50 protein-coding genes and 1 pseudogene are annotated in these 56,558 nt (G+C 67.2%); 36 read left to right on the top strand and 15 right to left on the bottom strand.

From position 1 onward, the window contains the following. The first annotated feature begins 73 nt into the window (after positions 1-73). Positions 74-553, top strand: a complete 480-nt coding sequence (locus LIG30_RS15110) for a glutathione peroxidase (protein ID WP_038713425.1) — start codon at positions 74-76, stop codon at positions 551-553. 115 nt (positions 554-668) lie between these two features. Here LIG30_RS15110 and cls read toward each other — a convergent pair whose 3' ends face one another. From cls to dapC, 6 genes are all read right to left on the bottom strand, one after another. Beyond that, the gene (cls, locus tag LIG30_RS15105) at positions 669-2,108 is read right to left on the bottom strand and encodes a cardiolipin synthase (RefSeq protein WP_038713424.1); all 1,440 of its coding nucleotides are present in this window, start codon (positions 2,106-2,108) and stop codon (positions 669-671) included. Between the two features lie 118 nt (positions 2,109-2,226). Further along, a complete protein-coding gene (gene prmB, locus LIG30_RS15100) occupies positions 2,227-3,138 on the bottom strand; it encodes a 50S ribosomal protein L3 N(5)-glutamine methyltransferase (protein WP_038713423.1) in 912 nt (303 codons plus the stop codon). A gap of 12 nt (positions 3,139-3,150) precedes the next feature. Further along, positions 3,151-4,290, bottom strand: coding sequence for a succinyl-diaminopimelate desuccinylase (dapE, locus tag LIG30_RS15095; protein ID WP_038713422.1), 1,140 nt, complete (start codon positions 4,288-4,290; stop codon positions 3,151-3,153). 79 nt (positions 4,291-4,369) lie between these two features. After that, the gene (locus tag LIG30_RS15090) at positions 4,370-4,738 is read right to left on the bottom strand and encodes an ArsC family reductase (protein WP_038713421.1); all 369 of its coding nucleotides are present in this window, start codon (positions 4,736-4,738) and stop codon (positions 4,370-4,372) included. After that, complete coding sequence (gene dapD / locus LIG30_RS15085) at positions 4,738-5,565, bottom strand: 2,3,4,5-tetrahydropyridine-2,6-dicarboxylate N-succinyltransferase (RefSeq protein WP_038713420.1); 828 nt, start codon at positions 5,563-5,565, stop codon at positions 4,738-4,740. Before dapD ends, LIG30_RS15090 begins: the two co-directional genes overlap by 1 nt. A gap of 40 nt (positions 5,566-5,605) precedes the next feature. Further along, complete coding sequence (gene dapC, locus LIG30_RS15080; RefSeq protein WP_038713419.1) at positions 5,606-6,838, bottom strand: succinyldiaminopimelate transaminase; 1,233 nt, start codon at positions 6,836-6,838, stop codon at positions 5,606-5,608. Between the two features lie 163 nt (positions 6,839-7,001). Between dapC and LIG30_RS15075 the strand changes: the two genes are divergently transcribed. From LIG30_RS15075 to def, 5 genes are all read left to right on the top strand, one after another. Further along, a complete protein-coding gene (locus LIG30_RS15075; protein ID WP_038713418.1) occupies positions 7,002-7,943 on the top strand; it encodes a DMT family transporter in 942 nt (313 codons plus the stop codon). Positions 7,944-8,082: 139 nt separating this feature from the next. Beyond that, a complete protein-coding gene (smc, locus tag LIG30_RS15070; RefSeq protein ID WP_038713417.1) occupies positions 8,083-11,601 on the top strand; it encodes a chromosome segregation protein SMC in 3,519 nt (1,172 codons plus the stop codon). Between the two features lie 76 nt (positions 11,602-11,677). Beyond that, the gene (locus LIG30_RS15065) at positions 11,678-12,943 is read left to right on the top strand and encodes a cell division protein ZipA C-terminal FtsZ-binding domain-containing protein (RefSeq protein WP_038713416.1); all 1,266 of its coding nucleotides are present in this window, start codon (positions 11,678-11,680) and stop codon (positions 12,941-12,943) included. A gap of 183 nt (positions 12,944-13,126) precedes the next feature. Then, positions 13,127-15,202: an NAD-dependent DNA ligase LigA gene (ligA, locus tag LIG30_RS15060; RefSeq protein ID WP_038713415.1), complete on the top strand. Its 2,076-nt coding sequence runs from the start codon at positions 13,127-13,129 to the stop codon at positions 15,200-15,202. Then, positions 15,199-15,732, top strand: a complete 534-nt coding sequence (gene def, locus LIG30_RS15055; RefSeq protein ID WP_038713414.1) for a peptide deformylase — start codon at positions 15,199-15,201, stop codon at positions 15,730-15,732. The genes ligA and def overlap by 4 nt, the downstream gene beginning before the upstream one ends. Positions 15,733-15,868: 136 nt before the next feature. Here the strand turns inward: def and LIG30_RS25380 are convergent, their stop codons facing one another. From LIG30_RS25380 to map, 3 genes are read right to left on the bottom strand one after another with little or no spacing between them, the layout of a single operon-like run. Beyond that, positions 15,869-17,671 carry a pseudouridine synthase gene (locus tag LIG30_RS25380; protein WP_083494052.1) on the bottom strand — a complete coding sequence of 601 codons (1,803 nt, stop codon included), beginning with the start codon at positions 17,669-17,671 and terminating at the stop codon, positions 15,869-15,871. A gap of 6 nt (positions 17,672-17,677) precedes the next feature. Next, a complete protein-coding gene (locus LIG30_RS15045) occupies positions 17,678-20,254 on the bottom strand; it encodes a [protein-PII] uridylyltransferase (protein ID WP_038713413.1) in 2,577 nt (858 codons plus the stop codon). A 44-nt stretch (positions 20,255-20,298) separates the two neighbouring features. Next, entirely contained in the window at positions 20,299-21,114 is an 816-nt protein-coding gene (gene map / locus LIG30_RS15040) for a type I methionyl aminopeptidase (protein WP_038713412.1), read from the bottom strand. A 362-nt stretch (positions 21,115-21,476) separates the two neighbouring features. On the opposite strand from map, the gene rpsB reads away from it, so the two are divergent. The 16 genes from rpsB (at position 21,477) to LIG30_RS14960 (ending at position 37,200) form a co-directional block, all read left to right on the top strand. Continuing rightward, positions 21,477-22,217, top strand: coding sequence for a 30S ribosomal protein S2 (gene rpsB / locus LIG30_RS15035; RefSeq protein ID WP_038713411.1), 741 nt, complete (start codon positions 21,477-21,479; stop codon positions 22,215-22,217). Between the two features lie 166 nt (positions 22,218-22,383). Next, positions 22,384-23,265: a translation elongation factor Ts gene (tsf, locus tag LIG30_RS15030; protein ID WP_038713410.1), complete on the top strand. Its 882-nt coding sequence runs from the start codon at positions 22,384-22,386 to the stop codon at positions 23,263-23,265. A gap of 162 nt (positions 23,266-23,427) precedes the next feature. Then, positions 23,428-24,141 carry a UMP kinase gene (pyrH, locus tag LIG30_RS15025; protein WP_038713409.1) on the top strand — a complete coding sequence of 238 codons (714 nt, stop codon included), beginning with the start codon at positions 23,428-23,430 and terminating at the stop codon, positions 24,139-24,141. Positions 24,142-24,227: 86 nt separating this feature from the next. Continuing rightward, entirely contained in the window at positions 24,228-24,788 is a 561-nt protein-coding gene (frr, locus tag LIG30_RS15020) for a ribosome recycling factor (RefSeq protein WP_038713408.1), read from the top strand. Positions 24,789-24,837: 49 nt separating this feature from the next. After that, positions 24,838-25,620 (top strand): polyprenyl diphosphate synthase, encoded by a 783-nt coding sequence (uppS, locus tag LIG30_RS15015; RefSeq protein WP_038713407.1) that lies wholly within the window; start codon positions 24,838-24,840, stop codon positions 25,618-25,620. Continuing rightward, the gene (locus LIG30_RS15010; RefSeq protein WP_038713406.1) at positions 25,614-26,435 is read left to right on the top strand and encodes a phosphatidate cytidylyltransferase; all 822 of its coding nucleotides are present in this window, start codon (positions 25,614-25,616) and stop codon (positions 26,433-26,435) included. Before uppS ends, LIG30_RS15010 begins: the two co-directional genes overlap by 7 nt. Before the next feature lie 15 nt (positions 26,436-26,450). Continuing rightward, entirely contained in the window at positions 26,451-27,647 is a 1,197-nt protein-coding gene (locus LIG30_RS15005; RefSeq protein WP_038713405.1) for a 1-deoxy-D-xylulose-5-phosphate reductoisomerase, read from the top strand. A gap of 11 nt (positions 27,648-27,658) precedes the next feature. After that, the gene (gene rseP / locus LIG30_RS15000) at positions 27,659-29,062 is read left to right on the top strand and encodes an RIP metalloprotease RseP (RefSeq protein WP_038713404.1); all 1,404 of its coding nucleotides are present in this window, start codon (positions 27,659-27,661) and stop codon (positions 29,060-29,062) included. A gap of 64 nt (positions 29,063-29,126) precedes the next feature. After that, on the top strand, positions 29,127-31,433 hold the full coding sequence (gene bamA, locus LIG30_RS14995; RefSeq protein WP_038713403.1) for an outer membrane protein assembly factor BamA: 2,307 nt from the start codon (positions 29,127-29,129) through the stop codon (positions 31,431-31,433). Between the two features lie 67 nt (positions 31,434-31,500). Beyond that, positions 31,501-31,998 carry an OmpH family outer membrane protein gene (locus LIG30_RS14990; RefSeq protein ID WP_038713402.1) on the top strand — a complete coding sequence of 166 codons (498 nt, stop codon included), beginning with the start codon at positions 31,501-31,503 and terminating at the stop codon, positions 31,996-31,998. 16 nt (positions 31,999-32,014) lie between these two features. Beyond that, complete coding sequence (gene lpxD / locus LIG30_RS14985) at positions 32,015-33,109, top strand: UDP-3-O-(3-hydroxymyristoyl)glucosamine N-acyltransferase (protein ID WP_038713401.1); 1,095 nt, start codon at positions 32,015-32,017, stop codon at positions 33,107-33,109. 122 nt (positions 33,110-33,231) lie between these two features. Next, positions 33,232-33,699, top strand: coding sequence for a 3-hydroxyacyl-ACP dehydratase FabZ (gene fabZ, locus LIG30_RS14980; protein WP_038713400.1), 468 nt, complete (start codon positions 33,232-33,234; stop codon positions 33,697-33,699). A gap of 52 nt (positions 33,700-33,751) precedes the next feature. Next, positions 33,752-34,540: an acyl-ACP--UDP-N-acetylglucosamine O-acyltransferase gene (gene lpxA / locus LIG30_RS14975; RefSeq protein ID WP_038713399.1), complete on the top strand. Its 789-nt coding sequence runs from the start codon at positions 33,752-33,754 to the stop codon at positions 34,538-34,540. A gap of 3 nt (positions 34,541-34,543) precedes the next feature. Next, entirely contained in the window at positions 34,544-35,716 is a 1,173-nt protein-coding gene (gene lpxB, locus LIG30_RS14970; protein ID WP_038713398.1) for a lipid-A-disaccharide synthase, read from the top strand. Further along, positions 35,713-36,366: a ribonuclease HII gene (gene rnhB / locus LIG30_RS14965; RefSeq protein WP_038713397.1), complete on the top strand. Its 654-nt coding sequence runs from the start codon at positions 35,713-35,715 to the stop codon at positions 36,364-36,366. Before lpxB ends, rnhB begins: the two co-directional genes overlap by 4 nt. Before the next feature lie 51 nt (positions 36,367-36,417). Then, positions 36,418-37,200: a TrmH family RNA methyltransferase gene (locus LIG30_RS14960; protein WP_038713396.1), complete on the top strand. Its 783-nt coding sequence runs from the start codon at positions 36,418-36,420 to the stop codon at positions 37,198-37,200. Positions 37,201-37,293: 93 nt separating this feature from the next. Here the strand turns inward: LIG30_RS14960 and ppsR are convergent, their stop codons facing one another. Further along, on the bottom strand, positions 37,294-38,109 hold the full coding sequence (gene ppsR, locus LIG30_RS14955; protein WP_038713395.1) for a posphoenolpyruvate synthetase regulatory kinase/phosphorylase PpsR: 816 nt from the start codon (positions 38,107-38,109) through the stop codon (positions 37,294-37,296). Between the two features lie 384 nt (positions 38,110-38,493). Between ppsR and ppsA the strand changes: the two genes are divergently transcribed. From ppsA to LIG30_RS14940, 3 genes are all read left to right on the top strand, one after another. Further along, entirely contained in the window at positions 38,494-40,893 is a 2,400-nt protein-coding gene (gene ppsA, locus LIG30_RS14950; protein ID WP_038713394.1) for a phosphoenolpyruvate synthase, read from the top strand. A gap of 122 nt (positions 40,894-41,015) precedes the next feature. Then, complete coding sequence (locus LIG30_RS14945) at positions 41,016-41,450, top strand: NfeD family protein (RefSeq protein ID WP_038713393.1); 435 nt, start codon at positions 41,016-41,018, stop codon at positions 41,448-41,450. A 42-nt stretch (positions 41,451-41,492) separates the two neighbouring features. Further along, the gene (locus LIG30_RS14940; protein WP_038713392.1) at positions 41,493-42,431 is read left to right on the top strand and encodes an SPFH domain-containing protein; all 939 of its coding nucleotides are present in this window, start codon (positions 41,493-41,495) and stop codon (positions 42,429-42,431) included. A gap of 84 nt (positions 42,432-42,515) precedes the next feature. Here LIG30_RS14940 and smpB read toward each other — a convergent pair whose 3' ends face one another. Beyond that, positions 42,516-42,962 (bottom strand): SsrA-binding protein SmpB, encoded by a 447-nt coding sequence (smpB, locus tag LIG30_RS14935; RefSeq protein ID WP_038713391.1) that lies wholly within the window; start codon positions 42,960-42,962, stop codon positions 42,516-42,518. 97 nt (positions 42,963-43,059) lie between these two features. Here smpB and LIG30_RS14930 point away from each other — a divergent pair, with 97 nt between their 5' ends. Together LIG30_RS14930 and LIG30_RS14925 are read left to right on the top strand one after the other, a co-directional pair. Then, positions 43,060-43,497, top strand: coding sequence for a type II toxin-antitoxin system RatA family toxin (locus LIG30_RS14930; RefSeq protein WP_038713390.1), 438 nt, complete (start codon positions 43,060-43,062; stop codon positions 43,495-43,497). A 4-nt stretch (positions 43,498-43,501) separates the two neighbouring features. Then, on the top strand, positions 43,502-43,825 hold the full coding sequence (locus tag LIG30_RS14925) for an RnfH family protein (protein WP_038713389.1): 324 nt from the start codon (positions 43,502-43,504) through the stop codon (positions 43,823-43,825). A gap of 72 nt (positions 43,826-43,897) precedes the next feature. Here LIG30_RS14925 and LIG30_RS14920 read toward each other — a convergent pair whose 3' ends face one another. After that, positions 43,898-44,866, bottom strand: a complete 969-nt coding sequence (locus LIG30_RS14920) for a DMT family transporter (protein ID WP_038713466.1) — start codon at positions 44,864-44,866, stop codon at positions 43,898-43,900. 284 nt (positions 44,867-45,150) lie between these two features. On the opposite strand from LIG30_RS14920, the gene guaB reads away from it, so the two are divergent. From guaB to guaA, 3 genes are all read left to right on the top strand, one after another. Beyond that, on the top strand, positions 45,151-46,611 hold the full coding sequence (gene guaB, locus LIG30_RS14915) for an IMP dehydrogenase (RefSeq protein WP_038713388.1): 1,461 nt from the start codon (positions 45,151-45,153) through the stop codon (positions 46,609-46,611). A gap of 6 nt (positions 46,612-46,617) precedes the next feature. Further along, complete coding sequence (locus LIG30_RS14910) at positions 46,618-47,205, top strand: hypothetical protein (RefSeq protein ID WP_038713387.1); 588 nt, start codon at positions 46,618-46,620, stop codon at positions 47,203-47,205. Positions 47,206-47,318: 113 nt separating this feature from the next. Beyond that, positions 47,319-48,938, top strand: coding sequence for a glutamine-hydrolyzing GMP synthase (gene guaA / locus LIG30_RS14905; RefSeq protein ID WP_038713386.1), 1,620 nt, complete (start codon positions 47,319-47,321; stop codon positions 48,936-48,938). Positions 48,939-49,290: 352 nt separating this feature from the next. Here the strand turns inward: guaA and LIG30_RS26375 are convergent. After that, positions 49,291-49,452 (bottom strand): annotated as a pseudogene (locus LIG30_RS26375) (IS3 family transposase); the annotation flags it as partial. 187 nt (positions 49,453-49,639) lie between these two features. Between LIG30_RS26375 and LIG30_RS14900 the strand changes: the two are divergent. Then, positions 49,640-50,527 (top strand): helix-turn-helix domain-containing protein, encoded by an 888-nt coding sequence (locus LIG30_RS14900; RefSeq protein WP_038713385.1) that lies wholly within the window; start codon positions 49,640-49,642, stop codon positions 50,525-50,527. Between the two features lie 22 nt (positions 50,528-50,549). Here LIG30_RS14900 and LIG30_RS14895 read toward each other — a convergent pair whose 3' ends face one another. Further along, positions 50,550-51,458 (bottom strand): helix-turn-helix domain-containing protein, encoded by a 909-nt coding sequence (locus LIG30_RS14895; RefSeq protein ID WP_038713384.1) that lies wholly within the window; start codon positions 51,456-51,458, stop codon positions 50,550-50,552. A 645-nt stretch (positions 51,459-52,103) separates the two neighbouring features. Between LIG30_RS14895 and LIG30_RS26810 the strand changes: the two genes are divergently transcribed. Further along, positions 52,104-52,256 carry a hypothetical protein gene (locus tag LIG30_RS26810; RefSeq protein WP_160326701.1) on the top strand — a complete coding sequence of 51 codons (153 nt, stop codon included), beginning with the start codon at positions 52,104-52,106 and terminating at the stop codon, positions 52,254-52,256. Between the two features lie 76 nt (positions 52,257-52,332). On the opposite strand, the gene LIG30_RS14890 is transcribed toward LIG30_RS26810, so the two are convergent. Next, positions 52,333-53,019 (bottom strand): hydrolase, encoded by a 687-nt coding sequence (locus LIG30_RS14890; RefSeq protein ID WP_038713383.1) that lies wholly within the window; start codon positions 53,017-53,019, stop codon positions 52,333-52,335. 457 nt (positions 53,020-53,476) lie between these two features. On the opposite strand from LIG30_RS14890, the gene LIG30_RS14885 reads away from it, so the two are divergent. The 4 genes from LIG30_RS14885 to LIG30_RS14875 form a co-directional block, all read left to right on the top strand. Beyond that, positions 53,477-53,785 (top strand): DUF1427 family protein, encoded by a 309-nt coding sequence (locus LIG30_RS14885; protein WP_038713382.1) that lies wholly within the window; start codon positions 53,477-53,479, stop codon positions 53,783-53,785. Next, positions 53,778-55,676, top strand: coding sequence for an amidohydrolase (locus tag LIG30_RS14880; RefSeq protein ID WP_038713381.1), 1,899 nt, complete (start codon positions 53,778-53,780; stop codon positions 55,674-55,676). The genes LIG30_RS14885 and LIG30_RS14880 overlap by 8 nt, the downstream gene beginning before the upstream one ends. A gap of 1 nt (position 55,677) precedes the next feature. After that, positions 55,678-55,824, top strand: a complete 147-nt coding sequence (locus LIG30_RS25355; protein WP_200929689.1) for a hypothetical protein — start codon at positions 55,678-55,680, stop codon at positions 55,822-55,824. Positions 55,825-55,864: 40 nt separating this feature from the next. After that, a partial coding sequence (locus tag LIG30_RS14875; protein WP_038713465.1) for a glyoxalase occupies positions 55,865-56,558 on the top strand: 694 nt, incomplete at its 3' end.

The following is a 56,558-nucleotide window of genomic DNA, read 5'->3' as shown; positions in this document are numbered from 1 at the left end:
CGATGCCCCGTTCGCGTCCGATTTCGCCTAGACTCCACGTCCATCACGATCGACACAAAGAAGGGGGCCGCTGATGTCCAAACTGTATTCGTTCACCGCCGAATCGCTGGCCGGCGCGCCGGTGTCGCTCGACACCTATCGCGGCAACGTGCTGCTGATCGTCAACACCGCGAGCGAGTGCGGGTTCACGCCGCAGTACGCGGGCCTCCAGCAACTCTACAGCCGCTTTGCGGCGCGTGGCTTCGACGTGCTCGGTTTCCCGTGCAACCAGTTCGGCAAGCAGGAGCCCGGCGACGCCGCGCAGATCGGCGCGTTTTGCGAGCGCAATTTCGGCGTGACGTTCCCGATGTTCGCGAAGATCGACGTCAAGGGAGCGAACGCGCATCCGCTGTACCGCTATCTGACCGACGAGGCGCCCGGCATTTTCGGGCTCAAGGCGATCAAGTGGAATTTCACGAAGTTCCTCGTCGACCGCCAGGGCAATATCGTCAAGCGCTACGCGCCGTCGGCGAAGCCCGAGGAGATCGTGGCGGATATCGAAAAGCTGCTGTGACTCGTACCCGGTGCCGGCGCGCGCACCGGCGCCTGCGTGTGACCGGCGAGTGCGGCGGCCCGCGCAAGCCCGTTGCGCGCGTGAACAGGCGCGAGTGAATCCGCCTGAACAGCCGCTAGAGAATCGGCGCGAACAGCCGCGCGATGTGCATCGCGACCCGCCGCCATGCGGGCGACTGCCGGTATTCGCGCGCGTCGACCGCATAGGCCTGCGCGAAGTCGCGCACGAGCATCGCTTCGACTTCGTCCGCGAACGCGCGGTCGACCGTCAGCACCATGATTTCGAAGTTGAGCCGGAACGAGCGGTTGTCGAGATTCGCGCTGCCGATCGCGGCCGCGCTGCGGTCGATCAGTACGACCTTCTCGTGCAGGAAGCCGGGCCGGTAGCGGAACACCTTGACGCCGGCATCGGCGAGATCGCGCGCGTAGAGCTTCGACGCCTCGAACACCACATAGTGATCGCGCCGGCTCGGGATCAGGATGCGGACGTCGACGCCGCGCATCACCGCGAGCTTGAGCGCCGCGACGACGGCCTCGTCGGGCACGAGGTAAGGCGTCGTGATCCAGATCCGCTCGCGTGCGGCATTGATCGTCTCGACGAAGAACAGCGAGCCGGTTTCCTGCTTGTCGGCCGGCCCCATCGGCACCGCGAGGCAGTGCATGTCCGCATCGGGTACCGGCGCGGGCGGCGGTGCGAGGTGCGGCAGGGTCCGTGTCGCCCAGTGCCAGTCCTCGGCGAACACGTACTGGATGCTCGCCACGGCGGGGCCGCGCACCTCGATGTGCGTGTCGCGCCACGGCGACAGGCGCGCGTTCGCACCGAGATATTCGACGCCGACGTTATGACCGCCGACGAACGCGCAGGTGCCGTCGACGACGACGATCTTGCGGTGGTTGCGGAAATTGAGCTGGAAGCGGTTGACGAACTGGCGTTTGGTCGCGAACGGATGCACCTCGACGCCGCCGGCGCGCAGGTCGTTGACGTAGCTGTGCGGCAGGTCGAAGCTTCCGATGCTGTCGTACAGCAGATAGCAGCGCACGCCGGTGGCGGCGCGCGCGATCAGCGCGTCGCGCAGCATCGCGCCGAGCGCGTCGTCGCGGATGATGAAGAACTGCACGATCACGTAATGGCGCGCGGCGTCGATCGCCGACAGGATCGCCGCAAACGTCGCCTCGCCGTTGACGAGCGTGCGCACCGCGTTGCCGGGCAGGAACGGCATGCCGCCGAGCCGGGTGAGCGCGCGCGCGGCGGCGACGCCGAGCGCGTCCGACGGCGCCCCCCCGGTCGAGCCGCCTGCGCTCCACGGCGCCGGCAGGGTGTGCGAGCGCAGCGCCTCGGACTCGTGGCGCCGCGCGTCGACATAGCCGGAGAACTTGCTGCGTCCGAGAAAGAGATAGGGGATCAGCGTCAGGTACGGCATCGCGGCGAGCGACACCGCCCACGCGATCGCGCCCTGCGACGTGCGGGTGTTCAGGATCGCGTGGCAGGCCGCAACCACCCCGAGCACATGCAGGACGAGGATGAGCGTGCCAACGTGTAGCCAGTCGAGATACATGGGCGCGTAACGGACTCCTGAAGTCGCGCGGCGCGACGGCCGCTTACGCGCATCTTACCGAACCGCAACGCGAAGCGGGGCGCGTCGCGTTGCGGCCGGTCGGGGGCTGGCCCGCCGTTCAGGGCTTCGCGGGCAGGTCGGCGGCCTGGATCAGGAACACGCTGTCGTCGCCCGCGCTGGTCGACAGCCAGGTCAGCTCGAGGCCGCCGAACGCGGCTTCGACGTTCGCGCGCTCGTTGCCGATCTCGACGACCAGCACGCCGTCGTCGTGCAGCCAGTTGCGCGCTTCGCCGATGATGCGGCGGACGATGTCCATGCCATCCTCGCCGCCGGCGAGCGCCATCTGCGGCTCGTGCCGGTACTCCGGCGGCAGCGCGGCCATCGACGCCGCGTTCACGTACGGCGGATTGGTCAGGATCACGTCATATCGCGCGGCGGGGTCGGTCGAGCGGAAGCCGGGCAGCGGCGCATAGAGGTCGCCCTGATGGAGCGCGATGCGGTCTTCGAGGCCATAGTCGCGCACGTTGATCTTCGCGACTTCGAGTGCCTTGTCGGACAGGTCGACCGCGTCGATCTCCGCGTTCGGGAACGCGCTCGCCGCGAGGATCGCGAGACACCCGGAGCCGGTGCACAGCTCCAGCACCGCACCGACCTGGTCGGGATCGGCGACGTACGGCTGCAGCCCGTCGTCGAGCAGTTCGCCGATGAACGAGCGCGGCACGATCACGCGCTCGTCGACGTAGAAGCGGTGGCCGTGCATCCATGCCTCGTGCGTGATGTACGCGGCGGGCACGCGGTCGGTCGCGCGCCGCTCGATCACATTGAGCACGGCGTCGACTTCGTCGGGCAGCAGGCGCGCGTCGAAGAACGGCTCGAGCGTGTCGAGCGGCAGGTCGAGCGTGTGCAGCACGAGATAGGCCGCCTCGTCGTACGCGTTGTCCGAACCGTGGCCGAATGCGAGCTTCGCCTTCGAAAAGCGCGTGACCGCGTAGCGCAGCAGGTCGCGAACGGTGGTGAATGGTGTCGTCATGAATGGGCTCCGTCAGGCGATCAGTTGTTCGAGCACACGGCGGTACACGTTCTTCAGTGGGTCGATGAAGCGCACTTCGATGTGCTCGTCGATTTTGTGGATGCTGCCGTTCGGCGGACCGAATTCGATCACCTGCGGGCAGATGCGCGCGATGAAGCGTCCGTCGGACGTGCCGCCGGTCGTCGACAGTTCGGTCGTGAGGCCGGTCTCCGCGCGGATCGCGGCCTCGAGCGCGTTCGACAGGTCGCCGCGCGGCGTCAGGAACGGCAGGCCGCTCACCGACCAGTTCAGGTCGTAATCGAGCCCGTGCCTGTCGAGGATCGCATGCACGCGCGCCTTGAGGCCGTCGACCGTGCTGGCCGTCGAGAAGCGGAAGTTGAACAGCAGTTCGGCATGACCGGGGATCACGTTGGTCGCGCCGGTGCCCGCGTGCAGGTTCGACACCTGCCAGGTGGTCGGCGGGAAGTACTCGTTGCCTTCGTCCCACTGCTCGGCGGCGAGCTCGGCGAGCGCCGGCGCGAGCAGGTGGATCGGGTTCTTCGCGAGATGCGGGTAGGCGATGTGGCCTTGCACGCCCTTGACGATCAGCTCGCCGGACATCGAGCCGCGGCGGCCGTTCTTGACCACGTCGCCGAGCTCGGCGGTCGACGTCGGCTCGCCGACGATGCAGTAGTCGAGCCGTTCGCCGCGCGCGTCGAGTGCCTCGACGACTTTCACCGTTCCGTCGGTCGCCGGGCCTTCCTCGTCGCTCGTGATCAGGAACGCGATCGAGCCGCGGTGGCCGGGGTGCGCGGCGACGAATTCCTCGGTCGCGACGATGAAGCCGGCGAGCGACGCCTTCATGTCTGCCGCGCCGCGGCCGTACAGCTTGCCGTCACGATGGGCCGGCACGAACGGCGGCGACGTCCACTGCTCGATCGGACCGGTCGGCACGACGTCGGTATGGCCGGCGAACGCGAGCAGCTTGCCGTCGCGACCGTCCGCGCCGCGCTTGACGGCCCACAGGTTGGTCACGCCGTGCGACGCGATCGTCTCGATGTCGAAGCCGAGCGCGGCGAGGCGGTCGGTCATGATCTGCTGGCAGTGCTGGTCGTCGGGCGTCACGGACGCGCGGGCGATCAGCTGTTCGGTAAGGGCTAGGGTGGCGGACATGGTTCGGACCACTTTCGATAAAAAAGCCGGCGCGGTGGCCGGCAGCGATGACTTCGGACGCCGTGCGGCGTGAGCGGGCCTAGGCTGCGAACAGCGCCGCGTACTGGTCGGCCGCGAAGCCGAGCGATTTCACGCGGCCGTTGACGACCAGCACCGGACGCTTGATGACCGACGGCTTGTGGATCATCAGCGCGATCGCGCCGGCCGGCGTTTCGGCGGCCGCCTTCATGTCGTCGGACAGCGCGCGCCACGTGGTGCCGCGGCGGTTCAGGAGCGCGTCGAGCGACACGTCCTTCAGCCAGTCCTCGACCAGCGGCGCGCTGACGCCGGCTTTCTTGAAGTCGTGAAATTCGAACGCGACACCGTGGTCGGCAAGCCACACGCGGGCCTTCTTCACGGTGTCGCAGTTCGGAATGCCGTACACGACCACGGTGTGCGGCTTCGCCATCAGTCGCCTCGCAGCAGCTCGTTCAGGCCGACCTTCGCGCGGGTCTTCGCGTCGACCTTCTTGACGATCACCGCGCAGTAGAGGCTGTGCGTGCCGTCCTTCGACGGCAGGTTGCCGGCCACGACGACCGAGCCGGCCGGGATGCGGCCGTAGCTGACCTCGCCGGTTTCGCGGTCGTAGATCTTCGTGCTCTGGCCGAGATAGACGCCCATCGAGATCACCGAGTTCTCCTCGACGATCACGCCTTCGACGACTTCCGAGCGCGCGCCGATGAAGCAGTTGTCCTCGATGATGACCGGGTTCGCCTGCAGCGGCTCGAGCACGCCGCCGATGCCGACGCCGCCCGACAGGTGCACGTTCTTGCCGATCTGCGCGCACGAGCCGACCGTCGCCCAGGTGTCGACCATCGTGCCTTCGTCGACGTAGGCGCCGATGTTGGTGTACGACGGCATCAGCACGACGTTCTTCGCGATGAACGAGCCGCGGCGCGCGATCGCCGGCGGCACGACGCGGAAGCCGCCCGCGGCGAAGTCTTCGGCGGTGTAGTTCGCGAACTTCGACGGCACCTTGTCGTAGAACTGCGAGTAGCCGCCCGCCGGCATCGGCACGTTGTCTTCCAGGCGGAACGACAACAGCACGGCCTTCTTCAGCCACTGGTGCACGATCCAGTCGCTGCCTTGCTTCTCGGCGACGCGCAGCTGGCCCTTGTCCAGTTGCTCGATCGCGTGCGCGACCGCTTCGCGGACTTCCGCGGGCGCCGCCTTCGGCGACAGCTCGGCGCGGTTTTCCCAGGCGTTATCGATGATTTGCTGAAGTTGTTGCGACATGTTCGTTTTCGCAGGAAATTGAGTTGATCGGGGTAGGCGGTTACCGCGCGAGACCGCGGCAGAAATCGATGATGCGCTGCGCGCCCTCGACGCACTCGGCAGTGCCGGCGACGAGCGCGATCCGGATGTAATCGCGGCCGGGATTCGTGCCGTGCGCTTCGCGCGCGAGGTACGAGCCGGGCAGGACCGTCACATTATAGTCGGCGTACAGGCGCCGGGCGAACTCGGTGTCCGACAGGCCGGTGCGGGCGACGTTGGCCCACAGGTAGAACGCGGCGTCGGGCAGTTTCACGTCGATCACGTCGGCGAGCATCGGCGTCACCGTGTCGAACTTCTGCACGTACAGCGCACGGTTCTCGCGCACGTGCGCCTCGTCGCCCCATGCGGCGATACTGGCCTGCTGCCAGACGGGCGACAGCGCCGCGCCGTGGTAGGTGCGGTAGAGCAGGAATTTCTTCAGCAGCGCCGCGTCGCCGGCGACGAAGCCGGAACGCATGCCCGGCACGTTCGAACGCTTCGACAGGCTCGACAGCATCACGAGCCGCTCGAAGCCGCGGCCGAGGCGATGCGCCGCCTCGAGCCCGCCGAGCGGCGGGTTCGTCTCGTCGAAGTAGATTTCCGAGTAGCACTCGTCGGATGCGATCACGAAGCCGTGCCGGTCAGACAGCGCGAACAGCTCGCGCCAGTCGTCGAGCGTCAGCACCGCGCCCGTCGGATTGCCCGGCGAGCACACGTAGAGAAGCTGCGTGCGCGCCCAGACGTCGTCGGGCACCGCCGCGTAGTCGCACGCGAAGTTGCGCGCCGGGTCGCTGTTCACGAAGTACGGCTCGGCGCCCGCCAGCAGCGCCGCGCCTTCGTAGATTTGATAGAACGGATTCGGACAGAGTACGATCGCTTTCTCGCCGCTTTCGGTCGGCGTCGCGTCGATCACCGTCTGCGCGAGCGCGAACAGCGCCTCGCGCGAGCCGGACGCGGGCAGCACCTGCGTGGCCGAATCGATCGCCGGCAGGCCGTAGCGGCGTTCGAGCCAGCGCGCGATCGCCTGGCGCAGCGCGTCCGAGCCGGCGGTCGCCGGGTAGGCGGCGAGGCCGTCGAGCGCGGCGACCGCCGCGTTGCGGATCAGGGCGGGCGTCGGGTGCTTGGGCTCGCCGATGCCGAAGCTGATCGGCTTCGTGTCGGCGGGCGGCGTCACGTCCTTGAACAGGGCGCGCAGCTTTTCGAATGGATAGGGCTGGAGCGAATCGAGTCGAGGGTTCACGGGCGAAGCGGCCATCGCGGCCGGTTTGGGCGATAGGAGCGGCGAAGGGCGCCGCGCGGCAGCGCGGGCGGCACCGGCGATGCGGAGCGTCCGCGGCCGTCGATTATAGCGTGAGGACATCGTGTCACGGGCGGCGGGGCCGCCCGCGTGGCGACGACAACAGAGGGTATCGAAGCAAATGAACAATGGGGTGCGCGGCAGCCTGCCGACGTTGGCGATCCTGGTCGGCGCGTCGGTGTGGGGCCTGATCTGGTATCCGTTGCGGATCCTCGCGTCGCTGGGCGTGACGGGCACCGCGGCGAGCGCGCTGACGAGCCTCGTCGCGTTCCTGTTCGTGATCGTCGTGCGGCATCGCTCGATCGCGACGTTGCGCTGGCACTGGGTGCTGCCGGGAATCGCGGTGACGGCGGGGGTGACGAATCTCGGCTTCGTCTGGGGCACGATCCACGGCGAAGTGCTGCGCGTGATGCTGCTTTTTTATCTGACCCCGGCATGGACCGCGATCTACGCGCACTTCCTGCTGCGCGAGCGGCTGACCTGGGCGGGCGCGGGACTCGCGGCGCTGTCGATCAGCGGCGCGATGCTGATGCTGTGGTCGCCGAGGCTCGGCGTGCCGCTGCCGGCCGGCCCGGCCGAGTGGGCGGGGCTCGCCGCCGGGCTGAGCTTCGCGATGAGCAACGTGCTGGTCGTCAAGGCGAGCCGCGAGCTGCCTCAGATGAAGGCGGAGATGCGCACCGCGACGCTGTTCGCCGGCGCGGCGCTGTTCGGCGCGGTCGCGTCGCTGTTCGAGGGACAGCCGGCCGCGCCGGCGGGCGGCGGACTCACCGCCGCGGCGCTGCTGGTCGCCGGCATCGGCGTGACGATGGCGTCGAACAATCTGCTCGTCCAGTACGGGCTGGCCCGCGTGCCGGCGAACCGCGCGTCGATCATCATGCTGTTCGAGATCGTCATCACGGCGCTGTCGGCGTGGCTGTTCGCCAACGAGCTGCCGGGCGCGCGCGAATGGGCGGGCGGCGTGTGCATCGTGCTCGCGACGCTGCTGTCGAGCCGCGTGCACCGGTCGGGCGCCGCGCAGGACAAAGCGGACGGCGGGCAGGACGGCGCACGCGCGATGGTATGATGGCAGCCATTCGCGGGGCCGGACGCTGCACAGCATGGCCCCGTTTTCCGACTTCCGGGGCGTGTCGCGCGCACGGGCCGGCAGGCCTTGCGCGGCGCGCCGCCGTCCGTTTTACACATTCTTCACATCCGATACCTCCGTGCGTCTGAGCTCGATCAAACTCGCTGGCTTCAAATCCTTTGTCGATCCCACGCATTTTCAGGTTCCGGGCCAGCTGGTCGGCGTGGTGGGCCCGAACGGGTGCGGCAAGTCCAACATCATCGACGCCGTGCGCTGGGTGCTCGGCGAGTCGCGCGCGTCCGAGCTGCGCGGCGAGTCGATGCAGGACGTGATCTTCAACGGCTCGACCGCCCGCAAGCCGGGCAGCCGCGCGAGCGTCGAACTGATCTTCGACAACTCCGACGGGCGCGCGGCCGGCCAGTGGGGCCAGTACGGCGAGATCGCCGTGAAGCGCGTGCTCACGCGCGACGGCACGTCGAGCTACTACATCAACAACCTGCCGGCGCGGCGCCGCGACATCCAGGACATCTTCCTCGGCACCGGCCTCGGGCCGCGCGCGTACGCGATCATCGGCCAGGGCATGATCGCGCGGATCATCGAGGCGAAGCCCGAGGAGCTGCGCGTGTTCCTCGAGGAAGCTGCGGGCGTGTCGAAGTACAAGGAGCGCCGCCGCGAGACCGAGAACCGCCTGCACGACACGCGCGAGAACCTGACCCGCGTCGAGGACATCGTCCGCGAGCTGTCAGCGAACCTCGAAAAGCTCGAGGCGCAGGCGGTGGTCGCGACCCGATACAAGGAACTCGTCGCCGACGGCGAGGAGAAGCAGCGCCTGCTGTGGCTGCTGCGCAAGAACGAGGCCGGCAACGAGCAGGACCGGCAGAAGCGCGCGATCGACCAGGCGCAGATCGACCTGGACGCGCAGACCGCGCGGCTGCGCGAAGTCGAGGCGCAGCTCGAGACGCTGCGTGTCGCGCACTACGCGGCGAGCGATGCGATGCAGGGCGCGCAGGGCGCGCTCTACGAGTCGAACGCGGAAGTGAGCCGGCTCGAGGCCGAGATCAAGTTCATCGTCGAATCGCGCAACCGCGTGCAGGCGCAGATCGCCGCGCTCGCCGCGCAGCGCGAGCAGTGGCAGGCGCAGGCCGACAAGGCGCAGGGCGATCTCGAGGACGCCGAGGAGGCGCGCGCGATCGCCGACGAGAAGGCGGCGATCGCCGAGGACGATGCGGCTGCGAAGCACGACGCGCTGCCGGCGCTCGAGGCGACCTGGCGCGACGCGCAGGCGCAGCTCAACGACGAGCGCGGGCGGATCGCGCAGACCGAGCAGTCGCTCAAGCTCGAAGCCGCGCACCAGCGCAACGCCGACCAGCAGCTGCAGCAGCTGCAGCAGCGTCACGAGCGCCTGAAGGCGGAAGCGGGCGGCCTCGACGTGCCGGACGAGGCGCAGCTCGAGGAGTTGCGCATGCAGCTCGCCGAGCAGGAGGAGATTCTCGGCGACGCGCAGGCGCGCCTCGCCGACGCGCAGCAGACGGTGCCGCGCCTCGATGCGGAGCGCCGTGCGGCGCACGAGCGCGTGCAGGCCGAAAGCGCGCAGATCCACCAGCTCGAGGCGCGTCTCGCCGCGCTCAGGCAGTTGCAGGAAAACGTGCAGACCGAAGGCAAGGTGCAGCCGTGGCTCGACAAGCACGAGCTCGGCACGCTGCCGCGTCTGTGGAAGAAGCTGCACGTCGAGCCGGGCTGGGAGACGGCGCTCGAGGCGGTGCTGCGCGAGCGGCTCGCCGCGCTCGAAGTGTCGAATCTCGACTGGGTGAAGGCGTTCGCGAGCGATGCGCCGCCGGCGAAGCTCGCGTTCTACGCGCCGCCACCGGCCGGTGAGCCGCTGGCGGCGGCGGGCGGCCTGCGGCCGCTGCTGTCGCTGGTGCGCATCGACGACGCCGGCTTGCGGGCGGTGCTGAACGACTGGCTCGGCGCCGTGTACGTCGCCGACGATCTCGCGCAGGCGCTCGCGACGCGCACGCAGCTGCCGGCGGGCGGCGCGTTCGTCGTCAAGGCAGGCCACGTGGTCACGCGCGTCGGCGTGCAGCTGTATGCGGCCGATTCGGAGCAGTCGGGCATGCTGGCCCGCCAGCAGGAAATCGAGAACCTGACGCGCCAGGTACGCGCGCAGGCGCTGCTCGCCGACGAGGCGAAGACGGCGGTGGTGCGGGCGGAAGCCGCGCACACGCAGGCGTCGCAGGCGCTGGGCGACGTGCGCGCGCAGGCCGAGCGCGCGACGCAGCGCGTGCACGCGCTGCAGATGGACGTGCTGAAGCTCGCGCAGGCGCACGAGCGTTACACGCAGCGCAGCACGCAGATCCGCGACGAGCTCGAGGAAATCGGCGCGCAGATCGAGGAGCAGCGTGCGCTGCGCGTGGAGTCGGAAGCGAATTTCGAGCGCTACGACGGCGAACTGGCGGAGCTGCAGGCGCGCTACGAGGACAACCAGCTCGCGTTCGAGGCGCTCGACGAGTCGCTGACCCACGCGCGCCAGGTCGCGCGCGATCTCGAGCGCGGCGCGAATGACGCGCGCTTTGCCGCGCGCAACGCGGCGACGCGGATCGACGAGCTGACGCGCAGCATCCAGGTCGCGCACGAGCAGAGCGAGCGGGTTGCCGTATCGCTCGAGGATGCGCGCGCTGAACTCGAAACGATCAACGGGCAGACCGCGCAGAACGGCCTGCAGGACGCGCTGGAGATTCGCGCCGTCAAGGAAGAGGCGCTGGCCGCCGCGCGCATCGAGCTGGACGACCTGACCGCGAAGCTGCGCGCGTCGGACGACGCGCGGCTGGCCGTCGAGCGCTCGCTGCAGCCGCTGCGCGACCGCATCACCGAGTTGCAGCTGAAGGAGCAGGCGGCGCGCCTGTCGGTCGAGCAGTTCGCCGAGCAGCTCGCGACGGCCGAGGTCGACGAGGCCGCGCTGCGCGAGAAGCTCACGCCGGATCTGAAGCCGTCGTATCTGCAGGGCGAGGTCACGCGGATCAACAACGCGATCAACGCGCTCGGCCCCGTCAACATGGCGGCGCTCGAGGAGCTGGCCACCGCGAGTGAGCGCAAGGTGTTCCTCGACGCGCAGTCGGCCGACCTGATCGACGCGATCACGACGCTCGAGGACGCGATCCACAAGATCGACCAGGAAACCCGCACGCTGCTGCAGGGAACCTTCGACGAGGTCAATCGTCACTTCAGCGACCTGTTCCCGCGCCTGTTCGGCGGCGGCCAGGCGCGGCTGATCATGACGGGCGACGAAATCCTCGATGCCGGCGTGCAGGTGATGGCGCAGCCGCCCGGCAAGAAGAACGCGACGATTCACCTGCTGTCGGGCGGCGAGAAGGCGCTGACCGCGACCGCGCTGGTGTTCGCGATGTTCCAGCTGAACCCGGCGCCGTTCTGTCTGCTCGACGAGGTCGACGCGCCGCTCGACGACGCGAACACCGAGCGGTTCGCGAATCTCGTGCGCGCGATGTCCGACAAGACGCAGTTCCTCTTCATCTCGCACAACAAGATCGCGATGGAGATGGCGCAGCAGCTGATCGGCGTGACGATGCAGGAACAGGGCGTGTCGCGGATCGTCGCGGTGGACATGGAAACCGCCGCGGGTTTTGCCCAGAATAACGTTTGACGAATGGCCCGCGGGCGCGCGGCGCACCGGCGCCCGCCCGCGAGTCCGATGAAAAAGAACAGTTGATGGAGCGTGCATGGACGAGTTGACACTCGGTTTGATCGGCGCGGGCGCAGTCGTGGTGGGCGGCGTCGCGGTCTACAACGCGTGGCAGGGCGCGAAGGTGCGGCGCAAGATGCCGCGGCCGATGCCGGAGGAGGCTGCGGAGGCGATGAATCGCCCCGAGCGCGACGACGAGTTGCCGTTCATCGAGCCGGTGCGCCAGCCGGTGCGTCGCGAGCCGGCGGCCGATGCGGCCGCGCCGGGCGACGAGGCCGCGCGTGTCGAGCCGACGTTCGGCGGCGCGGTGCCGGCCGAGGTGCCGGTGGATGCGCACGCGCCTGAGGCCGCATCGGCCGAGACGGACGTACCGGAGGCACAGGCCGTCGCCGAGAGCGGCGAGGCCGAGCCGGGCGAGCCGGCCGAAGCCACGGAGGCCGCCGAGCCGGTTCTGCCGGCCGCCACGACGATTTCCGCGGCGCCGCCCGCGATCGTCGACCGTCGCATCGACTGCATCGTGCCGATCCGCCTCGGCGCGCCGCTCGCGGGCGACAAGATCCTGCCGGCCGCGCAGCGTTTGCGCCGCGCGGGCAGCAAGCCGGTCCACATCGAGGGCAAGCCGGAGGGCGACGGCAACTGGGAGCTGTTGCAGAACGGCGTGCGCTATGAGGAACTGCGCGCGGCCGCACAGCTCGCTAACCGCGGTGGCCCGCTCAACGAGCTGGAGTTCTCGGAGTTCGTGACGGGCGTCCAGCAGTTCGCCGATGCGATCGACGGCGCGCCCGAATTCCCGGACATGATGGAGACGGTGTCGATGGCGCGCGAGCTGGACGGCTTCGCGGCGCAATGCGACGCGCAGCTGTCGATCAACGTGATGTCGGACGGCGCGCCGTGGTCGGCCAACTATGTGCAGGCGGTCGCGTCGCAGGACGGCCTGCTGCTGTCGCGCGACGGCACGCGCTTCGTTAAGCTCGACGCGAAGCAGAACCCGGTTTTCATGCTGCAGTTCGGCGACACCAACTTCCTGCGCGACGACCTGACCTACAAGGGCGGCAACATGATCACGCTGGTGCTTGACGTGCCGGTCGCGGAAGAGGACATCCTGCCGTTCCGGCTGATGTGCGATTACGCGAAGTCGCTGTCCGAGCGGATCGGCGCGCGGGTCGTCGACGACCAGCGCCGGCCGCTGCCGGAATCGACGCTGCTCGCGATCGAGCAGCAGTTGATGAAGCTGTACGCGAAGCTGGAAGAGGCGGGCATTCCGGCGGGTTCGCCGGTCACGCGGCGGTTGTTCAGCCAGTAAGTGATGGTGTGGACGCCGGGCGCAGTCGCCCGGCTGGCGTGCGCGCTGCCGAGAGAGGCGGGGGCTGCCCGACGGAGGCGATGGCGCCACGGCACCATGCCGATCGTTCAGCGCATGTGCCGAAGCGGCGGCGAACTGAGATAATCCGACACTCGACTGTCTCAGAAAGAAACTGCCGCCAGCATGGCCCGAACCCCCGTTGAACCGCCAGCCAGCCAACCCGCCGCGCGTGCCGCGTGGTTGCGTGACGAGCTCGAGCGCGCGAACTACGCGTATTACGTGCTCGACCAGCCGGAACTGCCCGACGCCGAATACGACCGGCTGTTCGTCGAGCTGCAGGAACTCGAAGCGGCGCATCCCGAACTCGTGACGCCCGAGTCGCCGACCCGGCGCGTCGGCGGCGAAGTCGCGAGCGGCTTCACGCCGGTCGTCCACACGATGCCGATGCTGTCGCTGAACAACGGCTTCAGCGACGATGACATCGCCGCGTTCGACCGGCGCGTCGCCGACGCGCTCGACAAGCCGGCCGATCTGGCCGGCACCGTGACCGATCCGGTCGAATACGCATGCGAACTGAAGTTCGACGGCCTCGCGATTTCGCTGCGCTACGTGAACGGCGTGTTCGTGCAGGCGTCGACGCGCGGCGATGGCACGACCGGAGAGGACGTGACGGAAAACGTCCGCACGATCCGCTCGATTCCGTTGCGGCTGAAGGGCGATCGCGTGCCCGCCGTGATCGACGTGCGCGGCGAGGTGCTGATGTTCAAGCGCGATTTCGCGCGCCTGAACGAGCGCCAGCGCGCGGCCGAGCAGCGTGAATTCGCGAATCCGCGCAATGCGGCGGCGGGCAGCCTGCGCCAGCTCGATTCGAAGATCACCGCGCAGCGTCCGCTGTCGTTCTTTTCGTACGGCATCGGCGTGCTGGAAGGCGCCGACATGCCCGACACCCACAGCGCGCTGCTCGACTGGTACGAGACGCTCGGGCTGCCGGTGAACCGCGAACGCGCGGTCGTCCGCGGCGCCGACGGGCTGCTCGGATTTTTCCGCAAGGTCGGCGACAAGCGCGAATCGCTGCCGTACGACATCGACGGCGTGGTCTACAAGGTGAATCGCCGCGACGAGCAGGACCGGCTCGGCTTCGTGTCGCGCGCGCCGCGCTTCGCGCTCGCGCACAAATTCCCCGCGCAGGAAGCGCTGACCCGGCTCGTCGCGATCGACGTGCAGGTCGGGCGCACCGGCGCGATCACGCCGGTCGCGCGGCTCGAGCCGGTGTTCGTCGGCGGCGCGACCGTCACCAACGCGACGCTGCACAACGAGGACGAGGTCCGCCGCAAGGACATCCGCATCGGCGACACGGTGATCGTGCGGCGGGCGGGCGACGTGATTCCCGAGGTCGTCGCGGCGCTGCTCGACCGGCGTCCGGCCGACGCGGCCGAGTTCGTGATGCCGACCGAGTGCCCGGTGTGCGGCTCGCGCATCGAGCGGCTGCCGGACGAGGCGATCGCGCGCTGCACGGGCGGCCTGTTCTGCCCGGCGCAGCGCAAGCAGGCGCTGTGGCATTTCGCGCAGCGGCGCGCGCTCGACATCGACGGCCTCGGCGAGAAGATCATCGACCAGCTGGTCGAGCAGAATCTGGTGCGCACGCCCGCCGACCTGTTCCATCTCGGCTTTTCGACGCTGGCGGAGCTCGACCGGTTCGCGGAGAAGTCCGCGCAGAACCTGCTCGATTCGATCGAGAAGGCCAAGCACACGACGCTTGCACGCTTCATCTACGCGCTCGGCATTCGTCACGTCGGCGAATCGACGGCGAAGGATCTCGCGAAACATTTCGGTTCGCTCGATCCGATCATGAGCGCATCGATCGAAGCGCTGCTCGAAGTCAACGACGTCGGGCCGGTGGTCGCCGAGTCGATCCACCAGTTCTTCGCCGAGGAACACAACCGGACGGTGATCGAGCAGCTGCGCGCGCCGGGCAAGGTCACGTGGCCGGAAGGGCCGCCCGCGCCGAAGGCGCCGCAGGGCGCGCTGGCGGGCAAGACGGTCGTGCTGACGGGCACGCTGCCGAACCTGACGCGCGACACGGCGAAGGAAATGCTCGAGGCGGCCGGCGCGAAGGTCGCGGGCTCGGTATCGAAGAAGACGGATTACGTCGTCGCGGGCGCGGAAGCGGGCAGCAAGCTCGCAAAGGCCGAGGAACTCGGCATTCCCGTGCTCGACGAGGACGGCCTGCACAAACTTTTGGAGGGACACACGCCATGATTCGCGACATCCTGAAAATGGGCGATCCCCGCCTGTTCGAGATCGCCAGGCCAGTGGAGAAGTTCGACACGCCCGAACTGCACAAGATCGTCGCGGACATGTTCGAGACGATGCATCACGCGAACGGCGCGGGGCTCGCCGCGCCGCAGATCGGCATCGGCCTGCAGATCATCATCTTCGGCTTCGGCAGCAACAACCGCTACCCGGAAGCGCCGCCCGTGCCGGAGACCGTGCTGATCAACCCGAAGGTCGAGTATCTGCCGCCGGACATGGAGGAAGGGTGGGAGGGGTGCCTGTCGGTGCCGGGCATGCGCGGCGTCGTCAGCCGCTACGCGAAGGTCCGCTACAGCGGCTTCGACCAGCATGGCGGGAAGATCGACCGCGTCGCGGAGGGGTTCCACGCGCGGGTCGTCCAGCACGAATACGATCACCTGATCGGCAAGCTGTATCCGATGCGGATCACCGACTTCACGAAGTTCGGCTATACCGACGTGCTGTTCCCGGGCCTCGACGCGGCGGAAGACGACTGACGCAACGCGCCATGGTGCGCGCGCGGCATGCGCCGCCGCCGCACCCTGAATGCGAAAACGCCCCAAAAGCCGGATCGGGATCCGGCTTTTGGGGCGTCGTCCATTGCGCGGGCGTTTTTGCAGGCCCGCGCCGGGCTTAGAAGTTCTCGTCGGCCGACAGATAGCGCCACTGGCCCTGCGGCAGCGCGCCGAGCATCACGCGGCCCATGCGCACGCGCTTGAGGCCGATCACCTCGAGACCGACCAGTTCGCACATGCGGCGGATCTGGCGCTTCTTGCCCTCGCGCAGCACGAAGCGCAATTGCTCGCCGTTCTGCCAGCTGACCATTGCGGGCTTGAGCGGCACGCCGTCGAGCTCGAGACCGTGCCGCAGCTTCGCGAGCGATTCCGCCGGGAAGTGCTGGTCGATGTCGGTCAGGCGCTCGCCGAACCGCACGCGCACCAGGTATTCCTTGTCGATGTCGGACTGCTCGCCGATCAGCTGTTTCGCGATCCGGCCGTTTTGCGTCAGCACGAGCAGGCCGGTCGAGTCGATGTCGAGCCGCCCGGCGGGCGCGAGCGCGCGCAGATGCTGCGGCGAGAAGCGCAGCGGCGAGTGGTCGCCGCTCCAGTGGTTGTCGCGCGTGATCAGTACGGCGGCGGGCTCGTAGCCGTCCTCCGCCTGGCCCGACACGTAGCCGACAGGCTTGTGCAGCAGGATCGTCACCTGCGCGGCCTGCGCGGCGGCCGCGCGCTCGTCGATCTCGATGCGCTGGTCGGCGCGCACCTTGGTGCCGAGCGTGTCGATGCGCTCGCCGTCGACCAGCACCCAGCCTTTCTCGATCCACTCGTCGGCTTCACGGCGCGAGCACAGGCCCAGTTCGGACATCCGCTTCGACAGTCGCATCAGGCCGGTTTCGTCGCGGTCCTCGGAGGCGGCGAAGCGCTTGACGGGCTGAGCGACCTTCAGTGCGCCGCCGGTCGGGCGGCGGGCGGCCGATGGGCCGGTGTCCCGCCGCGCGGCGAAATCGCCGCGTTTGGCCGGCGCGTCGCCACGCTTGGTGGCCACGTCGCTGCGCTTGAAGTCGCCGCGCTTGAAGGAAGCATCGTCACGCTTGAAGGAGGCGTCGCTGCGCTTTGGCGCAGGCGAGCCGTCGTCGCGGCGCGGCTTGCGTGCATCGCCACGCGGGCCGAAACGATCGTTGTCTGCCGACGGCCTGGCCGGGCGGCCGGCATCCGGGCGTTCGCGGCCGCGCGCGGGCGACTCGCCGAACGCGGAGCGGGGGCGCGCGGCGCGCTCGCCAGCGGCCTCCGGGCGTTTTGCGAAGCCGCCCGTGCGGCCTTCGGCGTTCTGCCGGGCGGCGCCGGGCGCGAATGCGCGGGCCGGCCGCGTCGAGCGTTCGGACGCGTCGCGCGTGCCGAAACGATCGGCGCCTGCCTCCGGGCGTTTCGCGAAACCGCCTTTACGGCCTTCGGGGTTCTGCCGGGCGGTGCCGGGTGCGGATGCGCGGGGCGGCCGCGTCGAGCGTTCCGATGCATCGCGCGTGCCGAAACGATCGCCGCCTGCTTCCGGACGTTTCGCGAAGCCGCCTTTGCGGCCTTCGGGGTTCGGCCGGGCGGTGCCGGGCGCGGATGCGCGGGCCGGCCGCGTCGAGCGTTCGGACGCGTCGCGCGTGCCGAAACGATCGCCGCCTGCCGACGGTCTGGCCGGGCGGCCGGTATCCGGACGCTCGCGGCCGCCGCGTGCGGGCGGCTGGCCGAACGCAGCGCGTTCGCGCGGCGCCCCAGCGGGTTTCTTGGACGTCCGCGGCGCGGCGGATTTCGCGGCGGGCTTGCCGGTCGGGCTCTCGGCGCCGGGCGCGGCGCGCACGGGCTTGCGCCCGGTATGGCTGCCGGAACGGACGGGGTCGCGGCCCGGCGAAGCCGGCCGCGGATGTTTGGCGGTTAATTTGGGACGCATAGATGCTTACACTGCGATCGCGCGCAGCAATTCGGTTTCGACCTGGATCTGCAGGCGGTTGTCGGACAAGCCGGCGCCGTCGAGCAGGAAGACGTCCTCGACGCGTTCGCCGAGGGTGTTGATCCGCGCCGCGTGGACGCCGACCCGGTGCTCGGCCAGCACGCGCGCGATCGAATAAAGAAGGCCCGGCCGGTCGTTGGCGGACACGGACAGGATGTAATACTGGCCGCGCTCGTCGGCCCGGAGGTCGACGCGCGGCGTGATCGGGAACGTCCGCGACAGCCGGGACAGCCGGCCCTTGGACGGTTCCGGCAGCGGCGCCGCCTCGGCGAGGCGGGCGGCGAGCTGCTGTTCGACGAGGTTCGCGATGTCGCGGTACTGCACGTCGTGCTCGGTCTGCGTGACGATGAAGTTGTCGAGCGCGTAGCCGTGGCGCGTCGTGTTGATGCGCGCGTCGAGCACCGACAGGCCGTTGCGGTCGAAGTACGCGCAGATGCCGGCGAACAGGTCGGGGCGGTCCTTCACGTAGACGAGCACCTGCAGCGCGTCGCCGACCGGCGACGGCCGCGCGCGGACGATCGCGGTGTCGGCGTTCACGTGCCGGGACAGCACACGGGTCTGCCACGCGATGTCGGCCGCGTCGTGGCGCAGGAAGAAGCCGACGTCGAGCTGGCTCCACAGCGCGCGGTGCGCGTCGGCGGGCACGGTCTCGAGCCGCAGGAGCGCGAGCGCCTCTTCCTGGCGGGACTTCAGCTCGGAATGCGTGTCGGGCTGCGCGCCGCCGAGCACCGCAAGCGTCGCACGGTAAAGGTCTTCGAGCAGCTTGCCCTTCCACGTGTTCCACACCTTCGGGCTGGTGCCGCGGATGTCGGCCACGGTCAGCAGATACAGCGCGGTCAGCCAGCGCTCGTTGCCGACCAGGTCGGCGAAGCGCTTGATGACTTCCGGATCGCTCGTGTCCTGCTTCTGCGCGACCTGACTCATCGTCAGGTGCTGCTGGACCAGCCAGACGACGAGCGCCGCGTCGTCGCCCGCGATGCCGTGCTCGCGGCAGAAGCGCCGCGCATCGGCCATGCCGAGCGTCGAGTGGTCGCCGCCGCGGCCTTTCGCAATGTCATGGAACAGCGCCGCGACATACAGCACCCACGGCCGCTCGAAGTTGCCGATCAGCTGGCTGCAGAACGGATACTCGTGCGCGTGCTCGGCGACCGCGAAGCGGCGGATGTTGCGCAGCACCATCAGGATGTGCTGGTCGACCGTGTAGACGTGGTACAGGTCGTGCTGCATCTGGCCGACGATGCGGCGGAAGTTCAGCAGGTAGCGGCCGAGCACGCTCGTCTGGTTCATCAGCCGGAACGCATGCGTGATGCCTTCGGGCTGCTGCAGGATCTTCATGAAGGTGTGGCGGTTGCGCGGATCGCGCCGCCACGCGTTGTTCATGATCTCGCGCGAGTTGTAGAGCGCGCGCAGCGTGCGGGCCGACAGGCCCTTGACGCCGCGAGTCGTCTCGTACAGCAGGAACGCTTCGAGGATCGCGTCGGGATGGCGCTCGAACACGTCGTCCGCGGCGATCTCGAGCATGCCCTGCTTCTCGACGAAGCGGCCTGCCGACAGCACGCGCGTGATGCCGCTCGTCGCCGGGAAGAGTTGCGCCTCGATGTTCTGGATCAGGATCGTCGCGAGCTGCGTGACCGCCTTCGCGGCCCAGTAGTAGCGGCGCATCAGCTGCTCGCTCGCGCGCTTGGTCGGCGTCGGCGCGTAGCCGAAGCTCTCGGCCGCCTGGGTCTGCAGGTCGAACACCAGGATATCCTGGCGGCGCCCGGCGAGCACGTGCAGCCGCGCGCGCAGTGTCTTCAGGAAGCCCTCGTTGCGGCGCAGCTCGCGCGCTTCGCGATCGGTGATGAGGCCGCGCGTGTCCAGCTCGCGCCAGCTGCTGCCGAAGCCGGCCGCGCGCGCGATCCAGAGGATCGTCTGCAGGTCGCGCAGCCCGCCCGGGCTTTCCTTCACGTTCGGCTCGAGGCTGTACGGCGAATCCTGGAACTTTGCGTGACGCTGGCGCATTTCCAGCACTTTCGCCTGGAAGAACGCGCGAGCGTCGAGCGCTTCGCGATAGTGCAGCGTGAAGCGCTCGAACAGCGCGGTGCTGCCGATGACGCGGCGCGCCTCGAGCAGCGATGTCTGCACCGTCACGTCGTTCGACGCTTCCTCGATGCATTGCGCGACGGTGCGCACGCTGCTGCCGATCTCGAGGCCGAGATCCCACGCCATGCCGATGAAGCGCTCGATGCGCGCGTCCAGTTCGGCGTCGTGGCCATCGGGCAGCAGCACCAGGATGTCGACGTCGGAATACGGCGACAGCTCGCCGCGCCCGTAGCCGCCGACCGCGACGAGCGCGAGCGAGGCGGGCAGCCCGCATGCGTCCCAGACCGACCTGAGCGCGTCGTCGGTGGCTTTCGACAGCGCGTGCATCAGCGGCGCGACATTGCTCGCGCTGCGAAAGCGCGCGAGCAGATCGGCCTTGACGGCCTTGAATTCGGCGCGCCGCGAGAGCGCTTCGGTCGGGGTGGCTGCGGGAGCGCTCATGGGCGGCTGGGTCGGGTAGGGGCGGGGCGGGCCGGCGCGCGCGCTCAGGCCGCTGCGGACGGGTTGGCGAACACGGGGCGCGGCGGTGTGCCGGCGGACACGGTCAGCACTTCGTAGCCGGTCTCGGTGACGAGCACGGTGTGCTCCCACTGCGCGGACAGGCTGCGGTCGCGCGTCTTGACCGTCCACTGGTCGGGCATCGTGCGGATGTCGCGCTTGCCGGCGTTGATCATCGGCTCGATCGTGAAGATCATGCCCGGCTTCAGCTCGACGCCGGTGCCCGGGCGGCCGTAGTGGACGACCTGCGGATCTTCGTGGAACACCGTGCCGATGCCGTGGCCGCAGTATTCGCGCACGACGCTGTAGCCCTGCGCTTCCGCGTGCTTCTGGATCGCGTAGCCGATGTCGCCGAGGCGCGCGCCCGGCTTGACCTGGTCGATGCCGAGCCACATGCATTCGTAGGTGGCCTGCACGAGGCGCTTCGCGAGGATCGAGCCCTCGCCGACGATGAACATCCGGCTCGTGTCGCCGAAGTAGCCTTCCTTGATGACGGTGATGTCGATATTGAGCGCGTCGCCGCTCTTGAGCACCTTGTCGCCCGGAATGCCGTGACAGATCACGTCGTTTACGGAAATGCAGCACGACGCCGGGTACGGCGGGTAGCCGGGCGGCTGGTAGTTCAGCGTCGCGGGAACCGTGCCCTGCACGCTGACCATGTACTCGTGGCAGAGGCGGTCGAGCTCGCCCGTCGTGACGCCCGCGACGACGAACGGCGTGATGTAGTCGAGCACTTCGCTCGCGAGGCGGCAGGCGACGCGCATCTGCGCGATGTCGTGTTCGTTTTTGAGCGTAATAGCCATCGATGTGTGCCTGGAATGCGGTGAATTGGAGAATTATCGCACCTTATGCGGGGCCTCGCAGCCCCGGGGCGCGGCGCGGGCGCGGGTTTTTGCGGATTGCCGCCACGCGCGGCAAAGCGGCGGGCGACTTGAGAACGGCAAAGTCGGCATGCTATACTTATTGGCTAAGTCGACACTGTAACGCCGGTGATGCTCCAGATTGGGGTGGTGCACCCGGCGGTGGTAGTGAGAGGCTTGCGGCACGGGCATTTGCGCGTGCCGAATCGCAAGCCGGCGCAACCAGGGTGCCGGCCGCGCGAGCGAAAGCGTTCGCGCGGCGGTACGGCGGCCGGCTTAAGACCTAACCCTCGTGGAGAATTGATATGGCAGTAACGATGCGCCAAATGCTGGAAGCGGGTGTCCACTTCGGTCACCAGACGCGCTTCTGGAACCCGAAGATGGCACCGTTCATTTTCGGTCACCGCAACAAGATTCACATCATCAACCTCGAAAAGACGCTGCCGATGTTCACCGACGCACAGAAGTACGTGCGTCAGCTGGCAGCGAACCGCGGCACGATCATGTTCGTCGGCACGAAGCGCCAGTCGCGCGACACGATCGCCCAGGAAGCTCAGCGCGCGGGCATGCCGTTCGTCAACGCACGCTGGCTCGGCGGCATGATGACCAACTTCAAGACGCTGAAGGTGTCGATCAAGCGCCTGAAGGACATGGAAGCGGCGGTCGAGGCGGGCGAGCTCGAGAAGATGAGCAAGAAGGAAGCGCTGCTGTTCGAGCGTGAAATCGCCAAGCTGCAGAAGTCGATCGGCGGCGTGAAGGACATGGGCGGCATTCCGGACGCGATCTTCGTCGTCGACGTCGGCTACCACAAGATTGCCGTCACCGAAGCGAACAAGCTGGGCGTGCCGGTCATCGCCGTGGTCGATACGAACCACTCGCCGGAAGGTGTGGACTACGTGATCCCGGGTAACGACGACTCGAGCAAGGCAGTCGCGCTGTACGCCGAAGGCATTGCGGACGCGATCCTCGAAGGCCGTGCGAACGCGGTCAACGAAGTGGTCCAGGCAGCGCGCGGCGACGACGAATACGTCGAGGAAAACGCGTAACTGGCCCCGAGCCGGCGCAAAAAGGGGGCTCTCAACAGGCCCCCTTTTTTTAAGCGTGTGCGCCGGACCGTAATCGCGCCGCGTGGGCGGCGGGTCCGGAAACGAATCTCGGCCGTTCGCGTCGAACTGCGGGCGGCGTTGTGAATACAGACTCAAGGAGCGAATGATGGCGGCAATTACCGCAAGCATGGTGGCAGAACTGCGCGCAAAGACCGATGCACCGATGATGGAGTGCAAGAAGGCGCTGACGGAAGCCGACGGCGACATGGCCAAGGCTGAAGAGCTGCTGCGCGTCAAGCTCGGCAACAAGGCGAGCAAGGCGGCATCGCGCGTGACGGCAGAAGGCGTCGTCGCATCGTTCGTCGGCGGCAATGCCGGCGCGCTCGTCGAACTGAACTGCGAAACCGACTTCGTCGCGAAGAACGACGACTTCAACGCGTTCTCGCAGCAAGTCGCCGAGCTGGTGGCGACGCAGAACCCGGCCGACGTCGCTGCGCTGTCCGCGCTGCCGCTCGACGGCAAGACGGTCGACGAAGTGCGCCTCGCGCTGGTCGGCAAGATCGGCGAAAACGTCTCGATCCGCCGCTTCGTGCGCTTCGAGACGTCGAACAAGATCGCTTCGTACCTGCACGGCAGCCGCATTGGCGTGATCGTCGAGTACACGGGCGCGGAAGAGCAGGTCGGCAAGGATGTCGCGATGCACGTCGCGGCAATGAAGCCGGTCTCGCTGTCGTCGAACGAGGTGCCGGCCGAGCTGATCGAGAAGGAGCGTCGCGTCGCCGAGCAGAAGGCCGCGGAATCGGGCAAGCCGGCCGAGATCGTCGCGAAGATGGTCGACGGCAGCGTCCAGAAGTTCCTGAAGGAAGTGTCGCTGCTGAACCAGCCGTTCGTGAAGAACGACAAGCAGACGATCGAGCAGATGCTGAAGGCTGCGGATGCTGCGGTGCAGCAATTCGCGCTGTTCGTCGTCGGCGAAGGCATCGAGAAGCGCCAGGACGACTTCGCCGCCGAAGTGGCCGCGCAAGTCGCAGCAGCAAAGCAGCAGTAAGCATCAGCAGTCAAGCAGCATCCGCGGCGGACGTCCGTTCCGCCGCGGCCGGCGGTGCCGCCGGCCGGTCCGGGAGTCCGGCCGGGCCGGCGGCGCTTGCCCGAATCAGTATTTCGCCCCTACAGTTCGTGGTTGTCATCCTCTCGTCGCTCGGAAGCCCCTATGTCCAATGCCTATAAACGCATCCTCCTCAAACTCTCCGGCGAAGCGCTGATGGGCGATGATGCCTTCGGCATCAATCGGCAGACGATCGAGCGGATGGTGGCCGATATCGCCGAAGTCGTGCGTCTCGGCACGCAGCTCGCGGTGGTGATCGGCGGCGGCAACATTTTCCGCGGCGTCGCGGGTGGTGCGGCCGGCATGGACCGCGCAACGGCCGACTACATGGGCATGCTGGCGACAATGATGAACGCGCTGGCGCTGCAGGATGCGATGCGTCATGCCGGCATCGAGGCGCGCGTGCAGTCGGCGCTGCGCATGGACCAGGTCGTCGAGCCGTATATCCGCCCGCGCGCGATCCGCCAGCTGGAGGAAGGCAAGGTGGTGATCTTCGCCGCAGGCACCGGCAACCCGTTCTTCACGACCGATACGGCCGCCGCGCTGCGCGGCGCGGAAGTGGGCGCCGAGGTGGTGCTGAAGGCGACGAAGGTCGACGGCGTGTATTCGGCCGATCCGAAGAAGGATCCGTCCGCCACGCGCTACGCGACGATCAGCTTCGACGAAGCGATCAGCCGCAACCTGCAGGTGATGGACGCGACGGCATTCGCGCTGTGCCGCGACCAGAAGCTGCCGATTCGCGTGTTCTCGATCAACAAGCCGGGGGCGCTCAAGCGCATCGTGCTGGGCGAGGACGAAGGTACGCTCGTCCACGTGTAAACTCTCGCGGATGCGGGTGTCGCGCGGCGTGCTGCGCACGCGCGCAACCCGCGTCGTATTGAAAGTTTGAAGGTTCGGAGGTTGAAATGAGTGTCGCTGAAACCAAGAAGGGCGTCGAGCAGAAGATGCAGCGCTCGATCGAAGCGTTCAAGAACGATCTGGCGAAGATCCGCACGGGCCGTGCGCATACCGGTTTGCTCGATCACGTGCAGGTCGACTACTACGGTTCGATGGTGCCGATCTCGCAGGTGGCCAACCTGACGCTCGTCGACGCACGCACGATCGGCGTTCAGCCGTGGGAAAAGAACATGGTCGCGAAGGTCGAGAAGGCGATCCGCGAAGCCGACCTGGGCCTGAACCCGGCGACGTCGGGCGACCTGATCCGCGTGCCGATGCCGGCGCTGACCGAAGAGCGCCGCCGTGAGCTGACGAAGGTCGTCAAGGGCGAAGGCGAGACGGCCAAGGTCGCGATCCGCAACCTGCGCCGCGATGCGAACGAGCAGCTCAAGAAGCTCGTGAAGGACAAGGAAATCTCGGAAGACGACGAGCGCCGTGCCGGCGACGACGTGCAGAAGCTGACCGACAAGCACGTAGCGGAAATCGACAAGCTCGTGCAGAGCAAGGAAGCCGAGATCATGACGGTCTGACGACCGTCCTCGCGCGCCGCCTTCTTCACGCCTCATCGTCTCAACGGCCATGACCTATACCAGCTCTACTGTTCGCGTGCCTGACGTCGCCGCCGTGCCGCGTCACATCGCGATCATCATGGACGGCAATGGCCGTTGGGCGACCGAGCGCCGCTTGCCGCGCGTGGCGGGGCATACCCGCGGCGTCGACGCGGTGCGCTCGGTGGTGGAGACCTGCGCGCGCGCGGGTGTCGAATACCTGACGCTGTTCGCGTTCAGCTCGGAAAACTGGCGCCGGCCGACCGACGAAGTATCGTTCCTGATGCGGCTCTTCATCACCGCGCTCGAGCGCGAGATCGGCAAGCTGCACGCGAACGGGATCCGTCTGCGCGTGGTCGGCGATCTCGACCGCTTCGAGCCGCGCATCCAGGCGCTGATCCGTCGCGCCGAAACCAAGACGGCGCGCAACACGCGCCTCACGCTCACCATCGCCGCGAACTACGGCGGCCGTTGGGACATTCTCCAGGCGACCCGCAAGCTCGTCGAGCAGGCGGTTCGCGAGGGCCGCGAGGTGGAGATCAGCGAGGCGACTTTCTCGCCCCATCTCGCGATGGCCTATGCGCCGGAGCCCGATCTATTCATCCGCACGGGCGGCGAACAGCGCATCAGCAATTTCCTGCTGTGGCAGCTCGCCTATACCGAGTTCTACTTCACCCCCAAATACTGGCCGGACTTCGACGGCGCGGCCCTTGCCGACGCGCTCGCGTCCTACACCGACCGCGAGCGCCGCTTTGGCCGCACGAGCGCGCAGCTCGAGTCGCAGTCGCAAAGCGCCGACTCCTTTTCATGCTGAAAACCCGTGTCATCACGGCAGTCGCGCTGCTGGCGGTGTTGCTGCCGGTCACGCTGTTCGCGCCGCTGAGCGCGTTCGGCGCGTTGATCGCCGTCGTGCTGGTGTTCGCCGCCTGGGAGTGGGCGCGCCTGCTGAAGCTCAGCGGCGGCGGCCCGGTCGTCTATGCGGCCGCCGCGGCGCTCGCGCTGTTCGCGAGCACGCGGCTCGGCGTCGGCGTGAGCGCGTCGCGCCCCCTTTTCGAGGCGGCCGGCGTGTTCTGGCTGCTGGCCGGTCCGTTTTCGCTGTGGCGCAAGCCGCATCTCGCCGAAGGCGTGTGGCGGCCGTTCCTGCTCGCGTCGGGACTCGTGATTTTCGCCGCGTGCTGGCATGCGCTCGTCGCCGCGCGCGCGCAGGGTGTGCCGTTCGTGCTGTCGCTCCTCGTCGTCGTCTGGCTGGCCGATATCGGCGCATACTTTGCGGGCAAGGCGTTCGGGAAGCGTAAGCTTGCAGTGTCGATCAGCCCCGGCAAGACCTGGGAAGGCGCGGCGGGCGGCTGGCTGGCCGTGATGGCCGTCGCGAGCGCCGCGATGGCGGCCCGGCTGTTCGAACCCACCCTTTTTTCTGCCTTCGCCGTGCGGTACGGCATGCCCGGCGCATGGGCTGCGCTGACGTTGCTCGTCGCGTTCAGCGTGATCGGCGACCTGTTCGAATCGCTGCTCAAGCGCCAGGCCGGCGTCAAGGATTCGAGCGGACTGCTGCCGGGCCACGGCGGCGTGCTCGACCGTGTCGATGCGCTGTTGCCCGTGTTGCCTCTTGCGATGCTGATGCTCGGTTAAACCTACACTTCTCTTATGCAAAAACGTCTGACATTGCTCGGCTCGACGGGCTCGATCGGAGACAGCACGCTCGACGTGGTCGCGCGGCATCCGGAGCGTTTCTCGGTGTACGCGCTGACCGCGCACCGTAACGGCGACAAGCTCGTCGCGCAGTGCCTGCAATTCGCGCCCGAGGTGGCGGTGGTCGGCGATGCGCAGACGGCCGCGCACGTCGAGGCGCAACTGCGCGCCGCCGGCAGCAAGACGCAGGTCGCCTACGGGCAGCAGGCGCTCGTCGACGTGTCGAAGAGCGACGGGTGCGACACCGTGGTTGCGGCGATCGTCGGCGCGGCGGGCCTCGCGCCGAGCCTCGCGGCCGCGCGCGCGGGCAAGCGCATCCTGCTCGCGAACAAGGAATCGCTCGTGATGTCCGGCGCGATCTTCATGGACGCGGTGCGCGACCACGATGCGATCCTGCTGCCGGTGGACAGCGAGCACAACGCGATCTTCCAGTGCATGCCGCGCGACATCGCCGAGCACGGCGGCATCTCGAAGATCATCCTGACCGCGTCGGGCGGCCCGTTCCGCACGCGCGAGCCGTCGACCCTCGTCGACGTGACGCCGGACCAGGCGTGCAAGCATCCGAACTGGGTGATGGGCCGCAAGATCTCGGTCGATTCGGCGACGATGATGAACAAGGGGCTCGAGGTGATCGAGGCGCACTGGATCTTCGGCCTGCCCGGCGAGCGGATCGAGGTGCTGATCCACCCGCAGAGCGTGATCCATTCGCTCGTGTCGTACAAGGACGGCTCGGTGCTCGCGCAGCTCGGCAACCCCGACATGCGCACGCCGATCGCGCACGCACTCGCGTTCCCGGACCGCGTCGACGCGGGCGTCGATCAGCTCGATCTCGCGCAGATCGCGCAACTGAGCTTCGAGAAGCCCGACTATGCGCGCTTCCCGTGTCTCGCGCTCGCGCTGAAGGCGCTGGCCGAGGGCGGCATCGCGAGCGCCGCATTGAACGCGGCGAACGAAGTGGCGGTCGAAGCGTTTCTCGAGCGCCGGATCGGCTTCATGGCGATCGCGGCGACGGTGGACGCGGTGCTCGGCGCACTGCCGAACCGCACGCCGGACGGCCTCGACGATGTCCTCGCGGCGGATGCCGAGGCGCGACGCCTCGCCGCCGCGTTTATTGCGAAAGCGCCTGCGCCACGCGTGGAGCGCACTGCCTGAATGAGGTGCTCATGAACGTGCTGGTTGAACTGATCGCGTTTGCAGTGGCGATTGGCGTGCTGGTCGTCGTGCATGAGTACGGTCATTACCGCGTTGCGCGGTGGTGCGGCGTGAAGGTGCTGCGGTTCTCGATCGGTTTCGGGCAGCCGCTGGCGCGCTGGGTCAGCAAGCGGACGGGCACCGAATGGACGCTCGCCGCGCTGCCGCTCGGCGGCTACGTGAAGATGCTCGACGAGCGCGATCCGGGGAGCGGCGTGAAGCCGGAAGAGGTCGCGCACGCGTTCAACCGGCAGCACGTCGCCAAGCGGATCGCGATCGTGTCGGCCGGGCCGATCGCCAATTTCCTGCTGGCGATCGTGCTGTTCGCCGGGGTGTTCGCGTCCGGCGTGACCGAGCCCGTGGCGATCATCGCGCCGCCGGCGGCCGGCACGGTCGCCGCCCAGGCGGGCTTCGCCGGCAACGAGACCATCGTGTCGATTCGCGACATGCGCGTAGGCGACATGCGCGTAGGCGATGCGCAAGGCGGCGACACGCAGCCGGTGCGGTCGTGGGTGGATCTGCGCTGGAAGCTCCTCGGCGCCGCGTTCGACCACAAGGAAGTGGTGCTGGGTGCGCGCAGCGGCAGCGGCGCGCACTCCGAGTTTCGCGTCGACCTGCGGCATGTTTCCGAGCGCGATTTCGACGACGAATTCATGACGCGCCTCGGCTTCGAGCCGGGTGGCGGCCAGCTGACGGTGGCGTCGGTGCAGCCGGGCAGCGCCGCGCAGCAGGCAGGCCTGCGCGACGGCGACAAGCTGCTGGCGCTCGACGGCCAGCGCATCGGCGGCGCGTCGGGCTTCATCGACACGGTCAAGCATCATGCGGGCAAGGCGCTCACGCTGAAGATCGAGCGGGGCGGCGTCGCGCAGGCGTTGACGGTCGTGCCGCAGGCGCAGCCCGACGACGAGACCGGCCGGCCGGTCGGTCGCATCGGCGCCGCGCTCGGGATGCAGACGCCGAGCGTCGACGTGCGTTACGGGCCGATCGAGAGCGTGAAGCTGGGCGTGCGGCGCACCTGGGACATTTCGGCCTATTCGGTTCGGATGTTCGGGCGGATGATCACCGGTGACGCATCGCTGAAGAACTTGTCCGGGCCGGTCACGATTGCCGACTATGCTGGCAAGAGCGCGCGGCTCGGCCCGTCGGCGTTTCTGTCGTTCCTCGCCCTTGTCAGTATTAGCCTTGGCGTGTTGAACTTGTTGCCGATTCCCGTTTTGGACGGGGGGCATCTGTTATATTATCTGGTTGAAGCCGCGACCGGTAAAGCCGTATCGGAGCGTTGGCAACTGATTCTGCAAAGAGCCGGGCTGATCTGCATCGTCATATTGTCGGCGATCGCACTATTCAATGACCTGGCTCGTTTAATCCATTTTTGACGCGTCAGGCGGCGGCCATGCGGCAGCCGCCTGATCCGATGCAGCTAAATATTGGGGATCCACGTTGTTCAAACCTCAGCGCTTTGTACCTAAGACAGTTGCAGCCGCGGCGCTTGCCGCGCACGGCCTCGTGGCGCATGCAGCGGCACCGTTCGTGGTGCAAGACATCAAGATCGAGGGCTTGCAACGCGTGGAACCCGGTTCCGTGTTCGCGTACCTGCCGATCAAGCAGGGCGACACCTTCACCGACGACAAGGCATCCGAAGCGATCCGCGCGCTGTACGCGACGGGCTTCTTCAACGACGTCCGCATCGCGACGCAGGGCAGCGTCGTGATCGTGCAGGTGCAGGAGCGCCCGGCGATCGCGACGGTCGAGTTCACCGGCACGAAGGAATTCGACAAGGACAACCTGACGAAGGCGCTGCGCGCAGTCGGTCTCGCGGAAGGCCGCTATTACGACAAGGCGCTCGTCGACAAGGCCGAGCAGGAGCTCAAGCGCCAGTACCTGACGCGCGGCTTCTACGCCGCCGAGGTGACGACGACGGTGACGCCGGTCGACGCGAACCGCGTGTCGATCCAGTTCGCGGTGGCCGAAGGCCCGAGCGCGAAGATCCGTCAGATCAACTTCATCGGCAACAAGGCGTTCAAGACGAGCACGCTGCGCGACGAGATGCAGCTGTCGACGCCGAACTGGTTCTCGTGGTATACGAAGAACGACCTGTATGCGAAGGAAAAGCTGACCGGCGACCTCGAAGCAGTGCGCTCGTACTACCTGAACCGCGGCTACCTCGAGTTCAACATCGAGTCGACCCAGGTGTCGATCTCGCCGGACAAGAAGGACATGTACCTGACGGTCACGCTGCATGAGGGCGAGCCGTACACCGTGTCCGGCATCAAGCTCTCCGGCAACCTGCTCGAGCGCGAGGCGGAGCTGAAAAAGCTCATCAAGGTCAAGCCCGGCGACCGTTTCTCGGCCGAGAAGCTGCAGCAGACGACGAAGGCGATCGTCGACAAGCTCGGCGAATACGGTTACGCGTTCGCGACCGTCAACGCGCAGCCTGAGATCGACCAGTCGACGCACAAGGTGAACCTCACGCTGGTCGTCGATCCGAGCCGCCGCGTGTACGTGCGGCACATCAACATCGCCGGCAATACCCGCACCCGCGACGAGGTTGTGCGCCGCGAAATGCGCCAGCTCGAAAGCTCGTGGTTCGATTCGGGCCGCCTTGCGCTGTCGAAGGACCGCGTGAACCGTCTCGGCTACTTCACCGACGTCGACGTGACGACGGTGCCGGTCGAAGGCACGAACGACCAGGTCGACGTGAACGTCAAGGTCGCGGAAAAGCCCACCGGCGCGATCACGCTGGGCGCAGGCTTCTCGTCGACCGACAAGGTGGTGCTGTCTGCGGGCGTGTCGCAGGACAACGTGTTCGGCTCGGGCACGAGCCTCTCGGTCAACATCAATACGTCGAAGAGCTATCGCACGCTGACCGTCACGCAGGTCGATCCGTATTTCACGGTCGACGGCATCAAGCGGATCACGGACGTCTACTACCGCACGTACCAGCCGCTCTACTACTCGACGAACTCGAGCTTCCGCATCATCAGCGCGGGCGGCAACCTGAAGTTCGGCATCCCGTTCTCCGAGACCGACACCGTGTACTTCGGCGCGGGCTTCGAGCAGAACCGCCTCGACACCGATTCGAACACGCCGCAGAGCTACCAGGATTACGTGACGCAGTTCGGCCGCGTGTCGAACACCGTGCCGCTGACGGTCGCGTGGTCGCGCGACTCGCGTGACAGCGCGCTGATCCCGAGCCGCGGCTACTTCACGCAGGCGAACGTCGAATACGGTGCGCCGGTCGCGAAGATCCAGTACTACAAGGTCGACATGCAGGCCCAGTACTACTACTCGTTCGCGCGCGGCTTCATCCTCGGCATGAACCTGCAGGGCGGCTACGGCAACGGCATCGGCAACCCGTACCCGATCTTCAAGAACTACTACGCGGGCGGTATCGGCTCCGTGCGCGGCTATGAGCCGAGCTCGCTGGGCCCGCGCGATGCGAAGACGAACGACCCGATCGGCGGCTCGAAGATGGTCGTCGGCAACATCGAACTGACGTTCCCGCTGCCGGGCACCGGCTACGACCGCACGCTGCGCGTGTTCACGTTCTTCGACGGCGGCAACGTCTGGGGCAATGCGCCGGGCGGCAACAGCACGGGCGCGAACGGCCTGCGCTACGGCTACGGCGTGGGTCTCGCGTGGATTTCGCCGATCGGTCCGCTCAAGCTGAGCCTGGGCCTCCCGCTGCAGAAGCACGAAGGCGACCAGTACCAGAAGTTCCAGTTCCAGATCGGGACGGCGTTCTGACCGAACGGCTCATGACAACAGTATCGAGAGGGTAATTTTGCTAACCGGTAAGTTTTCGAAACGAGTAATGTGCGCGTTGTCCGTTGCGTTTGCGCTGGGCGCATCGGCGGCACACGCGCAGGACGTCGCCCGCATCGCGGCGGTCAATTCGGATCGGATCCTGCGCGAGTCCGCTCCCGCGAAGGTGGCGCAGACGAAGCTCGAAGCCGAGTTCGCGAAGCGCGACAAGGATCTGCAGGACATGGCGCAGCGCCTGAAGGGGATATCCGAGTCGCTCGACAAGAACGGCGCGTCGCTGTCGCCGTCGGATCGCGCGCTGAAGCAGCGCGACCTGTCCCAGCTCGACACGGATTTCCAGCGCAAGCAGCGCGAGTTCCGCGAGGACCTGAACCAGCGCCGCAACGAGGAGCTGGCGGCGGTGCTGGACAAGGCGAACAAGGTCATCAAACAGATTGCCGAGCAGCAGAATTACGACCTGATCGTGCAGGAAGCGGTCTACGTCAGCCCGCGCATCGACATCACCGACAAGGTGCTCAAGGCGCTCGCGTCCGGCTCGACGAACTGAACGGAGCGAACGACGAATGGCATTGACGCTTGAGGAACTCGTAAAGCGGTTCGGCGGCGAGATCGTCGGCGACCGCCTCTGCCAGGTTGGCGGCCTCGCGCCGCTCGATCAGGCCGGTTCGCAACAACTCGCGTTCCTCGCGAATCCGAAGTACCTGGCACAGGTCGAGTCGACCCGGGCGGGCGCGGTGCTGATCGCACCGAGGGATCTGGAGAAGCTGGGCGCGGCCGCAAGCGGCCGGCCGGCCGGCCGCAATTTCATCGTGACGCCGAATCCGTACGCGTATTTCGCGCGCGTCGCGCAGATGTTCATCGACCTCGCCGCGCCGCAGCGCCCGGCGGGCGTGCATCCGAGCGCAACGATCGATCCGGCCGCGCAGGTCGCGGCGAGTGCCGTGATCGGGCCGCGCGTGACGATCGAGGCGGGCGCGGTGATCGAGGACGGCGTGCAGCTCGACGCGAACGTGTTCATCGGGCACGGCACCCGGATCGGCGCCGGCTCGCACCTGTATCCGAACGTGACGATCTACCACGGCTGCCGGATCGGCCCGCGGGCGATCGTCCATGCCGGCGCGGTGATCGGCTCCGACGGCTTCGGCTTCGCGCCGGACTTCGTCGGCGACGGCGACGCGCGCACCGGCAGCTGGGTCAAGATTCCGCAGGTCGGCGGCGTGTCGATCGGGCCGGACGTCGAAATCGGCGCGAACACGACGATCGACCGCGGCGCGATGGCGGATACCGTCATCGACGAATGCGTGAAGATCGACAACCTCGTCCAGATCGGCCACAACTGCCGGATCGGTGCGTACACGGTGATCGCCGGCTGCGCGGGCATCGCGGGCAGCACGACGATCGGCCGTCACTGCATGATCGGCGGCGCCGTCGGCATCGCCGGGCACGTGAAGCTCGGCGACTACGTGATCGTCACCGCGAAGTCGGGCGTGTCGAAGTCGCTGCCGAAGGCCGGCATCTACACGAGCGCGTTTCCGGCCGTGGACCACGGCGACTGGAACAAGAGCGCCGCGATCGTGCGCAATCTCGACAAGCTGCGCGACCGGATCAAGGCACTCGAAGCCGAGCTCGCCGCCCGTGACGACGGCGCCGGCGCGTAACGCAGCATCATGAACCGGGCGGCCCCGTCGCGCGCCGCCCGGTTCGACCGACAGGGCCGAGCAACGGCCCGTATCAGCACTTGCAGTCACCACCGCGCAGTCTCTGCGTGAGACGAACCATCATGAGCACTGAAAAAATCAACCTCGACATCCACAAGATCCTCACGCTGCTGCCGCATCGCTATCCGATTCTGCTCGTCGACCGCGTGCTCGAGCTCGAGCCGCACAAGAGCATCAAGGCGCTGAAGAACGTGACGGTCAACGAGCCGTTCTTCACGGGGCATTTCCCGAAGCGGCCGGTGATGCCGGGCGTGCTGATCCTCGAGGCGCTCGCGCAGGCCGCCGCGCTGCTGACGTTCGCGGAAGAGCAGCCGAAGGATCCCGAGAACACGCTGTATTACTTCGTCGGCATCGACGGCGCGCGCTTCAAGCGCGTGGTCGAGCCGGGCGATCAACTGATCCTGAACGTGACGTTCGAGCGCTACATCCGCGGCATCTGGAAGTTCAAGGCGGTGGCAGAGGTCGACGGCAAGGTCGCGGCGGAAGCCGAGCTGATGTGCACGGTCAAGACGGCCGACGCGGCAGCCTGAGCGGCGCGCGCACACGAGCAACGCGACTTTTCACATTGAGAGGCAACGGCGCATGAGCAGGATTCATCCCACGGCGATTGTCGAGCCGGGCGCGCAGATCGACGAAACCGTCGAAATCGGCCCGTATGCGATCGTCGGCCCGAACGTCACGATCGGCGCGCGTACCACGATCGGTTCGCACAGCGTGATCGAGGGCCATACGACGCTCGGCGAGGACAACCGCATCGGCCATTACTCGTCGATCGGCGGGCGTCCGCAGGACATGAAGTACAAGGGCGAGCCGACCCGGCTCGTGATCGGCCATCGCAACACGATCCGCGAATTCACGACGATCCACACCGGCACGGTGCAGGACGCCGGCGTCACGACGCTCGGCGACGACAACTGGATCATGGCGTACGTCCACATCGGCCATGACTGCCGCGTCGGCAGCAACGTGATCATGTCGAGCAACGCACAGCTGGCCGGCCACGTCGAGGTCGGCGACTGGGCGCTTGTCGGCGGCATGTCCGGCGTGCACCAGTTCGTGCGCATTGGCGCGCACGCGATGCTCGGTGGCGCGTCGGCGCTCGTGCAGGACGTGCCGCCGTTCGTGATCGCGGCGGGCAACAAGGCCGAGCCGCACGGGATCAATGTCGAAGGGCTGCGCCGCCGCGGCTTCTCGCCCGATGCGATCTCGGCACTGCGCAGCGCGTACCGGCTGCTGTACAAGAACGGCCTGTCGCTCGAAGAAGCGAAGGTGCAGCTGCGCGAGCTGGCGCAGGCCGGCGGCGACGGCGATGCGCCGGTCCAGGCGCTCCTCGCGTTCGTCGACGCGTCGCAACGCGGCATCATCCGTTAAGCGATGCCGCCGCTCCCATCCACTCAGCTGCGGCTCGCCATGGTGGCCGGCGAGCCGTCGGGCGACCTGCTCGGCGCGTCGCTGCTCGGCGGGCTGCGCGAGCGCCTGCCGGCGTCGGCCCATTACTATGGAATCGGCGGTCAGCGGATGATCGCGCAGGGTTTCGACTCGTACTGGCAGATGGACAAGCTGACGGTGCGCGGCTACGTCGAAGCGCTGGGGCAGATTCCCGAGATCCTGCGGATTCGCGGCGAGCTGAAGCGCCAGTTGCTCGCCGAGCGCCCGGACGCGTTCATCGGCATCGACGCGCCGGACTTCAACTTCGGCGTCGAGCAGTCGTTGCGCGGGGCGGGGATTCCGTCGATCCATTTCGTCTGTCCGTCGATCTGGGCGTGGCGTGGCGGCCGGATCAAGAAGATCGTCAAGTCGGTCGACCACATGCTGTGCCTGTTCCCGTTCGAGCCGGCGATTCTCGACAAGGCTGGCGTGGCGTCGACGTTCGTCGGCCATCCGCTCGCCGACGAGATCCCGATCGAGCCGGATACGCACGGCGCGCGCATCGCGCTGGGCCTGCCGGCCGACGGGCCGGTGATCGCCGTGCTGCCCGGCAGCCGTCGCTCGGAAGTCGCGCTGATCGGTCCGACCTTCTTCGCGGCGATGGCGCTGATGCAGCAGCGGGAGCCGGGCGTGCGTTTCGTGATGCCGGCGGCAACGCCCGCGCTGCGCGAGCAGCTGCAGCCGCTCGTCGATGCGCATCCGCAACTGGCGCTGACGCTCACCGACGGCCGTTCGCAGCTCGCGATGACGGCCGCGGACGCGATCCTCGTCAAGAGCGGCACCGTGACGCTCGAGGCGGCGCTGCTGAAAAAACCGATGGTGATCTCGTACAAGGTGCCCTGGCTGACCGGGCAGATCATGCGCCGGCAGGGTTATCTGCCGTACGTCGGCCTGCCGAACATCCTGGCCGGGCGCTTCGTCGTGCCCGAACTGCTGCAGCATTTCGCGACGCCCGAGGCGCTCGCCGATGCGACGCTCACGCAGTTGCGCGACGACGCGAACCGCCGCACGCTCACCGAAATCTTTACCGAAATGCATCATTCCCTGCGGCAGAACACGGCCGCGAAAGCCGCCGAAGCGGTGGTCCGCGTGATCGAGCAACGCAAGGGGCGCGCATGACGGCGGCACGTGCATCGCGTCGCCGCGCGCCGGTCGACGCGCAGGGCGGCTTCGACTTCAGCCGGCCCGACGAGATCGTCTGCGGTGTCGACGAGGCCGGTCGCGGCCCGCTCGCGGGGCCGGTCGTGGCCGCGGCGGTGATCCTCGATCCCGCGCGGCCGATCGAAGGGCTCGACGATTCGAAGGCGCTGTCCGCGAAGAAGCGCGACGCGCTGTACGCGCTGATCGTCGAGCGTGCGCACGCATACTGCATCGCGTCGGCGAGCGTCGACGAGATCGATACGCTGAACATCCTGCACGCGACGATGCTCGCGATGAAGCGGGCGGTCGAAGGGCTCGTGGTCGTGCCGACGCTCGCGCAGATCGACGGCAACCGCTGTCCGACGCTGTCCGTGCGCAGCGAGGCGATCATCGGCGGCGATGCGCTGGTGCCGGGCATCTCGGCCGCGTCGATTCTCGCGAAGGTCACGCGCGACCGGATGCTCGTCGAGCTTCACGCGCAATTCCCGGTCTACGGTTTCAACGTCCATTCGGGCTACGGCACCGCGAAACATCTGGCCGCGCTGCGCGAGCACGGGCCGTGCGAGCACCATCGCCGCTCGTTCGCGCCGGTCCGCGCGGCGCTCGAGCTGGCGAACAGCTCGCGCTGACTGCGGGCTTGCGAGCGCGCGCCCGCTCGAACCCGAACCTTGAACAATCCGATGAAAGCCATCACCTCCCGCGACAATCCGCTCTACAAACGCCTGAAGGCGCTCGCGGGTTCGACGCCGCATCAACGCCGCAGCGGCCACGCGCTGCTCGAAGGGTTCCATCTGGCGAGCGCGTACCTCGACACCGGCGCGACGCCGGAGCTGTGCATCGCGACGGAGGGCGCGCTGCGCCACGACGAGGCGCAGCGGATCGTCGCACGGATCGACGCGCACCGGCTGGTGACGCTGCCCGATGCGCTGTTCGGGCAGCTGTCGAGCGTCGTCAACGGCGTCGGTTTCCTGCTGCTCGTCGATCGGCCCGCGCAGCCGCTGCCCGAGCAAATCTCGGACACCGCGCTCGTGCTCGACGGCGTGCAGGATGCGGGCAATGTCGGGTCGATCCTGCGCAGCGCGGCGGCGGCCGGCGTGAAGCACGTGTTCTGCGCGCCCGGCACCGCATACGCATGGTCGTCGAAGGTGCTGCGTTCGGGGATGGGCGCGCATTTCCTGCTGTCGATCCACGAGGACGTCGCGCCGGACGTGCTGGCCGCGCGCATCGGCGTGCCGATTGCGCTGACCGACTCGCATGGCGCGCAGGCGATCTACGATTGCGACCTGTCGGGGCCGGTGGTGTGGGTGTTCGGCAACGAAGGCGCCGGCGTGTCCGCGTTCTGGCGCGACGCCGCGACGCATCGCGTGACGATCCCGCAGCCGGGCGGCATGGAGTCGCTGAACGTCGCCGCGGCGGCGGCGGTATGCCTGTTCGAGCAGTGCCGGCAGCAGCGGGGCGCGTGACGCCTGTCGCCGCGCCGCGGTCGCCGCGAAATGCAGAAAAGCCGCGTTGAACGCGGCTTTTTTTTCAGGCGGAGGCGGCCGGTCGTGCCGCGCTCAGTATGACTGCCGGTCGATGCGGACTTCCTGCAGGATCGTGGTCGCGATTTCCTCGATCGACTTGTGCGTCGACGACAGCCACTTGATGCCTTCGCGGCGCATCATCGTCTCGGCTTCGTTGATTTCGTAACGGCAGTTTTCCGGTGCCGCGTACTTGCTGCCCGGGCGGCGCTCGTTGCGGATCTCCGACAGCCGCTGCGGGTCGATCGACAGGCCGAACAGCTTGTCGCGATGCGGGCCGAGCGCCGACGGCAGCTTGCCACGCTCGAAATCCTCGGGAATCAGCGGGTAGTTCGCCGCCTTCACGCCGTACTGCATCGCGAGGTACAGGCTCGTCGGCGTCTTGCCGCTGCGCGACACGCCGACGAGGATCACCTCGGCCTCGGACAGGTTGCGGTTCGACTGGCCGTCGTCGTGCGCGAGCGAGTAGTTGATCGCCTCGATGCGCTTCTTGTACTCGTCGGTGTCGGCGTTCTGGTGGCCGCGGCCCATCGCGTGGCTGGACTTGAGCTGCAGTTCCTGCTCGAGCGGCTCGACGAAGCGCTGGAACATGTCGAGCACGAGCGCGTTCGAGCGCTTGACGATGTCGTTCGACTCGCCGTCGACGAGCGTCGTGAAGACGATCGAGCGCCGGCCGTCGTGCACCGCGGCCTCGTTGATCTTCTGGACGGTCGAGTAGGCCTTGTCGAGCGAGTCGACGAACGGCAGGCGCACGAGGCGGAATTTCTGGTCGAACTGGGAGAGGATCGAGTGCGCGAAGGTTTCGGCAGTGATCCCGGTGCCGTCGGAAACGATGAATACGGTGGGCAGCATCAATCTGGGCGTCGAACGTGAAGGGCGGTTGTGCGGCCAGGCTGGACGCCGCATTCGAAACGCAATGTCGACGTCGCGCCACATCCGGCGGCCGGCACGGTAGAATAGCGGCAACCTGTTGGATAAGCAATTGCAGGGGGCGCATGCGCCGCATGCGGTTTTTCCCCGCATCTCCCCGCAATCAGTCAAAAATTCCCGGCAAGTTCGGCGATTCATGCATTTTTTCGCCTTTCTGCCGGGTTTTTTGCAAGTCGGGCCGGGTCACGGCCCGCGACGCGATTGTTTATCTAACAGGTTGCGCAAGACGCGAGGCGCCTTTTTGCAAGCGCCCGCGTTCGAGCCCACTTGCGCGATCGAGCATTTTTTTCACACTTAGGGGCTTCTATGACTAACGCAGCAAACGTCGCGAAGGATCAGGCGTATGTAATGCCGTTCGAGCAGTTGCGGATGACTGATGTGGAGATCGTCGGCGGCAAGAATGCGTCGCTCGGCGAGATGATCAGCCAGCTTGCCGAGGCAGGTGTGCGCGTACCCACCGGTTTCGCCACGACCGCGCTTGCTTTCCGCGACTTCCTCACGCACAACAACCTCACCGACCGCATCGCGAAGCGTCTCGAGTCGCTCGACATCGACGACGTGAAGGCGCTCGCCGAAGCCGGTGCCGAGATCCGCAAGTGGATCGTCGACGCGCCGATGCAGCCGCGTCTCGAGGAGGAAATCCGCGCGCAGTTCGAAATCCTGCAGAACAGCTCGCCGGAAGAGCTGTCGTTCGCCGTGCGTTCGTCGGCCACTGCCGAGGATCTGCCCGACGCATCGTTCGCCGGCCAGCAGGAGTCGTACCTGAACGTCGTCGGCATCGCCGACGTGCTCGACCGCATGAAGCACGTGTTCGCGTCGCTGTACAACGACCGCGCGATCTCGTACCGCGTGCACAAGGGCTTCACGCACGCCGAAGTGGCGCTGTCGGCCGGCGTGCAGCGCATGGTCCGCTCGGACGTCGGCGCGGCCGGCGTGATGTTCACGATCGACACCGAATCGGGCTTCAAGGACGCCGTGTTCATCACGTCGAGCTACGGCCTGGGCGAAACGGTCGTGCAGGGCGCGGTGAACCCGGACGAGTTCTATGTGTTCAAGACGACGCTCGCGCAGGACAAGTACCCGATCATCCGCCGCTCGATCGGCTCGAAGCTGATCAAGATGGAGTTCACGCAGCCGGGCGAGCCGGGCCGCGTGAAGACGGTCGACGTGCCGAACGAGCAGCGCAACCGCTACTCGATCACCGACGAGGACGTGATCGAACTCGCGAAGTACGCGGTCATCATCGAGAAGCACTACCAGCGTCCGATGGACATCGAGTGGGGCAAGGATGGCCGCGACGGCAAGATCTTCATCCTGCAGGCGCGTCCGGAAACGGTGAAGAGCCAGTCGCACGGCAAGGCCGAGCAGCGCTTCAAGCTGAAGGGCCAGTCGCAGGTGCTGGCGACGGGCCGCGCGATCGGCCAGAAGATCGGCGCGGGCCCGGTCCGCGTGATCCAGGATCCGTCCGAAATGGAACGCGTGCAGCCGGGCGACGTGCTCGTCGCCGACATGACCGACCCGAACTGGGAGCCGGTGATGAAGCGCGCGGCGGCGATCGTCACGAACCGTGGCGGCCGTACCTGCCACGCGGCGATCATCGCGCGTGAGCTGGGCGTGCCGGCCGTCGTCGGCTGCGGCGATGCGACCGACGTGCTGAAGGACGGCGCGCTCGTCACCGTATCGTGCGCGGAAGGCGACGAAGGCAAGATCTACGACGGCCTGCTCGAGACGGAAGTCACCGAAGTGCAGCGCGGCGAACTGCCGGAAATCCCGGTGAAGATCATGATGAACGTCGGCAATCCGCAGCTGGCATTCGACTTCTCGCAGCTGCCGAACGCCGGTGTCGGCCTCGCGCGTCTCGAGTTCATCATCAACAACAACATCGGCGTCCACCCGAAGGCGATCCTCGAGTATCCGAACATCGACCAGGATCTGAAGAAGGCGGTCGAGAGCGTTGCGCGCGGCCATGCGTCGCCGCGTGCGTTCTACGTCGACAAGCTGACGGAAGGCATCGCGACGATCGCCGCGGCGTTCTATCCGAAGCCCGTGATCGTGCGTATGTCCGACTTCAAGTCGAACGAGTACAAGAAGCTGATCGGCGGTTCGCGCTACGAGCCGGACGAGGAAAACCCGATGCTGGGTTTCCGCGGCGCATCGCGCTACATCGCCGAGGACTTCGCTGAGGCGTTCGAGATGGAGTGCCGCGCGCTCAAGCGCGTGCGTGACGAGATGGGCCTGGCCAACGTCGAGATCATGGTGCCGTTCGTGCGCACCGTGAAGCAGGCGGAGCGCGTCGTCGACCTGCTCGCGAAATACGGCCTGAAGCGCGGCGAGAACGGCCTGCGTCTGATCATGATGTGCGAAGTGCCGACGAACGCGATCCTCGCCGAAGAGTTCCTGCAGCACTTCGACGGCTTCTCGATCGGCTCGAACGACCTGACGCAGCTCACGCTCGGCCTCGATCGCGATTCGGGCATGGAACTGCTCGCAGTCGACTTCGACGAGCGCGATCCGGCGGTCAAGTTCCTGCTGAAGCGCGCGATCGATACCTGCCGCAAGCTGGGCAAGTACGTCGGCATCTGCGGCCAGGGCCCGTCCGATCACCCGGACTTCGCGCAATGGCTGACCGACGAAGGCATCGTGTCGATCTCGCTGAACCCGGACACGGTCATCGAGACGTGGCAGGCGATCGCCGCCCACAAGTAATCGTCGGCCACGATTCCCCGCCCGGACAGCAGCGGCAAGCTGTCCGGATGCGGGCGAACCGCAAGGTTCATGCTATAAACACCCCGGTAAGCACCGGGGTGTTTTCGTTTGGAGGGGACCACATGATGTCGGGGCATCTGTTCTGGTGGGTCGGGGGCGGCGTGCTGGTCGTGGCTGAGCTGCTGACAGGGACGTTCTACCTGCTGATGATCGCGCTCGGCTTCCTGGCGGGCGGCCTGCTGCACGCAGCGGGCGCCGCGCCGCACTGGCAGTTCGCGGCTGCCGCCGTCATCGCCGTCGTCGCGATGGTCGCGCTGCGCCGCTCGGGGCTCGGGCGCAAGCAGAAGCGCGACGCGTCGGCCAATCCCGACATCAATCTCGACATCGGCGCGACCGTCACGGTCGACGCATGGCATGGCCGCCATGCGCGCGTCCAGTACCGCGGCGCCGAGTGGGACGTCGAGCTCGCGGCCGGGGAGCGCGACGACGCGCAGGTTTATCAGGTGCATGCCGTGCGGGGGAGCTGTCTCGTCGTCGTCGCGAAACCCGGGGGCTGATCGTTCGGGAATCAACCACACATAACAAGGAGGGAACGCTTCATGGACTCGATGATCGTCTGGGTCGTGCCGCTCGTCATTGCGGCGGTGATCGTGTCGCAGACAGTGAAGATCGTGCCGCAGCAGCATGCGTGGGTGCTCGAGCGCTTCGGCCGCTATCACGCGACGCTGTCGCCGGGGCTGAACATCGTGATGCCGTTCGTCGACCGCATCGCCTACCGCCACGTGCTCAAGGAGATTCCGCTCGACGTGCCGAGCCAGGTCTGCATCACGCGCGACAACACGCAGCTGCAGGTCGACGGCGTGCTGTATTTCCAGGTCACCGATCCGATGAAGGCGTCGTACGGGGCGAGCAACTTTGTGCTCGCGATCACGCAGCTCGCGCAGACGACGCTGCGCTCGGTGGTCGGCAAGCTCGAGCTCGACAAGACCTTCGAGGAGCGCGATTTCATCAACCACAGCATCGTGTCCGCGCTCGACGAGGCCGCGGCGAACTGGGGCGTGAAGGTACTGCGCTACGAGATCAAGGACCTGACGCCGCCTAAGGAGATCCTGCATGCGATGCAGGCGCAGATCACCGCCGAGCGGGAGAAGCGGGCGCTGATCGCGGCATCCGAGGGGCGCAAGCAGGAGCAGATCAATCTCGCGTCCGGCGCGCGCGAGGCGGCGATCCAGAAATCCGAGGGCGAGCGGCAGGCGGCGATCAACCAGGCGCAGGGGGAGGCCGCGGCGATTCTCGCGGTGGCCGAGGCGAACGCGCAGGCGATCCAGAAGATCGCGCAGGCGATCCAGTCGCAGGGCGGGATGGATGCGGTGAACCTGAAGGTCGCCGAGCAGTACGTCGGCGCGTTCTCGAACCTGGCGAAAGCGGGCAACACGCTGATCGTGCCGTCGAACCTGTCGGATCTCGGTACCGCGATCGCGTCGGCGCTGTCGATCGTCAGGCATGGGGCGTCCGGCGTGCCGGCTGGCAAGGCCTGAGCCCGAAAGCCGTCGCGCAATGACAACGGCCCGCGTCGAGCGGGCCGTGGCGTGTGAGGCGAGCGGGGGCGGCGGCGTGCGGCGTCAGGTGCCAGCGCGCATGATGCGTGCCTTTTCGCGCTCCCAGTCGCGCTTCTTCTCCGTCTCGCGCTTGTCGTGCAGCTTCTTGCCTTTCGCGAGGCCGATGTCGCACTTCACGCGGCCGCCCTTGTAGTGGAAATTCAGGGGCACGAGCGTGTAGCCGCGCTGCTCGACCTTGCCGATCAGTTTCTTGATCTCGTCGCGGTGCAGCAGCAGCTTGCGGGTGCGCACGGGATCGGGCTTGATGTGCGTCGAGGCTTCCGGCAGCGGGCTGATGTGCGTGCCGATCAGGAAGATCTCGGCGTTCTTCACGACGACGTAGCCTTCCTTGATCTGGCCGCGCCCGGCGCGCAACGCCTTGACTTCCCAGCCCTCGAGCACGAGCCCGGCTTCATAGCGTTCCTCGATGTGATAATCGAAGTGCGCTTTCCTGTTGTCGATGATGCTCATGAAGGGAACGGGCCAACTCGTTTAAAATTACGATTTTAGCAAAGCGGGGCGTTCATCGCCCGGCTTGCGTCTTCACTTTTGCGATGCCGCGCGATTTATGGCAGATGTCCAGAAAACCGTATTGATCCGTCATTCGGCGGAACAGATGTTCGACCTCGTCACCGACGTTGCCGATTACCCGAATTTCCTGCCGTGGTGCGGCGGCATAGAGATCCGCCGCCAGGACGAGACCGGCATGGAGGCGCGGATCGACATCAGCTTCAAGGGGATCAAGCAGCACTTCGCGACGCGCAACACGCAGCAGCGCCCGTCGCGCATCGACATGGAATTCACGGACGGCCCGTTCCGCAAGTTCACCGGCTACTGGTGCTTCACGCCGCTGCGCGCGGACGCGTGCAAGATCGAGTTCGCGCTGCACTACGAGTTCTCGAGCATCCTGCTCGAGAAAATCATCGGGCCGGTCTTCAACCACATTGCGAACACGTTCGTCGAGTCGTTCGTCAAGCGTGCGGACCAGCGTTACGGCAGGGGGTGAGGCGATGCTGTCGATCGAAGTCTGTTACGCGCTGCCGGACCGGCAGACGCTGATCGCGGTCGCGTTGCCGGAAGGCGCGACGGTCCGCGATGCGATCGACGCGAGCGGCGTGCTCGCGCGGCATCCCGAGATCGATCTCGCGGAGGCGAAGACGGGCATTTTCGGCAAGCTCGCGCCGCTCGACGCGCCGCTCGCCGATCGCGACCGCGTCGAGATCTACCGGCCGCTGATCGTCGATCCGAAGGTCGCGCGCCAGCGCCGCGTCGACAAGTCGCGTCGCGACGGCTCGATCGAAGGCCGCAAGTGGCTGCCGAAGGATTCGCGCTGACGCCGGCTTTGCCGCGCGGTTCGCGAGCGGGCGCCGGGCACCGGCGGCGATTCGTCAGGCGAAACGCCGCGCTCAGTGCGCGTTGAGGTTGGGGTTGAGCGGATCGTCGGCGGTGTGCGTCGCGCCATGCTGGCGCACCGAGCCGTAGACCCCCGCGAGCAGCAGGGCGAGCGCCGCGATCTCGAGCGCGCGCGGCAGCCGGTGATCGAAGATGAAGCCGTACAGCAGCGCGAAAACGGTCTCGAACACGATCAGCTGGCCTGACAGCGTAAGCGGCAGGCGCTTGGACGCGGCATTCCATAGCCCGTTGCCGAGCCACGACGCGCCGATCGCGAGCCCCAGATTCAGGAGCCAGAACAGATGCCAGCGCGACGCCGGCAGCTCGGGCTGCAGCGTGCCGGCGGGCAGCGCCGCGATGCCGATCCAGCACAGGCCGCCGATCAGGCCGGTGACGACACCCCACAGCACCGACCATTCATTGCCGCCGAAATGGTGGTGGCGCTGCAGATAGCGGGCGTTGGCGACCGCGTACCAGGTCCAGCTGGCGAGTGCGCCCGTCGCGCAGGCGACGCCGGAGAGCTTTTGCGCGAGCGTCGTTGCGTGCGCGGCCTCCGACGTGAACAGGTCGACGTTGATGCAGGCGATGCCCGCGACGACCAGCGCGAGCGGGAACGCGAGGCGCTTGAGCGGCACCGCGCCGTGGTCGCCGAGGCCTGCGAGCGTGACGGTGACGGGCAGCACGCCGACGATCAGCGAGCTGGGTGCGATGCCGATCAGGTGGACCGCGCCGGACAGCAGCATGTAATAGGCGACGTTGCCGACGATGGCGAGCTTGACGAGCGCGACCAGATCGTCGCGCGTCAGGCGCGCGGCGAGTGAGCGGGCGGCCGGCAGCGCGGCGGCGAGCGAGACGATGCCGTACATCGCATAGCGGCCGGCGCTCAGCAGCAGCGGCGAGAAGTCCGTCAACAGCCTCGGCACCAGAAACACCATGCCCCACAAGGCGCCTGCCATCACGCCATACACCACACCGCGCTGCATCGACTTCTCCAACCTGAAATTCACTGACGAGCGCGCATCTTAGCGAGGCCGGCGGCGTTCGTCTTGTTTATTCCTGCATTGTGCGGGCGGCGGGGCGGCATGGTGGCGTGCGGGGCGCGAACCGGTGCGCGCCGGGGCGAAACGAAAACGGATCGAAAGGGAGTCGAGCCGGGACCCGAACGATTCGGCGCCCAAAACGTGAAAAAACCGCTAAGCCGTTGTTCGTGTTGTGAAATTCCGCCGCGCATCGCGTATAATTCGCTTTTGCGCCCATAGGATTTGCCATGCGTCTGATCCAAAAAGCACTCACGTTCGATGACGTGCTCCTCGTCCCGGCGTTCTCCGACGTTCTGCCGCGCGACACCAGCCTCAAAACCCGGCTGACCCGCAACATTTCCCTGAACATGCCGCTCGTGTCCGCCGCGATGGACACCGTCACCGAAGGCCGCCTCGCGATCGCGATGGCGCAGCAAGGCGGCGTCGGCATCATCCACAAGAATCTGACGCCCGCCGAGCAGGCCCGCGAAGTCGCGAAGGTCAAGCGCTTCGAGTCCGGCGTCGTGCGCGACCCGATCACGGTGCCGCCGCAGATGAAGGTGCGCGACGTGATCGCGCTGTCGCAGCAGCACGGCATCTCGGGCTTCCCGGTCGTCGAGGGCCCGCAGCTCGTTGGCATCGTCACGAACCGCGACCTGCGCTTCGAAACGCGCCTGGACGAGCCGGTCAAGTCGATCATGACGCCGCGCGATCGCCTCGTGACGGTCAAGGAAGGCACGCCGCTCGCTGAAGCGAAGGCGCTGATGCACAGCCACCGTCTCGAGCGCGTGCTGGTCGTCAACGACGCGTTCGAGCTGCGCGGCCTGATGACGGTCAAGGACATCACGAAGCAGACCGAGCATCCGGACGCATGCAAGGACGAGCACGGCAAGCTGCGCGCGGGCGCGGCGGTCGGCGTCGGCCCGGACAACGAGGAGCGCGTCGAGCTGCTGGTGCAGGCGGGCGTCGACGTGATCGTCGTCGACACCGCGCACGGCCACAGCAAGGGCGTGCTGGAGCGCGTGCGCTGGGTCAAGCAGAATTTCCCGCACGTCGAAGTGATCGGCGGCAACATCGCGACGGCCTCGGCCGCGAAGGCGCTCGTCGAGTACGGCGCGGACGCGGTGAAGGTCGGCATCGGCCCCGGCTCGATCTGCACGACGCGGATCGTCGCGGGCGTCGGCGTGCCGCAGATCAGCGCGATCGCGAACGTGTCCGACGCGCTGCGCGGCACGGGCGTGCCGTGCATCGCCGACGGCGGCATCCGCTTCTCGGGCGACGTGTCGAAGGCGCTCGCCGCCGGCGCGAACGCCGTGATGATGGGCAGCATGTTCGCGGGCACGGAAGAGGCGCCGGGTGATGTATTCCTGTATCAGGGCCGCCAGTACAAGTCGTACCGCGGCATGGGCTCGGTCGGCGCGATGAAGGACGGCGCCGCGGACCGCTACTTCCAGGACAACTCGGCGAACATCGACAAGCTCGTGCCGGAAGGCATCGAGGGCCGCGTCGCGTACAAGGGCTCGGTCAACGCGATCATCTTCCAGCTGATCGGCGGCGTACGCGCGAGCATGGGCTACTGCGGCTGCCAGACGATCGACGAGATGCACGAGAAGGCCGAATTCGTCCAGATCACCGCAGCGGGCATGCGCGAGTCGCACGTGCACGACGTGCAGATCACGAAGGAAGCGCCGAACTACCACGTGGACTAAGCGCCGATGAAACCGTTGCTGCGCGCCGTGCTCGCCGTCGACGCACTGCTGCTGCTGGCGCTTGGCGTGCTGTTCCTGCTGACGCCGTGGCGTGCGCTGTTCGGCGCGCTGCAACTGGTGAGCGTCGAGCCGGCGATGGTCGGCCAGGCATTCGGCGTCGCGCTGGCCGGCCTTGCCTGGCTGGCGGCGCACGCGGCGATCAACGGCGATCTGACGACCGGCGTCGCGCGCGCCGTCGGCCACGTGAACTGGCTGACGGGCGTCGTGATGCTGGTCTGGCTGATCGGCTTGCGCAGCCCGGCGCTGGCGCCGTTCGGCCAGCTGGTGTCGGTGGCGGCCGGTGTGGTCTTGCTGGTTGCCGGGCTCGGCAGCGTTCGACTCGCCGCGGCCGTGCGGCGGCGCGAGAAGGGCGAGAAGGCGCAGTTGCCTTCGGGCGAGCCGGCGGCCGTCGCGCAGCGTGTGGAACTGGCCGCCGGCACCGGGGCTACGACGGCGCCCGTCGTGGCGGTGCGTCCGCCGGCGGCGCCCGGCGCGTCCGCCACGACGCACGGCGCAGCCGGGTTCGACGACACCCGTCCGCCGATGCAGGATTGACCGGCCATGCGGCGCCGCGCGGTATGTCCGCCCGCCGCCGACCGGCATGCTTTTGACGCAGCGCGTCACGCGCTGCTTTTCTTATCCGTTTGTTCTTCATCCCGTCCGCAGCCATGCACGACAAAATTCTGATTCTCGACTTCGGTTCGCAAGTCACCCAACTGATCGCGCGGCGTGTCCGCGAAGCGCACGTCTACTGCGAAATCCATCCGAACGACGTGTCCGACGATTTCGTGCGTGAATTCGCGCCGAAGGCGGTGATCCTGTCGGGCAGCCACGCGAGCACGTACGAAGACCATCAACTGCGTGCACCGCAGGCAGTGTGGGATCTCGGCGTGCCCGTGCTCGGCATCTGCTACGGCATGCAGACGATGGCCGTGCAGCTGGGCGGCAAGGTCGAATGGAGCGACCACCGCGAATTCGGCTACGCGGAAGTGCGCGCGCAAGGCCACACGCGCCTTCTGGACGGCATTCAGGATTTCGCGACGGCCGAAGGCCACGGGATGCTGAAGGTCTGGATGAGCCACGGCGACAAGGTCGCCGAGCTGCCGCCGGGCTTCAAGCTGATGGCGTCGACGCCGAGCTGCCCGATCGCCGGCATGGCGGACGAGGCGCGCGGCTACTACGCGGTGCAGTTCCATCCGGAAGTCACGCACACCGTGAAGGGCCGCCAGATGCTCGAGCGCTTCGTGCTCGACATCGCCGGCGCGAAGCCGGACTGGGTGATGCGCGATCACATCGAGGAAGCGGTTGCACGCATCCGCGAGCAGGTCGGCGACGAAGAGGTGATCCTCGGCCTGTCGGGGGGCGTCGATTCGAGCGTCGCGGCGGCGCTGATCCACCGTGCGATCGGCGACCAGCTGACCTGCGTGTTCGTCGATCACGGCCTGCTGCGCCTGAACGAAGGCCAGATGGTGCTCGACATGTTCGAGGGCCGCCTGCATGCGAAGGTCGTGCACGTCGACGCGTCCGAGCAGTTCCTCGGCCATCTGGCCGGCGTGACCGATCCGGAGCAGAAGCGCAAGATCATCGGCCGCGAGTTCGTCGAGGTGTTCCAGGCCGAGGCGAAGAAGCTGAGCAATGCGAAGTGGCTCGCGCAGGGCACGATCTATCCGGACGTGGTCGAATCGGGCGGCACGAAGACCAAGAAAGCGACGACGATCAAGAGCCACCACAACGTCGGCGGCCTGCCGGAGACGCTCGGCCTGAAGCTGCTCGAGCCGCTGCGCGATCTGTTCAAGGACGAGGTGCGCGAGCTGGGCGTCGCGCTCGGCCTGCCGCCGGAGATGGTGTACCGCCATCCGTTCCCGGGCCCGGGCCTCGGCGTGCGGATCCTCGGCGAAGTGAAGCGCGAGTACGCGGACCTGCTGCGCCGTGCCGATGCGATCTTCATCGAGGAGCTGCGCGGCACGATCGCGACCGCGCAGGACGCGGCAGCGGGCCTGTGCGGCGAAGCCGACGTCGGCAAGAGCTGGTACGACCTGACGAGCCAGGCGTTCGCGGTGTTCCTGCCGGTGAAGTCGGTGGGCGTGATGGGCGACGGCCGCACGTACGACTACGTGACCTCGCTGCGCGCGGTGCAGACGACCGATTTCATGACCGCGCATTGGGCGCATCTGCCGTACGCGCTGCTGGGCCGCGCGTCGAACCGGATCATCAACGAAGTGCGCGGCATCAATCGTGTCGTGTATGACATTTCGGGGAAGCCGCCGGCGACGATCGAGTGGGAGTGATCCAAACGGCTCCCGGGTCCTTTCGGGCGCTCTGGTTTTCCCTGTTTTTCCGTTAAAGAACAGGGGGTACTGTGCGCGGCGATCCGCTGTGATCCGGACAGTACCTGGAGGAAATGTCGGTATGACGGTATCGAGATTTCCCCCTCGGATGGCCTTGCCCGATACCGTCACGTCGATATGACGGTATCGGCTAACGGTATACGTTCGAGGCGTTCTTATCCTCACCGCCACGCAGTTGCGGGCATTGAAGCCGCCGAGAAAATCCACAAGGTCGCCGATCAGCGGGGACTGTATGTGGCGGTGATGCCGTCAGGCGCAGTGAGCTTCCGCGCGTGCGGCGCGGCCATATCGGGATCGTCGTGCGGACACGCTTGCCGCGAACTGCGCCACGCAAACCCTGCAGCTTCATCAGCCGTTCGACGGTGCAGCGTGCCACCGCAATGCCTTCCCGGTTCATCCGTTTCCAGACCTTCGGCACGCCATAGGCCTGCATGTCGACTTGCCAAACGCTTGCGGTAGCAGGCGGGCAAGCGCGCACGTGCGAAAGCCGGACGACGTTTCTGATAAAAGTACAACATTGTTCTATCGATGCCGAGCCTGCGCAATTATGCTTGCGCGTATATCGGCTCCCGGACGGCGCGCTGGCCTGGCAGCGACGGGCGCACGGACGGGCGGAATCAGGACAGGAACGGAGCCAATTGATGAACGTGATGGAATCAACGCCCACGGGCATCCGGGCTGCGTTCGACGGCGCGTCGATCGAGTCGCTTGATGCGTCGACGGAATTGCATGGCTTCACGGGGTTGACGCGAGTCCGCTATGGCGCGCCGGGTTTCGGCGCGGTCGCGCTCTCGGTGTCGCCGGATCAGTATCTGATCGGGATGTTGCTGGCGGGCGGGCCCGGCGAGCCGTCCGGGGACGCAGGGCTCGCGGCGCGCCGCGCCGGCGTGCGGATCACGCGCGGCGGCGAAGGTTACCACGCGCGGCTGGACCAGCCGTTCGACCTGCTGTTCGCCTGCTTGCCGCGGCGCGCGCTGATCGAATCGGCGCGCGCGATGGGCCTGCGCGACGTCGGCGATCTCGATTGTCCGAGCGGCAAGCCCGATGCGGTACTGCAATGCCTGTCGAGCGGCCTGTTGACGGCGGCCGGCAGCGGCACGCCGGCCAGCCGGATGCTCGCCGGCCACCTGGCACACGCCATCCAGCTTCATGTCGTGCAGCGCTATGGCACCGCGGAACGCACGCTGCCGACACGGGGGATGCTGGCCGGCTGGCAGGTCGAACGCGCGAAGGCGATCCTCGCGGAGCATGCGAATACCGACATGTCGATTTCGCATGTCGCGAACGCATGCGGATTGTCTCGCAGCTATTTCATCAAGGCGTTCCGTCAGACGGTCGGCACGACCCCGCATCGCTGGCTGCTCGAGCATAAGGTCGAGCGGGTGAAGCAATGCCTGCTCGCCCGGATGGAGCCGATCGCGGATATCGCGCAGCAATGCGGTTTTTCGGATCAGGCACATCTGACCCGCGTATTTACCAGTATGGTCGGCACCCCGCCGGCGACCTGGCGGCGCGAGCGCCGCGAATAGCCTCGATCGTCACGCCTTGCGTTCAGCGATCGCGCTCGTCCGCGTCGGTCCGACGGCGCCATGCGCCCGGCGGCATGCCGGTCAGCCTCGCGAACGATTGGGTGAAGTGGCTCTGGCTCGAGAAGCCGCAATGGAGCGCAATCCGCTCGAGCGTCCAGTCGCCGCGAGACAGCAGTTCCTTCGCGGACGCCACGCGCTGCTCGATCAGCCATTGATGCGGCGTCGTGTGCGTCGTCCCCCGGAACGCCTTGATGAAATAGCTGCGCGACAGCCCGCACGCGTTTGCGATATCGTCGATCGAGCGCACACCCGCCATCAGCATGTCTTTCGCGCGCGCCTCGTGTAACGCGGACAGCGCGGTGTGGCGCGCGCCGCGTGGGCGCGGCGACTGCCCATACGTGTGCATCACGTGCATGCCGATCGCAAGTCCGAGGTGGTCGAGCAGCAGCGGTTTCGCTTCGTCGTCGGAGGCCAGCGCGAGCGCGAGCGTGCGGCCGATCTGGCCAAGCAGGCGATCGTGGTGCGCGACGGTTGCCGTGAAGCCGCGGACTTCCCGCCCTCCGGCCAGATCGGTCAAGACCGCAAACGGGATCTCGACCAGCACGAAATCGAAATTCGCGTGGAGATCTGCGCGGTATTCGTCGGCGAAATCGCGCACGTACACGGAATCGACCGCGAAATCGTGCATCGTCGCGTGCCGACCGTGAAGGATCGCGCGGCGATGGCCGTCGGCGAGCGAGACGCCGACCAGCACGCCGCGATCCGACGCGGACGTCGTCACGCGCGAGAGCCGCACGTCGCGCGTCGCTTTCCGGTAGAAATGGAACGTGTCTGTCTGCCGCTCGACGTCTTGCGCGAAGTTGTTCGACACGCAGCCGAGGGCGTCCTTGTCGGACGGGGGTGCCGCAGCCTGTTGCACGATCCGGGCCATATGTCGTTTCCCCAAAATTGGTGTCGCCGCGGCGCGAAGCAGCGTTCCATGCGGTAGCCGCGCACATGCCTGTCGGCATGGAAGCGCGCCCCGGCCGGCATCGGGCCGGGGCCGCCTGGCGAATGGACGTCGAAGTCACAGGCAGGGCGGCCATGCGCTTCGCGTCGCCCGGTACGCCATGCGCGCGGGGGCGGCGTGACCGCCGGTCGGCGCACTGTCGGCAATTGTATTCCGGTCATTATGTTGGCGTGATGTCTCCCCGTCGCCGCCATCCCCGGGCATCCCGGTCACCCGCGCGCTGGCTGCCGCGCGACCGTATTCCACGTGAGATGGCGGCCTCTAGTTACCGTGCCGCACGCGATGCGTGCCGAAGCGATTTGCGTGCGCATCGAGGGCCGCCGCCCCCCACCGGGAGCGCGATGAACTCCAGTTCGGCGCCGGCCGATCTCGCCGGGCATCACTGCCGGCGCTTTCCGGACCGGCAGGGCCGGCAGAACCGGGTGTTCACGCGCGAAGGGCACACGGAAAAGGTGGAGGTGAACGGCAGGTTCACCGCTAACGGTCGCGACATCCTGCGTGAAGGCGTACTGAGCGGCCAGGGGATCGTACTGGTACCGACCCGGCTCGTGCCGGACGATAGGCGAGATGCTGTCGCTCCTCGACGCGTGGCCAGTGCAGCCGGTGGCGGGGGATGCGCGGGGTTATGCGGCGTATCTGCCGAACCGGCGTCATTCGCGCAAGGTGCAGACTTTCGTCGCGCGTTTCGCCGAACGGGTACGCGGGGCGTTCGCCGAATGAACGCCCCGCGCGGGCCGGTTCAACGTGGCCCGCGGCCGGCCGTCGCCTCGCGATGCGGCGGCCGGTGTCGCGCGCGTCAGCGCGCCGGAACGGGGGCCAGCGCCTCGTGCGGCGTTTCGGCGCGTTGCGGCGCCTTATGGACCATCGTGTACGCGTAGTCGACACCCATCCCGTACGCGCCGGAGTGCTCCTTCACGAGCTTCATCACCGCGTCGTAGGTGTCGCGGTTCGCCCAGTCGCGCTGCCATTCGAGCAGCACCTGCTGCCAGGTGACCGGCACGACGCCGGCCTGGATCATGCGCTGCATCGCGTAGTCGTGCGCGTCCTTGCTGGTGCCGCCCGATGCGTCGGCGACCATGTAGATCTCGTAGCCGCCTTCCAGCATCGCGCACAGCGCGAACGAATTGTTGCAGACCTCGGTCCACAGGCCCGACACGACCACCTTGTTGCGGCCATTCGCCTTCAGTGCGTCGCGCACCTTCTGGTCGTCCCACGAGTTCATCGACGTGCGTTCGAGCAGCTTGTGGCCGGGAAACACGTCGAGCAGTTCCGGATACGTGTAGCCGGAGAACGACTCGGTTTCGACGGTAGTGATCGTTGTCGGGATATCGAAGATCTTCGCCGCCTTTGCCAGACCGACCGTGTTGTTCTTCAGCGTCTGCCGATCGATCGATTGCACGCCGAATGCCATTTGCGGCTGATGGTCGATGAAGATCAGCTGGCTGTTGTGCGGCGTGAGAACTTCAAGCTTCGGGTTTGCCATGGTGGACTCCGTGATGATCCGGTATCGGGAAAGGTGCGGGCGGGCGATGCCCGACGGTGCGGGATTCGCGGTGACATCGCGGTGCGATGCAGTGCGCGCTGCATGGGCGTGACCAGGCACGGCACCCCGATCAACGTGGGACGACATGCGACCAGCGCCCATGACACGACGAATGTTAGGTCTCCGATCACGCCCGGTCTTGAACGATAGTGAGCAAATTTGTCGGCAAGTCGCGTGACGCGCGCAATGCGATCTGCGTCCTCATGTCGACCCGCGTTGCATGACCGCAGGCGTTGCGGCAATTGTTCAAATCTGGCGACTTACGTTCAATACGAATCCGCGCGGAGCTGACAAAGTGGGATCTCGGTCGACGTTCTCGCAGCGCATGCGTAGCGCCGACGATCGCGTCGCACGTCCGCCCGGCACACACAGGGCGGCATTCACGGAGCCCTCTGTCATGAAAGTCTACGTTGCGTCACTCGCGATGGGCGTCCTCGTCGGCGTCATCTACGGCCTCTTCAACGTGCGCTCGCCGGCGCCCCCCGTCATTGCGCTGGTCGGCCTGCTCGGGATTCTGCTTGGCGAGCAGGTGCCGCCACTCGTGAAGCGCCTCGTCGCGCCCCAGGCGCAGCAGACGTCGTTCCTGCGGCACCAGGTGCAGCCGCACATGTTCGGCCAGCTGCCGACCTGCCCGAAATCGCCGGCGCCGACGGTCGCGTCCGCCGGCACCACCGAGCCGAATCCCGGAGAACACCGACATGGCTGACAACACCGTGCAATCGCCCCCCGACCTGATCCTGCACCGCGGCCGCCTTGCGACGCTCGATCGCGCCAACCCGCACGCCACCGCCGTGGCGATCCGCGACGGCCGCTTCGTGCATGTCGGCGGCGACGAGACGCTGCAACTGGCCGGACCCGCCACGCGGATCATCGACCTGCAAGGGCGGCCCGTGCTGCCGGGGCTGATCGACAACCATCTGCACATCATTCGCGGCGGCCTGAATTTCAACATGGAGCTGCGCTGGGATGGCGTGCGCAGCCTTGCCGACGCGATGGACATGCTGCGCCGGCAGGTTGCGGTCACGCCGGCGCCGCAGTGGGTGCGCGTGGTAGGCGGATTCACCGAACACCAGTTCGTCGAGAAGCGCCTGCCGACAATCGAGGAGCTGAACCTCGTCGCGCCGGACACACCGGTGTTCCTGTTGCATCTGTACGATCGCGCGTTGCTGAATGCCGCGGCGCTGCGTGCGGTCGGCTACACGAAGGACACGCCCGCGCCCCCCGGCGGCGAGATCGTCCGCGACGCGGCCGGCAATCCGACCGGGCTGCTGCTTGCCAAGCCGAATGCAGCGATCTTGTATGCGACGCTCGCGAAGGGGCCGAAGCTGCCGTTCGAATACCAGGTCAATTCGACGCGGCATTTCATGCGCGAGCTGAACCGGCTCGGCGTAACCGGTGCGATCGATGCGGGCGGCGGGTTCCAGAACTATCCGGACGACTATGCGGTGATCGAGCAGCTCGCGAAGGAAAACCTGCTGACGGTGCGCCTCGCGTACAACCTGTTTACGCAGAAGCCGAAACAGGAGAAGGAGGATTTCCTGAACTGGACCGCGACGTCGCGCTACCAGGACGGCTCGGACTATTTTCGTCACAACGGCGCGGGCGAAATGCTGGTGTTCTCCGCCGCGGATTTCGAGGATTTCCGGCAGCCGCGTCCCGACATGCCGCCCGAGATGGAGGGCGATCTGGAGGAGGTCGTGCGCGTGCTGGCGCAGAACCGCTGGCCGTGGCGCATGCATGCGACCTACGACGAAACCATCAGCCGCGCGCTCGACGTGTTCGAACGCGTGAATCGCGACATTCCGCTCGACGGACTGCACTGGTTTTTCGATCACGCGGAAACGATCTCGGACCGCTCGATCGACCGGATCGCGGCGCTCGGCGGCGGGATCGCGGTCCAGCACCGGATGGCGTACCAAGGCGAGTATTTCGTCGAGCGTTACGGCAATGCGGCGGCCGAGGCGACACCGCCGGTGAAGCGGATGCTCGACCGCGGCGTGCAGGTGTCGGCGGGTACCGACGCGACGCGCGTCGCGTCGTACAACCCGTGGGTCTCGCTCGCGTGGCTCGTGACCGGCAAGACGGTCGGCGGTCTGCAGCTATATCCGCGCGCGAACTGCGTCGACCGTGAAACCGCGTTGAGGATGTGGACCGAGAACGTCACGTGGTTCTCGAACGAGGAGGGCAAGAAAGGGCGGATTATGGTCGGGCAGCTCGCGGACCTGATCGTGCCCGACCGCGATTTCTTCACCTGCTCGGAGGCTGACATTGCCGATACCACGTCGCTGCTGACGGTCGTCGGCGGCAAGGTCGTCTACGGCACTGGGCCGTTCTCCGCCCTCGACGACGGCACGCCGCCGCCGGCGATGCCCGACTGGTCGCCCGCGCGTACGTTCGGCGGCTACGGTGCGTGGGCCGATCGCGAAGAGGGGGCTTCGTTGCAGCGCGTTGTGCGGGAGGCCGCGAGCGCCTGCGCGTGTGCGAACAATTGCGGCATTCATGCGCACCGGCACGCGACCGCATGGAGCAGCGCGCTCCCGGTCGCGGATCTCAAGAGCTTCTGGGGGGCGCTAGGCTGCTCTTGCTGGGCGGTCTGACATGACGACGAGGACTGACCATGGCAGCCCGGCGTGGATCCGCGCGCTGCTTTCGCCGCGGTGGGTCCTGCTGCTCGCGCGTCTTGCGCTCGTGTTCGCGACCATTCTCAGCGATGCGAATCATGTGGCCGGCGACAGCCGCGCATGATCGATCGGACCGTACGATGAAACAACCAGGAAATCCTTCCATGAAAACCATTCGCTCGGCATTGCTGGCTCTCGTGATGGCAAGCGGTCTGGCAGCCGCTCCCATATCGTTTGCGAAGGCGCCTTCGAAGGCCGTCGCGACACAGTCGGTCGCCGTCGGCCCGCAATACGACACGACGCACGTGTACGTCGCGCCGGAAGATTTCGACCGCTTCACGGACAGCTTCGTCGCGACGTTTGGCGGCAGCAAGTCGAAGCAGGGCGTATTCCAGGTTACGCCGACGCCGAGCCAGACGATGTCGCAGCTCGTGTTCACGCCGTCGGGCACGATCTCCGTGTTCGGTTTCAAGACGCCTGTGCCGTATCCGTTCGGCGCGGAGCGCACCGGCTACCTCGTGACCGACATGGACGCGGCGGTGAAATCGGCACGCGCGCATGGCGCGGACGTGATCGTCGACACGTTCCCCGATCCGATCGGCCGCGATGCGGTCGTGTCGTGGCCGGGCGGCGTGAACATGCAGCTCTACTGGCATACCGAGGCGCCGCACTACGACGCACTGCAGACCGTTCCGGAGAACCGCGTCTACGTGTCGCCGGAGCGCGCGGACACGCTGATCCGCAATTTCGTCGCGTTCTCGCACGGCAAGATCGTGTCCGACGTCCGCCATGCGCCCGGCGTCGAAATCGGCCGGCCGAACGATACCTATCGTCGCATACGCATCGAATCGGGCTTCG

It is taken from the genome of Burkholderia sp. lig30, assembly GCF_000687455.2.
Taxonomy (GTDB): Bacteria; Pseudomonadota; Gammaproteobacteria; order Burkholderiales; family Burkholderiaceae; genus Burkholderia.
The sequence above is the reverse complement of the archived record's forward strand: the minus strand, read 5'-3'. Positions and strand labels throughout refer to the sequence as shown.

Excerpts from the sequence above, each read along its gene's own strand:
- dapD (WP_038713420.1), bottom strand. The coding sequence starts at position 5,565 with ATGTCGCAACAACTTCAGCAAATCATCGATAACGCCTGGGAAAACCGC.
- dapE (WP_038713422.1), bottom strand. The coding sequence starts at position 4,290 with ATGTCCGCCACCCTAGCCCTTACCGAACAGCTGATCGCCCGCGCGTCC.
- guaB (WP_038713388.1), top strand. The coding sequence starts at position 45,151 with ATGCGTCTGATCCAAAAAGCACTCACGTTCGATGACGTGCTCCTCGTC.
- smpB (WP_038713391.1), bottom strand. The coding sequence starts at position 42,962 with ATGAGCATCATCGACAACAGGAAAGCGCACTTCGATTATCACATCGAG.
- fabZ (WP_038713400.1), top strand. The coding sequence starts at position 33,232 with ATGAGCACTGAAAAAATCAACCTCGACATCCACAAGATCCTCACGCTG.
- frr (WP_038713408.1), top strand. The coding sequence starts at position 24,228 with ATGAGTGTCGCTGAAACCAAGAAGGGCGTCGAGCAGAAGATGCAGCGC.
- LIG30_RS25355 (WP_200929689.1), top strand. The coding sequence starts at position 55,678 with ATGACGACGAGGACTGACCATGGCAGCCCGGCGTGGATCCGCGCGCTG.
- LIG30_RS15005 (WP_038713405.1), top strand. The coding sequence starts at position 26,451 with ATGCAAAAACGTCTGACATTGCTCGGCTCGACGGGCTCGATCGGAGAC.
- LIG30_RS26810 (WP_160326701.1), top strand. The coding sequence starts at position 52,104 with ATGCTGTCGCTCCTCGACGCGTGGCCAGTGCAGCCGGTGGCGGGGGAT.
- LIG30_RS14880 (WP_038713381.1), top strand. The coding sequence starts at position 53,778 with ATGGCTGACAACACCGTGCAATCGCCCCCCGACCTGATCCTGCACCGC.
- guaA (WP_038713386.1), top strand. The coding sequence starts at position 47,319 with ATGCACGACAAAATTCTGATTCTCGACTTCGGTTCGCAAGTCACCCAA.
- LIG30_RS14920 (WP_038713466.1), bottom strand. The coding sequence starts at position 44,866 with ATGCAGCGCGGTGTGGTGTATGGCGTGATGGCAGGCGCCTTGTGGGGC.
- tsf (WP_038713410.1), top strand. The coding sequence starts at position 22,384 with ATGGCGGCAATTACCGCAAGCATGGTGGCAGAACTGCGCGCAAAGACC.
- ppsR (WP_038713395.1), bottom strand. The coding sequence starts at position 38,109 with ATGCTGCCCACCGTATTCATCGTTTCCGACGGCACCGGGATCACTGCC.
- lpxD (WP_038713401.1), top strand. The coding sequence starts at position 32,015 with ATGGCATTGACGCTTGAGGAACTCGTAAAGCGGTTCGGCGGCGAGATC.
- LIG30_RS15045 (WP_038713413.1), bottom strand. The coding sequence starts at position 20,254 with ATGAGCGCTCCCGCAGCCACCCCGACCGAAGCGCTCTCGCGGCGCGCC.
- LIG30_RS15065 (WP_038713416.1), top strand. The coding sequence starts at position 11,678 with ATGGACGAGTTGACACTCGGTTTGATCGGCGCGGGCGCAGTCGTGGTG.
- LIG30_RS14940 (WP_038713392.1), top strand. The coding sequence starts at position 41,493 with ATGGACTCGATGATCGTCTGGGTCGTGCCGCTCGTCATTGCGGCGGTG.
- LIG30_RS14930 (WP_038713390.1), top strand. The coding sequence starts at position 43,060 with ATGGCAGATGTCCAGAAAACCGTATTGATCCGTCATTCGGCGGAACAG.
- LIG30_RS14990 (WP_038713402.1), top strand. The coding sequence starts at position 31,501 with ATGTGCGCGTTGTCCGTTGCGTTTGCGCTGGGCGCATCGGCGGCACAC.
- map (WP_038713412.1), bottom strand. The coding sequence starts at position 21,114 with ATGGCTATTACGCTCAAAAACGAACACGACATCGCGCAGATGCGCGTC.
- LIG30_RS14890 (WP_038713383.1), bottom strand. The coding sequence starts at position 53,019 with ATGGCAAACCCGAAGCTTGAAGTTCTCACGCCGCACAACAGCCAGCTG.
- pyrH (WP_038713409.1), top strand. The coding sequence starts at position 23,428 with ATGTCCAATGCCTATAAACGCATCCTCCTCAAACTCTCCGGCGAAGCG.
- ligA (WP_038713415.1), top strand. The coding sequence starts at position 13,127 with ATGGCCCGAACCCCCGTTGAACCGCCAGCCAGCCAACCCGCCGCGCGT.
- LIG30_RS15110 (WP_038713425.1), top strand. The coding sequence starts at position 74 with ATGTCCAAACTGTATTCGTTCACCGCCGAATCGCTGGCCGGCGCGCCG.
- lpxA (WP_038713399.1), top strand. The coding sequence starts at position 33,752 with ATGAGCAGGATTCATCCCACGGCGATTGTCGAGCCGGGCGCGCAGATC.
- cls (WP_038713424.1), bottom strand. The coding sequence starts at position 2,108 with ATGTATCTCGACTGGCTACACGTTGGCACGCTCATCCTCGTCCTGCAT.
- rpsB (WP_038713411.1), top strand. The coding sequence starts at position 21,477 with ATGGCAGTAACGATGCGCCAAATGCTGGAAGCGGGTGTCCACTTCGGT.
- LIG30_RS14900 (WP_038713385.1), top strand. The coding sequence starts at position 49,640 with ATGAACGTGATGGAATCAACGCCCACGGGCATCCGGGCTGCGTTCGAC.
- LIG30_RS14925 (WP_038713389.1), top strand. The coding sequence starts at position 43,502 with ATGCTGTCGATCGAAGTCTGTTACGCGCTGCCGGACCGGCAGACGCTG.
- LIG30_RS15075 (WP_038713418.1), top strand. The coding sequence starts at position 7,002 with ATGAACAATGGGGTGCGCGGCAGCCTGCCGACGTTGGCGATCCTGGTC.
- def (WP_038713414.1), top strand. The coding sequence starts at position 15,199 with ATGATTCGCGACATCCTGAAAATGGGCGATCCCCGCCTGTTCGAGATC.
- LIG30_RS14910 (WP_038713387.1), top strand. The coding sequence starts at position 46,618 with ATGAAACCGTTGCTGCGCGCCGTGCTCGCCGTCGACGCACTGCTGCTG.
- uppS (WP_038713407.1), top strand. The coding sequence starts at position 24,838 with ATGACCTATACCAGCTCTACTGTTCGCGTGCCTGACGTCGCCGCCGTG.
- LIG30_RS14960 (WP_038713396.1), top strand. The coding sequence starts at position 36,418 with ATGAAAGCCATCACCTCCCGCGACAATCCGCTCTACAAACGCCTGAAG.
- LIG30_RS14895 (WP_038713384.1), bottom strand. The coding sequence starts at position 51,458 with ATGGCCCGGATCGTGCAACAGGCTGCGGCACCCCCGTCCGACAAGGAC.
- dapC (WP_038713419.1), bottom strand. The coding sequence starts at position 6,838 with ATGGCCGCTTCGCCCGTGAACCCTCGACTCGATTCGCTCCAGCCCTAT.
- LIG30_RS15010 (WP_038713406.1), top strand. The coding sequence starts at position 25,614 with ATGCTGAAAACCCGTGTCATCACGGCAGTCGCGCTGCTGGCGGTGTTG.
- rseP (WP_038713404.1), top strand. The coding sequence starts at position 27,659 with ATGAACGTGCTGGTTGAACTGATCGCGTTTGCAGTGGCGATTGGCGTG.
- lpxB (WP_038713398.1), top strand. The coding sequence starts at position 34,544 with ATGCCGCCGCTCCCATCCACTCAGCTGCGGCTCGCCATGGTGGCCGGC.
- LIG30_RS14885 (WP_038713382.1), top strand. The coding sequence starts at position 53,477 with ATGAAAGTCTACGTTGCGTCACTCGCGATGGGCGTCCTCGTCGGCGTC.
- LIG30_RS14945 (WP_038713393.1), top strand. The coding sequence starts at position 41,016 with ATGATGTCGGGGCATCTGTTCTGGTGGGTCGGGGGCGGCGTGCTGGTC.
- LIG30_RS15090 (WP_038713421.1), bottom strand. The coding sequence starts at position 4,738 with ATGGCGAAGCCGCACACCGTGGTCGTGTACGGCATTCCGAACTGCGAC.
- rnhB (WP_038713397.1), top strand. The coding sequence starts at position 35,713 with ATGACGGCGGCACGTGCATCGCGTCGCCGCGCGCCGGTCGACGCGCAG.
- ppsA (WP_038713394.1), top strand. The coding sequence starts at position 38,494 with ATGACTAACGCAGCAAACGTCGCGAAGGATCAGGCGTATGTAATGCCG.
- LIG30_RS25380 (WP_083494052.1), bottom strand. The coding sequence starts at position 17,671 with ATGCGTCCCAAATTAACCGCCAAACATCCGCGGCCGGCTTCGCCGGGC.
- prmB (WP_038713423.1), bottom strand. The coding sequence starts at position 3,138 with ATGACGACACCATTCACCACCGTTCGCGACCTGCTGCGCTACGCGGTC.